61 protein-coding genes and 4 pseudogenes (2 of these 65 only partly in view) are annotated in these 55205 nt (G+C 58.5%); 45 read left to right on the top strand and 20 right to left on the bottom strand.

The genetic code is table 11. The features are described from left to right. The 11 genes and pseudogenes from MUN84_RS18455 to MUN84_RS18405 form a co-directional block, all read left to right on the top strand. Nucleotides 1-751, top strand: the 3' portion of a protein-coding gene (locus MUN84_RS18455; RefSeq protein ID WP_244695441.1) for a hypothetical protein. The gene continues 44 nt to the left of window position 1, outside the view; the window shows 751 of its 795 coding nt (coding positions 45-795); the start codon falls outside the window, past its left edge; it ends in the stop codon at nucleotides 749-751. Between the two features lie 68 nt (nucleotides 752-819). Then, entirely contained in the window at nucleotides 820-1833 is a 1014-nt protein-coding gene (locus MUN84_RS18450; protein WP_244695440.1) for a sensor histidine kinase, read from the top strand. 503 nt (nucleotides 1834-2336) lie between these two features. Beyond that, a complete protein-coding gene (locus MUN84_RS18445; RefSeq protein WP_244695439.1) occupies nucleotides 2337-2507 on the top strand; it encodes a hypothetical protein in 171 nt (56 codons plus the stop codon). Then, nucleotides 2498-3036: pseudogene (locus MUN84_RS18440) on the top strand (YitT family protein); the annotation flags it as partial. The gene MUN84_RS18445 and the pseudogene MUN84_RS18440, both read left to right, overlap by 10 nt. Nucleotides 3037-3105: 69 nt before the next feature. Continuing rightward, a complete protein-coding gene (locus MUN84_RS24730; protein ID WP_410780110.1) occupies nucleotides 3106-3300 on the top strand; it encodes a DUF2179 domain-containing protein in 195 nt (64 codons plus the stop codon). Nucleotides 3301-3392: 92 nt separating this feature from the next. Continuing rightward, nucleotides 3393-4490: a hypothetical protein gene (locus tag MUN84_RS18430; RefSeq protein ID WP_244695436.1), complete on the top strand. Its 1098-nt coding sequence runs from the start codon at nucleotides 3393-3395 to the stop codon at nucleotides 4488-4490. Continuing rightward, nucleotides 4439-4822 (top strand): hypothetical protein, encoded by a 384-nt coding sequence (locus tag MUN84_RS18425; protein ID WP_244695435.1) that lies wholly within the window; start codon nucleotides 4439-4441, stop codon nucleotides 4820-4822. The genes MUN84_RS18430 and MUN84_RS18425 overlap by 52 nt, the downstream gene beginning before the upstream one ends. A gap of 103 nt (nucleotides 4823-4925) precedes the next feature. Then, nucleotides 4926-6230, top strand: a complete 1305-nt coding sequence (locus MUN84_RS18420) for a cyclic nucleotide-binding domain-containing protein (RefSeq protein ID WP_244695434.1) — start codon at nucleotides 4926-4928, stop codon at nucleotides 6228-6230. 50 nt (nucleotides 6231-6280) lie between these two features. Beyond that, on the top strand, nucleotides 6281-6445 hold the full coding sequence (locus MUN84_RS18415) for a hypothetical protein (RefSeq protein ID WP_244695433.1): 165 nt from the start codon (nucleotides 6281-6283) through the stop codon (nucleotides 6443-6445). Between the two features lie 372 nt (nucleotides 6446-6817). Then, nucleotides 6818-7318: a fasciclin domain-containing protein gene (locus MUN84_RS18410; protein WP_375374045.1), complete on the top strand. Its 501-nt coding sequence runs from the start codon at nucleotides 6818-6820 to the stop codon at nucleotides 7316-7318. A 198-nt stretch (nucleotides 7319-7516) separates the two neighbouring features. Further along, nucleotides 7517-9847 carry an endonuclease gene (locus MUN84_RS18405; protein WP_244695432.1) on the top strand — a complete coding sequence of 777 codons (2331 nt, stop codon included), beginning with the start codon at nucleotides 7517-7519 and terminating at the stop codon, nucleotides 9845-9847. A 366-nt stretch (nucleotides 9848-10213) separates the two neighbouring features. On the opposite strand, the gene MUN84_RS18400 is transcribed toward MUN84_RS18405, so the two are convergent. Next, a complete protein-coding gene (locus tag MUN84_RS18400) occupies nucleotides 10214-11101 on the bottom strand; it encodes a universal stress protein (RefSeq protein ID WP_244695431.1) in 888 nt (295 codons plus the stop codon). A gap of 269 nt (nucleotides 11102-11370) precedes the next feature. Continuing rightward, a complete protein-coding gene (locus MUN84_RS18395) occupies nucleotides 11371-11658 on the bottom strand; it encodes a GNAT family N-acetyltransferase (protein ID WP_244695430.1) in 288 nt (95 codons plus the stop codon). 141 nt (nucleotides 11659-11799) lie between these two features. Here MUN84_RS18395 and MUN84_RS18390 point away from each other — a divergent pair, with 141 nt between their 5' ends. The 5 genes from MUN84_RS18390 to MUN84_RS18370 all read left to right on the top strand — a co-directional run bounded on the left by MUN84_RS18390 (nucleotide 11800) and on the right by MUN84_RS18370 (nucleotide 14250). Beyond that, entirely contained in the window at nucleotides 11800-12048 is a 249-nt protein-coding gene (locus tag MUN84_RS18390; RefSeq protein ID WP_244695429.1) for a hypothetical protein, read from the top strand. Next, nucleotides 12033-12314: a hypothetical protein gene (locus tag MUN84_RS18385; protein ID WP_244695428.1), complete on the top strand. Its 282-nt coding sequence runs from the start codon at nucleotides 12033-12035 to the stop codon at nucleotides 12312-12314. Before MUN84_RS18390 ends, MUN84_RS18385 begins: the two co-directional genes overlap by 16 nt. An 86-nt stretch (nucleotides 12315-12400) precedes the next feature. Continuing rightward, a complete protein-coding gene (locus MUN84_RS18380; protein WP_244695427.1) occupies nucleotides 12401-12676 on the top strand; it encodes a hypothetical protein in 276 nt (91 codons plus the stop codon). A 206-nt stretch (nucleotides 12677-12882) separates the two neighbouring features. Continuing rightward, a complete protein-coding gene (locus MUN84_RS18375) occupies nucleotides 12883-13164 on the top strand; it encodes a hypothetical protein (RefSeq protein ID WP_244695426.1) in 282 nt (93 codons plus the stop codon). A 264-nt stretch (nucleotides 13165-13428) separates the two neighbouring features. Then, nucleotides 13429-14250, top strand: a complete 822-nt coding sequence (locus tag MUN84_RS18370; protein WP_244695425.1) for a universal stress protein — start codon at nucleotides 13429-13431, stop codon at nucleotides 14248-14250. Nucleotides 14251-14259: 9 nt separating this feature from the next. Here the strand turns inward: MUN84_RS18370 and MUN84_RS18365 are convergent, their stop codons facing one another. From MUN84_RS18365 to MUN84_RS18340, 6 genes and pseudogenes are all read right to left on the bottom strand, one after another. Continuing rightward, on the bottom strand, nucleotides 14260-14769 hold the full coding sequence (locus tag MUN84_RS18365) for a GNAT family N-acetyltransferase (protein ID WP_244695424.1): 510 nt from the start codon (nucleotides 14767-14769) through the stop codon (nucleotides 14260-14262). A 367-nt stretch (nucleotides 14770-15136) separates the two neighbouring features. Further along, a complete protein-coding gene (locus tag MUN84_RS18360) occupies nucleotides 15137-15358 on the bottom strand; it encodes a hypothetical protein (protein ID WP_244695423.1) in 222 nt (73 codons plus the stop codon). A 38-nt stretch (nucleotides 15359-15396) separates the two neighbouring features. After that, on the bottom strand, nucleotides 15397-15717 hold the full coding sequence (locus tag MUN84_RS18355; protein WP_244695422.1) for a TonB-dependent receptor domain-containing protein: 321 nt from the start codon (nucleotides 15715-15717) through the stop codon (nucleotides 15397-15399). After that, complete coding sequence (locus MUN84_RS18350; protein ID WP_244695421.1) at nucleotides 15603-16169, bottom strand: hypothetical protein; 567 nt, start codon at nucleotides 16167-16169, stop codon at nucleotides 15603-15605. The genes MUN84_RS18355 and MUN84_RS18350 overlap by 115 nt, the downstream gene beginning before the upstream one ends. A 2-nt stretch (nucleotides 16170-16171) precedes the next feature. Next, entirely contained in the window at nucleotides 16172-16555 is a 384-nt protein-coding gene (locus tag MUN84_RS18345) for a hypothetical protein (protein ID WP_244695420.1), read from the bottom strand. Nucleotides 16556-16659: 104 nt separating this feature from the next. Continuing rightward, nucleotides 16660-16988, bottom strand: a pseudogene (locus MUN84_RS18340) (TonB-dependent receptor plug domain-containing protein); the annotation flags it as partial. 488 nt (nucleotides 16989-17476) lie between these two features. Between MUN84_RS18340 and MUN84_RS24725 the strand changes: the two are divergent. The 11 genes from MUN84_RS24725 (at nucleotide 17477) to MUN84_RS18290 (ending at nucleotide 28259) form a co-directional block, all read left to right on the top strand. Then, nucleotides 17477-17893 carry a hypothetical protein gene (locus MUN84_RS24725; RefSeq protein ID WP_410780059.1) on the top strand — a complete coding sequence of 139 codons (417 nt, stop codon included), beginning with the start codon at nucleotides 17477-17479 and terminating at the stop codon, nucleotides 17891-17893. Between the two features lie 239 nt (nucleotides 17894-18132). Continuing rightward, nucleotides 18133-19353 carry a PQQ-dependent sugar dehydrogenase gene (locus tag MUN84_RS18335; RefSeq protein ID WP_244695418.1) on the top strand — a complete coding sequence of 407 codons (1221 nt, stop codon included), beginning with the start codon at nucleotides 18133-18135 and terminating at the stop codon, nucleotides 19351-19353. Nucleotides 19354-19620: 267 nt separating this feature from the next. Beyond that, nucleotides 19621-20169 carry a hypothetical protein gene (locus tag MUN84_RS18330; protein ID WP_244695417.1) on the top strand — a complete coding sequence of 183 codons (549 nt, stop codon included), beginning with the start codon at nucleotides 19621-19623 and terminating at the stop codon, nucleotides 20167-20169. A 111-nt stretch (nucleotides 20170-20280) separates the two neighbouring features. After that, the gene (locus tag MUN84_RS18325) at nucleotides 20281-20607 is read left to right on the top strand and encodes a hypothetical protein (protein ID WP_244695416.1); all 327 of its coding nucleotides are present in this window, start codon (nucleotides 20281-20283) and stop codon (nucleotides 20605-20607) included. A 364-nt stretch (nucleotides 20608-20971) separates the two neighbouring features. After that, a complete protein-coding gene (locus tag MUN84_RS18320; RefSeq protein ID WP_244695415.1) occupies nucleotides 20972-21922 on the top strand; it encodes an alpha/beta fold hydrolase in 951 nt (316 codons plus the stop codon). A 102-nt stretch (nucleotides 21923-22024) separates the two neighbouring features. Continuing rightward, on the top strand, nucleotides 22025-22627 hold the full coding sequence (locus tag MUN84_RS18315) for a DUF7010 family protein (RefSeq protein ID WP_244695414.1): 603 nt from the start codon (nucleotides 22025-22027) through the stop codon (nucleotides 22625-22627). Nucleotides 22628-22640: 13 nt separating this feature from the next. Beyond that, the gene (locus tag MUN84_RS18310; RefSeq protein ID WP_244695413.1) at nucleotides 22641-23582 is read left to right on the top strand and encodes a sensor histidine kinase; all 942 of its coding nucleotides are present in this window, start codon (nucleotides 22641-22643) and stop codon (nucleotides 23580-23582) included. 2 nt (nucleotides 23583-23584) lie between these two features. Beyond that, nucleotides 23585-23746: a hypothetical protein gene (locus MUN84_RS18305; protein WP_244695412.1), complete on the top strand. Its 162-nt coding sequence runs from the start codon at nucleotides 23585-23587 to the stop codon at nucleotides 23744-23746. A gap of 50 nt (nucleotides 23747-23796) precedes the next feature. Beyond that, entirely contained in the window at nucleotides 23797-24537 is a 741-nt protein-coding gene (locus MUN84_RS18300; protein ID WP_244695411.1) for a LytR/AlgR family response regulator transcription factor, read from the top strand. Between the two features lie 129 nt (nucleotides 24538-24666). Continuing rightward, nucleotides 24667-24924: a hypothetical protein gene (locus MUN84_RS18295; protein ID WP_244695410.1), complete on the top strand. Its 258-nt coding sequence runs from the start codon at nucleotides 24667-24669 to the stop codon at nucleotides 24922-24924. Between the two features lie 485 nt (nucleotides 24925-25409). Further along, entirely contained in the window at nucleotides 25410-28259 is a 2850-nt protein-coding gene (locus MUN84_RS18290) for a S8/S53 family peptidase (RefSeq protein ID WP_244695409.1), read from the top strand. A gap of 89 nt (nucleotides 28260-28348) precedes the next feature. Here MUN84_RS18290 and MUN84_RS18285 read toward each other — a convergent pair whose 3' ends face one another. Next, entirely contained in the window at nucleotides 28349-28564 is a 216-nt protein-coding gene (locus MUN84_RS18285; RefSeq protein WP_244695408.1) for a hypothetical protein, read from the bottom strand. A 401-nt stretch (nucleotides 28565-28965) separates the two neighbouring features. On the opposite strand from MUN84_RS18285, the gene MUN84_RS18280 reads away from it, so the two are divergent. Continuing rightward, nucleotides 28966-29328, top strand: a complete 363-nt coding sequence (locus MUN84_RS18280; RefSeq protein WP_244695407.1) for a hypothetical protein — start codon at nucleotides 28966-28968, stop codon at nucleotides 29326-29328. A gap of 154 nt (nucleotides 29329-29482) precedes the next feature. Here MUN84_RS18280 and MUN84_RS18275 read toward each other — a convergent pair whose 3' ends face one another. Further along, the gene (locus MUN84_RS18275; RefSeq protein ID WP_244695406.1) at nucleotides 29483-30184 is read right to left on the bottom strand and encodes a TIGR02117 family protein; all 702 of its coding nucleotides are present in this window, start codon (nucleotides 30182-30184) and stop codon (nucleotides 29483-29485) included. A gap of 189 nt (nucleotides 30185-30373) precedes the next feature. Here MUN84_RS18275 and MUN84_RS18270 point away from each other — a divergent pair, with 189 nt between their 5' ends. Then, on the top strand, nucleotides 30374-30733 hold the full coding sequence (locus MUN84_RS18270; protein WP_244695405.1) for a hypothetical protein: 360 nt from the start codon (nucleotides 30374-30376) through the stop codon (nucleotides 30731-30733). Nucleotides 30734-30825: 92 nt separating this feature from the next. Here MUN84_RS18270 and MUN84_RS18265 read toward each other — a convergent pair whose 3' ends face one another. Next, entirely contained in the window at nucleotides 30826-31290 is a 465-nt protein-coding gene (locus tag MUN84_RS18265; protein WP_244695404.1) for a hypothetical protein, read from the bottom strand. A 146-nt stretch (nucleotides 31291-31436) separates the two neighbouring features. Further along, nucleotides 31437-33731, bottom strand: a complete 2295-nt coding sequence (locus MUN84_RS18260) for an aconitate hydratase (protein WP_244695403.1) — start codon at nucleotides 33729-33731, stop codon at nucleotides 31437-31439. A gap of 264 nt (nucleotides 33732-33995) precedes the next feature. Here MUN84_RS18260 and MUN84_RS18255 point away from each other — a divergent pair, with 264 nt between their 5' ends. Together MUN84_RS18255 and MUN84_RS18250 are read left to right on the top strand one after the other, a co-directional pair. Further along, a complete protein-coding gene (locus MUN84_RS18255; RefSeq protein WP_244695402.1) occupies nucleotides 33996-34886 on the top strand; it encodes a hypothetical protein in 891 nt (296 codons plus the stop codon). Between the two features lie 2 nt (nucleotides 34887-34888). Beyond that, entirely contained in the window at nucleotides 34889-35290 is a 402-nt protein-coding gene (locus MUN84_RS18250; RefSeq protein ID WP_244695401.1) for a TlpA disulfide reductase family protein, read from the top strand. 242 nt (nucleotides 35291-35532) lie between these two features. Here MUN84_RS18250 and MUN84_RS18245 read toward each other — a convergent pair whose 3' ends face one another. Next, nucleotides 35533-36093, bottom strand: coding sequence for a GNAT family N-acetyltransferase (locus MUN84_RS18245; RefSeq protein WP_244695400.1), 561 nt, complete (start codon nucleotides 36091-36093; stop codon nucleotides 35533-35535). A gap of 210 nt (nucleotides 36094-36303) precedes the next feature. Between MUN84_RS18245 and MUN84_RS18240 the strand changes: the two genes are divergently transcribed. From MUN84_RS18240 to MUN84_RS23215, 3 genes are all read left to right on the top strand, one after another. Further along, nucleotides 36304-36780 carry a hypothetical protein gene (locus MUN84_RS18240; RefSeq protein WP_244695399.1) on the top strand — a complete coding sequence of 159 codons (477 nt, stop codon included), beginning with the start codon at nucleotides 36304-36306 and terminating at the stop codon, nucleotides 36778-36780. Nucleotides 36781-36986: 206 nt separating this feature from the next. After that, nucleotides 36987-37604 (top strand): MBL fold metallo-hydrolase, encoded by a 618-nt coding sequence (locus MUN84_RS23220; RefSeq protein ID WP_262920573.1) that lies wholly within the window; start codon nucleotides 36987-36989, stop codon nucleotides 37602-37604. 25 nt (nucleotides 37605-37629) lie between these two features. Further along, complete coding sequence (locus MUN84_RS23215) at nucleotides 37630-38112, top strand: MBL fold metallo-hydrolase (RefSeq protein WP_262920718.1); 483 nt, start codon at nucleotides 37630-37632, stop codon at nucleotides 38110-38112. 143 nt (nucleotides 38113-38255) lie between these two features. On the opposite strand, the gene MUN84_RS24720 is transcribed toward MUN84_RS23215, so the two are convergent. Genes MUN84_RS24720 through MUN84_RS18225 form a run of 3 tightly spaced genes read right to left on the bottom strand, consistent with a single transcriptional unit; the run spans nucleotide 38256 to nucleotide 39654 of the window. After that, the gene (locus MUN84_RS24720; RefSeq protein WP_410780109.1) at nucleotides 38256-38378 is read right to left on the bottom strand and encodes a hypothetical protein; all 123 of its coding nucleotides are present in this window, start codon (nucleotides 38376-38378) and stop codon (nucleotides 38256-38258) included. Nucleotides 38379-38395: 17 nt separating this feature from the next. Continuing rightward, nucleotides 38396-39322 (bottom strand): cytochrome P450, encoded by a 927-nt coding sequence (locus tag MUN84_RS18230; protein WP_262920717.1) that lies wholly within the window; start codon nucleotides 39320-39322, stop codon nucleotides 38396-38398. 38 nt (nucleotides 39323-39360) lie between these two features. Then, the gene (locus MUN84_RS18225; RefSeq protein WP_244695397.1) at nucleotides 39361-39654 is read right to left on the bottom strand and encodes a cytochrome P450; all 294 of its coding nucleotides are present in this window, start codon (nucleotides 39652-39654) and stop codon (nucleotides 39361-39363) included. 176 nt (nucleotides 39655-39830) lie between these two features. On the opposite strand from MUN84_RS18225, the gene MUN84_RS18220 reads away from it, so the two are divergent. After that, nucleotides 39831-40139 (top strand): hypothetical protein, encoded by a 309-nt coding sequence (locus MUN84_RS18220; RefSeq protein WP_244695396.1) that lies wholly within the window; start codon nucleotides 39831-39833, stop codon nucleotides 40137-40139. A gap of 100 nt (nucleotides 40140-40239) precedes the next feature. Here the strand turns inward: MUN84_RS18220 and MUN84_RS18215 are convergent. Beyond that, nucleotides 40240-41219, bottom strand: a pseudogene (locus MUN84_RS18215) (polyprenyl synthetase family protein). A gap of 290 nt (nucleotides 41220-41509) precedes the next feature. Between MUN84_RS18215 and MUN84_RS18210 the strand changes: the two are divergent. From MUN84_RS18210 to MUN84_RS18200, 3 genes are all read left to right on the top strand, one after another. Continuing rightward, nucleotides 41510-42382: an alpha/beta hydrolase family protein gene (locus tag MUN84_RS18210; RefSeq protein WP_244695395.1), complete on the top strand. Its 873-nt coding sequence runs from the start codon at nucleotides 41510-41512 to the stop codon at nucleotides 42380-42382. A 5-nt stretch (nucleotides 42383-42387) separates the two neighbouring features. Continuing rightward, on the top strand, nucleotides 42388-42879 hold the full coding sequence (folK, locus tag MUN84_RS18205) for a 2-amino-4-hydroxy-6-hydroxymethyldihydropteridine diphosphokinase (RefSeq protein WP_244695394.1): 492 nt from the start codon (nucleotides 42388-42390) through the stop codon (nucleotides 42877-42879). A gap of 458 nt (nucleotides 42880-43337) precedes the next feature. After that, nucleotides 43338-45326 (top strand): family 16 glycosylhydrolase, encoded by a 1989-nt coding sequence (locus MUN84_RS18200; RefSeq protein ID WP_244695393.1) that lies wholly within the window; start codon nucleotides 43338-43340, stop codon nucleotides 45324-45326. A 170-nt stretch (nucleotides 45327-45496) separates the two neighbouring features. Here the strand turns inward: MUN84_RS18200 and fabD are convergent, their stop codons facing one another. From fabD to MUN84_RS18185, 3 genes are all read right to left on the bottom strand, one after another. Then, nucleotides 45497-46384, bottom strand: coding sequence for an ACP S-malonyltransferase (fabD, locus tag MUN84_RS18195; protein ID WP_244695392.1), 888 nt, complete (start codon nucleotides 46382-46384; stop codon nucleotides 45497-45499). A gap of 226 nt (nucleotides 46385-46610) precedes the next feature. Continuing rightward, the gene (locus MUN84_RS18190) at nucleotides 46611-48764 is read right to left on the bottom strand and encodes a gliding motility-associated C-terminal domain-containing protein (protein WP_244695391.1); all 2154 of its coding nucleotides are present in this window, start codon (nucleotides 48762-48764) and stop codon (nucleotides 46611-46613) included. Beyond that, entirely contained in the window at nucleotides 48749-49492 is a 744-nt protein-coding gene (locus MUN84_RS18185; RefSeq protein ID WP_244695390.1) for a hypothetical protein, read from the bottom strand. The genes MUN84_RS18190 and MUN84_RS18185 overlap by 16 nt, the downstream gene beginning before the upstream one ends. Before the next feature lie 237 nt (nucleotides 49493-49729). Between MUN84_RS18185 and MUN84_RS18180 the strand changes: the two genes are divergently transcribed. The 7 genes and pseudogenes from MUN84_RS18180 to MUN84_RS18155 form a co-directional block, all read left to right on the top strand. After that, a complete protein-coding gene (locus MUN84_RS18180) occupies nucleotides 49730-50404 on the top strand; it encodes a succinate dehydrogenase cytochrome b subunit (RefSeq protein ID WP_244695389.1) in 675 nt (224 codons plus the stop codon). 19 nt (nucleotides 50405-50423) lie between these two features. Next, a pseudogene (locus MUN84_RS24715) lies at nucleotides 50424-51439 on the top strand (FAD-dependent oxidoreductase). A 22-nt stretch (nucleotides 51440-51461) separates the two neighbouring features. Further along, nucleotides 51462-52355 carry an FAD-binding protein gene (locus MUN84_RS24710; protein ID WP_410780058.1) on the top strand — a complete coding sequence of 298 codons (894 nt, stop codon included), beginning with the start codon at nucleotides 51462-51464 and terminating at the stop codon, nucleotides 52353-52355. Between the two features lie 123 nt (nucleotides 52356-52478). Continuing rightward, on the top strand, nucleotides 52479-53234 hold the full coding sequence (locus MUN84_RS18170; RefSeq protein ID WP_244695388.1) for a succinate dehydrogenase/fumarate reductase iron-sulfur subunit: 756 nt from the start codon (nucleotides 52479-52481) through the stop codon (nucleotides 53232-53234). A 111-nt stretch (nucleotides 53235-53345) separates the two neighbouring features. After that, nucleotides 53346-53873 carry an NADPH-dependent FMN reductase gene (locus MUN84_RS18165; protein ID WP_244695387.1) on the top strand — a complete coding sequence of 176 codons (528 nt, stop codon included), beginning with the start codon at nucleotides 53346-53348 and terminating at the stop codon, nucleotides 53871-53873. A gap of 186 nt (nucleotides 53874-54059) precedes the next feature. Then, a complete protein-coding gene (locus MUN84_RS18160) occupies nucleotides 54060-55124 on the top strand; it encodes a cytochrome-c peroxidase (RefSeq protein ID WP_244695386.1) in 1065 nt (354 codons plus the stop codon). Nucleotides 55125-55182: 58 nt separating this feature from the next. Continuing rightward, nucleotides 55183-55205, top strand: partial view of an acyltransferase family protein gene (locus tag MUN84_RS18155; RefSeq protein ID WP_244695385.1) — the 5' portion only. 1102 nt of this gene lie beyond the right edge of the window; only the first 23 of its 1125 coding nucleotides appear in the window; its start codon is at nucleotides 55183-55185; its stop codon lies off the right edge, out of view.

Below are 55205 nucleotides of genomic sequence, written 5' to 3'. Positions count from 1 at the left end.
GGCTGCACCCTTGGTTACGTTTGCCTGCGCCCAGGTACGCCGCCACCATTTGCCAGCCGCTTTTCGCCCGGTGTACTACTACGTGGGCATCAAGGCCCTGTTTTACTTCCTTGATATGTTTAGCCGGCTGGTATTTCGTAACAACGTGTACCTGTATCACGCGGGCACGGTGGTGCTGGTGTGCTGTCTGCTGCAGACTTACCGACAGCTGCTGCCCGGGCGCTTCCACCCTTTTATAAAGGCCGGGCTGCTGGTGTTTCTGGTCGTGGCCCTGCTGGATGCGGCGGTGCTCAACGGGCTTTTCACGGACGTCAATACGTATTCCCAGGCTTGGGGCTGCGCTATGCTGCTGGCCCTGGCCATTTGGCACGTACTGTACCTGACGCGCGGCGCCCAGCAGCACCCCCTGGAAACGCAGCCTGAGTTTTTCTTGAGCACGGCGGTGCTGGTGTACTGCTCCAGCTCCATTGTTAGCTACGTGGCTATCAACATTATATATCACGCGGGGTACGACGTAGCCACCCTGATTCGACTAGACACTCTGCTTAGTGCGCCCGATATGCTATTGATGGCCGTGCAAATGGGGCTACTGGCCTGGATGTTTCAACTTTTTCCGTTGAGCGTGTCGCCCCGGCGGGCCCTACCCCACTGGCTGCATTACAGCCGCTGGCACCCGCGGCGCTACCGCCTGCTGGGCCGGCCGCTGGTGGGGCTGCGCCTACCCCAACCGTCGCGCTGGAGCGCTACGTAGCCCGACCGGACTTGCGTTGCTCCGTAACCACTACCGGTATCCATTTCTGAATAAGCTGGCAGTACCCCATGCCCCCAGACCTTCTGCCACTGCTGCTGATTGGCCCCATCCTGCTGCTACTGGCGGTGGGCATTGTGGTTATTTTGATTCGGGAGCAGCACCGGCGGCTGCGCCAGGAAAAGGAAAAACAGCTGCTACTGGCCCAGCAAAATGAACTTCTGGAGCAACAGGTGGCCCAGCGTACGGCCGAGGTAGTAGCTCAGCGCAATAATCTGGAGGAAACCCTGCTGGAGCTGCGCAATACCCAAACCCAACTGGTGCAGCGCGAAAAAATGGCTTCCCTGGGTGAGTTGACTGCGGGCATCGCCCACGAGATTCAGAACCCGCTCAACTTCGTCAACAACTTTGCTGAAGTATCGGGCGAGTTGCTCAGCGAGCTGGAAGCCGAGCAGCTCAGCGCCCCGGACCGCTCCGCGCTGGAAACCGACCTAACCCGGGACCTGCGCCAAAACCTGATTCGCATAACGCAGCACGGGCAGCGGGCCGCCGCCATTGTGCGCAACATGCTGGAACACAGCCGGGCCAGCACCGGCGAGCGGCAGCCTACCGACCTGAACGCCCTCTGCGAAGAATACTTGCAGCTGGCCTACCAGAGCGTACGGGCCCGCCATAAAAGCTTTACGGCCACGCTCACTACCCGCTTCAGCCCCGAGGTGCAGCCAGTGCGGGTGGTACCTCAGGAAATCGGGCGGGTGCTGCTGAATTTGTTTACCAACGCTTTTTATGCCGTGCAACAGCGCCAGATGCTGAGTGAGCCATCGTACCAGCCGGCCGTAGCCGTCAGCACGAAACTAACGGCTCAGCAGGTGCTCATTATCGTGCGCGACAATGGAACGGGTATTCCAGCGGCCATTCGCCAGAAGGTATTCCAGCCATTTTTCACTACCAAACCCACGGGCGAGGGCACGGGCCTGGGCTTGTCCTTGAGCTACGACATCGTCACGAAAGGCCAGGGCGGCACGCTGACCCTGGACACTGAAGAAGGCGAATTCACGGAGTTTCGCGTCGGGCTGCCTAGGTAGGACGTGCGTGGGTTGCAGGCAACACGAACCTCCTGCAGCGCGAAGAATTTCGCTTGGCTAAGCAGTCAGTGGTAGTAAAACGTCAGTTGAAGGAGATGCCTCTCCCTTTTGCAGGAAGATTGTTAAGCAGTAAGCCTCTAAACGGGGATTCTCGCCCACAATACCCTAACGTATAGGGCGGCTGAGAAAAAGTAGGATTAGCTTATATATAACGTATTTTATCTTTATTTTTACTTTGCTCAGAAAGCCAAGTAAAATGCTGCGCTCCTGCAGTGTGAATAAACCGCTCCGGTGCGGTTTGTGGAGAGGATGTTGGTAGCGAATAGCGCTTTTTCGGGCGTTATTCGGGTGTAGTCCGTGCGGGGTCAACAACGCGCGGTCAAGCAAAGTGGGAGGCTGTTCTGAGGCTACGATAGGCCATAGAATAGCCGCAAAAGATTCTGGAGTGCCTTAGGCGTGCTCGCGCGCAACGGCACTCACGTACGACTGCTGGTAGTCTGACGATGCTAATCGAGCAACTCATTCCCTCGCGCTTCCGCACCCGGCCGGTGGCCCGGCAAGTGCGCACGGCCACGGCCGCCCCCCGCTGGCTGCCGAACCTGAATACAGCCTGTTCTACCGGCTTTCCTTTCAGTGGCTGCGGCACCTGCTGGTACACGGTGTTATGCTCGTGACGGGCGTATTCTGCGCCGCGCTGGGGCTCAAAGCCTTCCTGCTACCCAACGGCTTCATCGATGGTGGCGTAACGGGTATTTCCTTGCTGATCAGCCAAGTAACAGGACTTTCCTTGTCCGTCCTGATTGTGCTGATCAATATTCCCTTCATCGTTCTGGGCTACTTCCAGATCGGACCCAAATTCGCGCTTAAAACCCTGCTCACTATTCTCACGCTGGCGGGCGTGCTACTGGTGGTGTCTTTTCCGTCCCTGACCCAAGATAAGCTGCTGATAGCCGTGTTCGGGGGTTCTTTCTGGGAGCTGGCGTGGGCCTGGCCATGCGCGGCGGCGGGGTGCTCGATGGCACCGAGATTCTAGCTGTGTACATCAGCAAGAAGCTACCCGGCTCTATCGGTGACATCATCCTGATAATCAATATCATCATTTTTGGGGTAGCGGCCTGGCTGCTGTCCGTGGAAACGGCCCTCTACTCCATCCTGGCCTACCTCTCAGCGGCCAAAACCGTGGATTTTGTCATTGCCGGCATCGAAGAGTACACCGGTCTGACCATTATTTCTACCCACAGCGAAGCTATCCGCCGGCTAATTACCGACAAAATGCGCCGCGGGGCCACCGTGTACGAATGCACCCGCGGCTTCGGCTCCCACGGCCACCAGCACATGCGCATTGAGGCCATCTTCACCGTCGTGACCCGGCTGGAAGTGATTCACCTCACCGATGAAATCCGCAAGATTGACCCGCACGCCTTCATTGTGATGCAGTGCGTGAGCGACACCCGGGCGGGCTGGTGAAAAAACGGCCCCTGCACTGACCTTCTGACGCCGCCGGGCTTTGCCTACTCAGTCCAGTTCAATTCTGTTCTTCCCTTTTCACGCACACCGCAATGGAAACCTGGCAGCACTTTTTGGGCGTCCGCACGCGGGAAGTGAGTACGGTGTGGCTGTTCTTTCTGCACAACTTCCTGCTGGGCATCGGTACCGTGCTGGTGTACGTGGTAGCCAACGTGTTGCTACTCGAGCACCAGCCCGAGAGCAGCCTTCCGCTGGCTTATGGGTTGAGCGCCCTGGCTACCATTGCCCTCGGCAAAGTATACGCCCATTTTGAGCACAGCTGGCCCCTAAAAACGCTGGCTACCCGGGCCCTGCTGGTTGTAGTGGGCTTCACCGGTATGCTGGCCCTGCTGATTACGGCCGGCCACGCGGTGGTGGCAGCCGTAGCTCTGCTGGTGGGCTACCGCCTCATTTACCTACTGACTAACCTGGAGTTCTGGGGGCTTTCGGCGGTGGTGTTTGATGTGCGCCAGGGCCGGCGCCTGTTCAGCGTCATCAGCTCCGGCGACATGCCCGCCAAGGCCCTCGGGGCCGTGCTGGCCATCTTTGTGCACGCTCGCGCCGATTTGTTTTTTCTGCTGTTTGTGGCCTTCGGCGCGTACGTGGCGGCGCTTTACACCCAGTACCTTACGTTCCGCTCGCACGTGGTGGAGGCGCGGCCGGCCCCAGCCCGGGTGCGCCCGACGGTATCCTCGCCTTGGCTGCGCCGACTGCTGGGCAGCAATCCGCTGGTGCTGTACATGGGGCTGAGCATGCTGGCTGTGGCCGCCGTAGCCACCGGGGTCGAGTACTTTTTCTTTGTCAACGTCAAGCAGAAGCTCCAAGACCAGACCACCATTCTGCAGTACGTGGGCGGGGTGCTGGCCTTGGCCTACCTGCTGGCGATGCTGGGCAAGCTCCTGCTCACCCGCCACGGCCTCGACCACCTAGGCCTGCCCCGAACCCTGTTGCTCCTACCCCTCCTTGCCCTGGCTGGGGTAGCGCTGTTTGGGGGCCTGCTACTGCTGGGGTTGGGCCGGCTGGCCAGCTGGTATACTTCTGCGGGCTGTATCTGGGGCTGGAGGTGCTGCGCCGGGCCGTCTTCGACCCCGTGTTTCTGGTGCTATTTCAACCCCTTTCTCCGCCCCAGCGCCTACGTGGCCACACCCTAGTAAAAGGTTTTTACGAGCCCCTGGGCATGGGGCTGATGGGCGGGCTGTTGCTGGCAGCGCAGGCCCTGCCAACGGCCGGCGCCGGGCTGGCCTTTGCTGGAATGGCTTTGCTACTGCTGGGGGTCGTGCTGCTGCTGCGCCATACCCACCATTACTACCTGGAGGAGCTAAAAACAGTGCTCAGCCGCCGCTTCCCCGACCAGCCCCACCCAGCCTGGAACACCACCGACATCCTGCACTTAGAAGAAACCCCTGCCCCGATGCCCCTACCCCACCTGTCTCACCGGATACATCTTTGGCCGCTTCACCCCCGAAACCGGGCCTATACCTGACGCAGCCCTCTATCACCCCGAGCTAGCACAGCGCCAGGCCGCGCTGGCCCAGTGCCTGACGGCTACGCCCACCGACCCGGCGGCCCAGGCCAGCCTGCAGGAGTTGGCCGCCGCCAATGCCGTGGAGCCGCGGCAAGTGGCCCTGGCCTTGCTGCGCTTTCTGCCCCCGCCCCGGCAAACCGCCTTGCTGCACACCTGCCTGCATAGCCTAGAGCCCAGCCTGGTGAAGGCGGCCGTGCAAGCCGCCGCCCAAACGCCCACGGCGCCCATCATTGAGCTGCTGATTGATTTGCTGGAAGAAAAGGCCGTGCGCAAGCCAGCCGCCAGTGCCCTAGCTGGCATGGGCGCCGCCGTGTTGCCAGCCCTGGAAACGGCCCTGCACCGCCAAACCGACTACCCCTTGCTGCGCCGACTAACCATGGTGTGTGCCCGCGTGGGCACGCCGGCCAGCCGCCGCGTGCTGGTAGCCCTGGCCCAACAATCCAACCTGAGCCGGCGGGCGGCCGCCCTGCATGCTCTCAGCCGCTACGAGGCCGTGGCGGCTGAAGCTCCGCTGTTTCAGAACCTGATGCAGAAGGAAATGCGGCTGGCGCAGCTGCTACTGCACGGCATGCTGGGGGCCAACGTGGAGTTGCGCTCCTGCCTAAAGTACGAGCTGACCAAGGTGCAGCAGCGGCTGTTTGGCCTGCTGCTCCAGCTCTACGACCGCCAACCCATCCTCGACGCTCAGCGCGGCATAGCCCGGGCCGGACAGGAGCGCCAAGCCAATGCCCTGGAAATTCTCGATAACCTGATTCCGCGGCCCCTCTACCAGGGTTTGCAGGCCCTCGTGGACGTGGGCCGACTCACCAAAAAGGTGCAGACCTTCGACCAACTGCTGGGCCCCGTGCCGCCAGAGTCTATTCTGACTCTTATTCTGCAGCGGGGTGAGGATGCGTTTGCGCCCTGGACCGTGAGCGTGGCCCTGCGGCAGTGGCAGCCCACGCCCGCCACTGTGGCTACCCTGCGCACGTACCTGCACGCTTCTAACCTGCTGGTGCGGGAAAGCGCCGAAGACGTGCTGGAGTTGCTGCCCGCCCGCTACCCGGCCGTGTATGAGCACTGGTGCCGCCTCTATCCGTGCGCCACGGACAGCCCGGACGGCCCGGCAGCCGTGGCCCCGCGCATCTCGGCGGTGGAGCGGGTACTGCTGCTCAAGCACACTACTCTGTTTGCTCAAACGCCTGAGAATGTGCTCAGCAGCATTGTACCTATTATGAAGGAAGTAGAGTTTCCTGACCAGCACACCATTTTTGCGAAGGGCGACCTGGGCACTTCGCTCTTTATTATTTACACGGGAGAGGTAGGGATTTTTACGGGGGAGCAGCAACTGGCTACTTTCCACGAGGGCGACTTTTTCGGGAGCTAGCCCTGCTCGATGCGGAGCCCCGTTCCGCCACGGCCGTTACTAAGGGCCCGGTGGTGGCGTTTCGGCTGGATCAAGAGGATTTTTACGACGTGATGGAGGAATGCGCCGAAGTGCTGGACAACATCCTGCGCGTACTCTGCCAGCGCCTGCGCCTACAAAACGAGAAGATGAGGGCCCTGACTACCGGCGAAATGGTTCGAAACGAGCCAGGCTAGGAGTGCCGGAGCGGGGAACGGCTGCCTGCTGGTGTGGGGTCGGAATCCTAACGGCAAGCTCCTGCGTATATAGCCGCACTTGGGCTTGCCGCCATCTGGCAGCCTTTTCTCTCGCCTGATTCCCACTCAATCTCTCGCATTATGAACAAGCATCTGCTTTCTACCCTGGCGTTGGCCTTCGTTTTCACTACTGGCTCGGCCGTGGCCCAGGGCAAAATGAAAACTAAGTCGGACGACGAAAAAACCAAGACTACCGAAGGCGGCATGACCACCAAAACCAAGGTGGACGACGACGGTAAAGTAAAAGTGAAAGGTGAGTCGGCCGATGGTGCCAAGCTGAAAGCCACGACCAAGCCCCGCAAAGGCAAGGACATGAAAGACATGAAGATGTCGGGTGGGGGTAGCAGCGCCGGCGTAATGGTGGGCGGCGCCATGATGACTCCGGACAAGGACATTGTCGATAACGCCGTTAACTCCACTGACCACACCACGCTGGTAGCGGCCGTGAAGGCAGCCGGCCTGGTGGAAACCATGAAAGGCGCGGGTCCCTACACCGTATTCGCTCCTACCAACGCGGCCTTCGACAAGCTGCCGGCGGGCACCGTGAACACGCTGGTAATGCCCGAAAATAAGCAGAAGCTCACCACCATCCTGACCTACCACGTGGTACCCGGCCGCCTGATGGCCGCTGACCTGAAGGATGGCCAGACGCTGACTACCGTGCAAGGCGAAACCCTAACGGTACACCGCATGGGCGACACGGTGATGCTGCATGACACTAAGGGCGGCATGGCTAACGTGACCATTCCGAACGTGGTATCAAAAAATGGCGTGACCCACGTAATTGATACCGTGCTGATGCCGACCAAGTAAGTTCAGCCGCTCTGCGCGCTACCTCTCAGGCCGACTCCGTTCCGGGGTCGGCCTTTTTGTGTGCTGGGGGCAGCAGGTTGGCCGGCCCGTTGTGTTACGGATTTGTTACGAAAGCCGGTGGCCGCAGCCCGCCCCCGGCCCGTCCGGCCAATATTTGCGACCTTTGGTTTTCACCCCCGTCCTCCACACCTTTTGCGAATGAAACACCTGTTCTCCTGGCTGTTAGCCTTTTCCTTAAGCCTGGGCGCAGTGGTAGCCCAAACGCTACCACCCGCGCCGCCCACTGCCCTGCAAGGCCAAGATTTGAAAGATTGGCTGCGCCAAAACTGGTACGATGGCCGGCGCATTGAGCTCAGCTATAACGCGGCCCGGGGCAAGATGTACAACTACATTGATAACCAGAACGGCCGGGTAGTATGCGTGTACTCGGGGTACACCGAACTGACGCCCCTGGACTCAAGCAGCACTAACCCGGGCGTGGTGTCGCGCATTAACTGCGAGCATACCGTGCCGCAGTCGTGGTTTGATGAGGCAGTGCGCATGCGCTCCGACATTCATCACCTGTTTCCTACCTATGACACCTGGAACAGCAACCGGGGCTCCGATCCGTTTGCTGAAATTCCGGATGCGCAAACCCGCCTCTGGATGCGCAATAACCAGAGCCAGACCACTATTCCGACAACAAACATCAACGAATACAGCGAAGATACGGACGCGCAGTTTGAGCCCCGCGAGGACCACAAGGGCAACCTGGCCCGGTCTATTTTCTACTTCTACACGGTGCACCAGAACGAGAAGTTTGACCCGGGCAAGGGCATAATTACCGCCGCTGCTGATTTGAACACCTTGTACCAGTGGCACCTGGCCGACCCCGTAGACGCCCGGGAGCGGGAACGAAACCGCCGCGTGGCCAAAAGCCAGGGCAACTTCAACCCCTACATTTCCTACCCCGACCTGGTAGCTCGGGCCTGGGGCTTTCAGGCGCTGCCCACGTTTTCCTTTGCTACGGCCAGCGGCAGCGTAACGGAGGGCGCCAGCGGCACCACAGCCACCTATACCACTACTGTTACCATCACGTCGGCCCCTACTACTCCCCTGACCGTGGAGGTAGCCCTGGACGCGGCCACTTCTACCGCCACGGCGGGCCAGGACTTCGCCTTTACCTCACCCCAAACCTTAACCTTTGCCGCCGGCCAGACTTCGCAATCCTTGACCGTCACGGTGACGGGTGACGCCCAGCCGGAGGCCAATGAAACGGTGGTACTTAGCCTGCGCAACCCTGCCACCGGCGGGGCCGTGGGTGGCCCCGCCTCGCACGAGCTGACTATCACGAACGATGACGGCCCGGCCCCAACCATTGCCTTTGCCTCCGCCACGGGCAGCCTACCCGAAGGTAATGCCGGCACCAGCACTTATTCCGTGAACGTGACGCTGAGCGGTAGTGCCCCTTCCGCCAACGTAACCATTCCCGTCACGGTAAGCGCCACCGGCACTACTGCCACCTCGCCCGCCGACTACACCCTGGCAACCAGCTCCCTGACCTTTGTGGCCGGGCAGGCATCCCAGACGCAGACCGTGACGCTCACCGTGCCCGCCGATACCCAGCCGGAACCCAACGAAACCGTGCGGCTGGTGCTGGGCGTGCCCACCACCGGCGGCGCCATTTTGGGCACGCCCGCCGCCCACGTGCTCACCATTCAGAACGACGACCAAGCCCCGGCCGGCTCGCCCTGCACCGATTTGTTTTTCTCGGAGTACGTGGAAGGCGCAACGGGTAACACCAAGGTGCTAGAAATCTATAACCCCTCGCCAGCTCCTATTAGTCTGACCGATATCGAAGTACGCCTTTACCCCAGCGGGTCGACTACCCCTTCGCAAACGGCCCTGCTTAGCGGCACCATTGCCCCCGGCGACGTGTACGTTATTGCCAACACTGGCGTCACCTCTACCCTGGTGCAAGCCCAAACTGACTTGCAATCTGGGGTAGGCTTTTTCAACGGCCCCCACTCCATTGGGCTATTTAATGGCACTGATACGTTAGATGTCATTGGCGTTATCGGGCAGGTGCCCGCCGGTGGTAGCTGGACTGTGCCCAGCGGCGGCTCAACCCGGGACAACACGCTGGTACGCAAGCCCACCGTAAGCCGGGGCCAACCGCGCTGGAGCCTAGCCGCCGACGGCTGGCAAGCCCAGGGCGTGGATGTATACACGGGCGTAGGAAGCCACACCAGCACCTGCGCTACCATAACCCGCACCCCCAAGGCCGCCGCCCTGGCAGCAGGCATGGAGGTGTATCCTAACCCGGCCGGGGGCAGCGTGCAGGTGCGTTTGCCGGAGTTGCGGGGGCGCCATAAGACCACCATCAGCCTCTATAACGCCCTGGGCCAGCAGGTACTAGTCCGCACCCAACTGCTGAGCGCCGCGGAGGCAGCAACCCTTAATGTTCAGTCCTTGGCTAGTGGCCTCTACTCCGTGCGCGTAACGGCAGATGGGGTGCAGTACACCGGCCGCCTAGCCGTGCAGCGGTAACTATCCAGAAGCAAACGCCCTGATCCGGCCCGTTCTCCTTGATTTTCCGAGGTGGGCGGGCCGGACTTTTTTTCTACATGAGGGAGCAGAAGGTATTATAGAAGTCAGCCTGAACGTTCCGCAGGGGTGCAGTCGGAGCGTCTGGCGCAGTATCGTTGAGGTAGTAGCTTTGTCATCAGGTACGCCGGCTGCTCTGGTGGTGCCTCCGAGCTACGGGTCTTTTTGCTGCGTGCTTACTCCTCAACGAAACCCCTGGCTATCCGGTAAGCGCTACGGCCCGCATGGCAACGCAGGCCGTATTTAGTAGATGCAGGGGACGAAACACTCGGCCGTAGCCAGATACCATAAAAGTGGGGAAAATAGAAGTTACACCTCGGCAATGGTCAGGACGGGAATGCGGCTGTGAGCGAGCAGGCCAGCCGTTACGCTCTGCAAGAACTGGGTTCCGGTAAAGGAGCGCTGCCGGGTCACAAACGAAAGCATATCGGCGCGGTAGCGGGCGGCCGCGTGCCGGATGCCTTGCTCAATGCTGGGGTGGCGGGCAGTAGCTACGGTGTGCGCTACGCCGCGCAACAGGCCTGTTTGGTGCAACTGGGCCGCTATTTCAGCCATTTTCGGCGAAAACTCACTGGTGTACACGTGAATACCCACCACCTCCGGAATGATTCGGGTGAGCAGGTGGTCCACGTCGCTGGGCAGGTGGCTTAGCGTCAGAGGGAAGCGCGCATACGTCAGTTGAGCCAGTAGGGCCGGAATGGTTTCTGCCGTGGCGGGTAGGCGTACAGCGCGCCGGTCGGTATCCAGCACAATGCGGCGCGGCACCGGTCCGGCCCGAAAGGTAGCGGGCACCACCAGCAGCGGCTGGGCTACCTGCCGCACCACATATAGGGCTGTACTGGTGGCGGCAGTAGTCATTCGCTTAGCCGGGTTGCTGTTTCCAACCACTATAATATGCCCCACGCTACTGCGCATGGCCGCCGTAAGGCGCGCGGCGGCATCCGAGGTAATGACTTCGTGCGTGCACGGCACCGACCTGCTGATTTTACGGGCTAGCTCAGCTAGCTGCTGAGCGCTTTCGGTAGCCGTTAGGCCTCCTGCTGCCGCGCTGAAGTAGCGGCCTTCCACCCCATTTGTTACGGGCAGCACGTGCCAGAGCCGCAGGTGCGCCCCTAGGTGACGAGCCAGTACCTCGGCGTAGCGCAGGGCATTGGCCGCCGTAGCCGAAAAATCGGTCAGGACATGAAAAGTCAGCATGGGGCAAGGCACTAGCGTTGGACGGAACTGGAAAAACTATACTGTCTATGAGAAAGTTACGAGTTAAGGCAGTGCCAGAAATTAACACCACATTAAAAACGTCTTATTCCCAACCGTTTCTGCTGCACCTAGCTCCATCAGCTTTTTTGCCCGTCGACTAACTTCTAAGGACCCAAAAGGCCTTTTTCACTTGCCTCAAACTTGCCCTCACTTGCTCGTTATGCGGGCCCGAGCAGCAGGCGACGGAGGCTATAGGGGTTAGCACGCAGTTAGTCGGCCGGTTCCAGCAGTTCCTGGTACTCGGGGTGACGCTGCACAAAATGCTGCATGAACTCGCAGCTGGTGCGCACCCGTAGCTGCTGCTCCCGAGCGTAAGCGAGGCCCGCGCGGGCCAGTTCCTCAGCAACTCCCTTACCCCGGAGGCCCTCTTCCACAAACGTGTGCGTGAAATCGATAACGCCCTGCTGGGGCTGGCTGTAGGCTAACTCAGCCGTGTAGCCATCCTGAATAATTGTAAATTCCTGATCGGGAGCGTTGTGAGTGATGGAAGCAGCCATGGACAGAAGGTGTAGAAGAAGAAGGAAGACCCGACGGTATGGTTCAGTACCGCCATTTGTCAGGCATTTACGTATGAGAAGCAGCGCTGGCTACGTAGGCCGCGCTTTCTCTTCTGTTTCTCTCTTCCTATTCTACCCACCATGGCACATACCCCAGAAAACTCCGATTTTACGCCCGATACCAACTCTACTGCGGCTAACTCGCCCACCGGAACGCCTCAGTATGGAGAGTTCGGCAAGCCTAACCAGCCCACGGAGGCCCGGACTACTACCCCTACCCACTCGGGTGAAAGTGTAACCCAAGGTGGCCAAGCGGCTCCTTCCGTGGCTTTCCCAGAGCAGCGCGGCAGTGTCCCGCAGAACCTCGACCCTCCTTGGTGCGGCAGGTAGCGGATGCCGAGTACGATGAGCAGCGCGAAGGCTGGGCTCAGGACGATCCGCGCTATGGCGGCGGCACCCGCAACTGGGCTACCAACGAGCCGGCCAACCATAGCCAGGGCCCTGCCCGCGACGACGACGAAAAGCCCCACAACCCGAACGTGGGTAACAACGACAACCCCGATGAATTCAGCGCCCTGCGCCCCGATGGTGGCCGCGGCATTCCCGGCGCCAGCACGGACGGCCAGCTTCTCGCCGGCGATGACAAAGACAAATAGTAGTTGGCGTTTTGCCCTTCTCATCCATTAACATCAGCGCCGGGCCGCAGCGCAGTGTTAGGCGCTGATTTTCTTATCCCTTTTCCATGGCTACTGAACCAAATCAAGACCCCGCCGCCGCCCTCGACCCAAACTCGGGCGCTAACTTAACGGAAGAACAGCGCAAGCACCGCGAGGAGCTGTACGGCTACAAGCGCGACGAGGAAGGCACTTTGGATACCTCCGCCCGCCTCGAAGAAGAAACCACCGGCATTCCGTTGGATGGCGCCGGCAACGCTGGCCCCGACGCCGACAACACGACCCGTCGTGACGAGCTGGACATTCCCGGCTTCAACAACCCCATCGACGATAACAACCGCTAGAACATCAGCTAGCGGCGCAGCCAACTGCTTGCCAGAAGGCACCTAACCACCACGACCACTCTACACTCTCCTGAAATTGAAGGAGTATGTGTAGAGTGGTCGTGTTTTTTTATGGTAATACGTGGCAGACCCGCTGCCGAGGAGTTGCCATCCGTGTCCATCTCGGCTGGGGTAGAAACTCACGGGCTTAACCCGCGGGGGTGTAGATGATGGCCGAAGATGAGGTCGAGAGCAGGCACCATACCTTCACCCTGGCCATGGAGTACGCTACTACCCCGTTTAACTTCGTGCTGAGTGTGTGCGACCATGCCCGCGAAACCTGTTCCGTGCTGCCGGGCGCTACCACCGCCACCCGCCTGTACCATAGCGTTCCTGAACCCGCCCGCGCTACTGGCTCGGAGGCCGAAATACGAACAGCTTTCCAAGATACTCGCGACCAGATCAAAGCCTTCGCCATCGATTTTGTCCGGCAGCATTTACCCCATTAGCAAGCCAGCCCCACTGCGTAGCAACCACTCCCGAAGCGGCAGCCCAATGCCCAGCACTAGTAGGACACGTTGGCATGTATAAGGAAGTAGGCCGTCTGCCTAAACATGGCTGGGGGCTTTGAGGGCAACTATTCTGCTAGTCAGGAACTGGGCCGCGGTGAGTGGAAAGCAGGGAGTTTTTAAGCCAAGCACCTGTCACCTGTTGGGCATTTCGCGTATACAATTCTTACGCGTAGCTTTCCGCTCCCAACCCTTCTTCCATCCATGGCAGCTTCTTTCCTCGTCCTCACCGATTTTACGCCGGCCGCCGACCATGCCCTGCGCTACGCAGCGGCTCTGGCCGCGCCCGCCCAGGCCACGCTAGTTGTCCTGCATATCCGTCGCGAAACTTTGCTTGACCCGGAAGCTTTCACGGGCACCATCCGCCACATGAGCGAGGGCGAAATTGCGGCGGCCCTGCAGGAGCGGGTGCAGCCGCTGAAGGTAAGCGCCACGGTTGAATCGGCGGTAGACGGGGTGGAGGGCGCCGTAGCGGACGCTGTGCGCCGCCATGCACCCGCCCTGGTAATCCTGGGCAAGCCTGATACCGAAACTACCCCGGATGAACTGGTCAGCAGCACGTCGTTGAAGCTGCTGCGGGCTACCCGTACGCCCCTGCTGGTGGTGCCCGTTGCCTCGCAGGCTCCCGTTCCCCCGCACTGCGTAACTATTGCCGCCGACAACAGCCCCATTGAGTTGAAGGTGCAGTCGGCGGGCGTACAGGTGCTGTTGGAACAATTACAGCCCCACCTCACCGTAACGCACGTAGCGGAGCCTGAGAACAGCGACAGTTGTGCCCAGGCTTTTGAAGCCGTTGTTGCGAGTGGCTTAACCAAGGGTACTACCTTCCGGGTGCTGTGCCATAGTATTCGGCACCGCCGCATAGCAGCCGGCATTCTGCTGGCCGCCGCTGAAACCAAGGCCGATCTGCTGGTGCTTATTGCCCGCCGCCGCAGCTTTTTGGGGCAGCTTTTCAACCGTAGCGTCACCTCCCAAGTGGTACTGCACGGGCAGCTGCCGATTCTGCTGCTACCCGCCATGGACTAAAACCAACGGCTACCCGACTACCCTGCTCCGGCGCTCCAGCAGACAGACGTCGTGCCACTGACCTTGCAACTGGCCCAGCCGTTCCCGCACGCCCACCAGCCGAAACCCAGCCTGTTCGTGCAGGCGCAGGCTAGCCGCGTTCAGGCGCATGATACCGGCTTGTAAGGTCCAGATTCCGTGCTGCTCCGATTCGGCTACCAGTTGCGCCAGCAGCCGCTGCCCTACTCCCCGGCCCCGATGCGCGGCCCCAACGTACACGCTCACTTCTGCCACGCCGCGGTACACGCACCGGCCCGAAACGGGCGTCAGGGCCGCCCAGCCTGCTACCTGCCCAGCTTCAGACAAGGCTATAACCCGGCTATGCGGTAGGTGGCTGGCGTCCCACTCCGCCCAGGCCGGAACGTCGGTGGCAAAAGTTGCCTGACCCGTGGCTATGCCTTCGGCATAAATGGCACTCACAGCGGGGTAGTGCTCCGTGGTCAGGGGTAGGAGCTGAATGGTAGCAGTGGTAGACATCATCAGTAAGGCAGCAGACTGAAGAGAAAGTAGTAAATCTGAAGGGTAGCTAGTACTTAAGACCTAATAAAATTCGCTCGGGTGAGCCTCATCCAACCCTCTTCTTCACTGCTACTGCGGACTTCTGCACTCTACCGGCACCCGGCCTGGCAGCAGTGGTAGCCGCACCTATTTTGCCGGCTAACTTTTACCAACGCCAGCCCAGTTGCAGGCCGCCGTACCAGTTGCGGCCCGGGGCCGGCTGAAAGTAGCGCCCCCGAAGGCGTTGAGGTCGTTGCCTAGGGAATAGCGGCGGTTCGTGGCGTTTTCAATCCCTCCGAATACATCCAGGCCTAGTCCTTTCGGCAGCTCACGACGCCAGCCGGCCCGGCTACCGAAGGTCCAGTAGCCGGGGCGTATTCGGTGTTGGCATCGTTGAGGGCAGGCGGCTTTGGTGGTTGACGGTGGGGTTAAGGTAGAAGCCCAACTGCTGGCTGAAATCGAGGCCGGTGGTGAGCGTGTGGGGCGCCGTGCCGGTGAGGCGGTTGCCGCTGAAATTGTTGCCGCCGCTTTCGTAGCTCCCGAAACGGTAGTGGTTGTAGGCGTAGCTCACAAAGGCGCGCAGACCGGTACCGCCCGCCTGGGTAGCACTTATGGTACCAGGGTCAGGCTACTTGCCGGCCGCCAGAGCCAGCCGCTGAGGGCCGCTTCGGCGCCACGCTGGCGGGTGTTGCCGGCATTGTCGAATAGCTGAGTACCCTGGTCGGTGGTGCGGGTAGTAATTGTCTGGCGCACGCGCAAGTCGTAGAGGGCTACATCATAGCGCACCCGCTCATTCCAGAGTTGCCCGCGGGCGCCTACCTCGTAGTTGGTGCCACGTTCAGCCTGCAGGGCGCGGTTAATGGAAGCGTCCGAAGGCCGAATTTCCTCTTCCGTGGGCGGCGAGAAGCCCGAGCTGATGCTGCCGTACACCGACAAGCCCAGGCCAAACTCGCGCAGCAGCGCCACCCGCGGCGACACCTCGGGCCGGAAGTTGCGCTCCAGTTGGTAGGCCTCGGGCGGGTAGCGGCGTCGGAAATGCGGCTGATGCGGTAGCGCAGGCGGTTGTAGCTGGCCCCGGCCGTGAGCAGCAGCCCGGCGGGTAGCTCGTAGTCGGCCTGGGCAAAAGCAAAGCCCGTAAGCGTCCGGATTTCGTCGTCGTAGCGCAGTTGGCCGGGGGTGCCGGCGCGGTTCTGGTAGTTGCGGGAGCTTTCAAAGCCGGTTTGCCCCTCTCCCCCACCCTGAAGACGGAGCGTGCGCCCAGCCAGGGTAGTGCGGTAGCTGGCCACTACCCGGCCGCCCCCGCCCAGCAAGGTATTGCGCTCAAAATCAATGAGGTAGGGTGTCTGGATACTGCTACCGCTCAGATACAAGGTAGTGCGCAAACTCAGGCGCTCCGAGAAGCGGGCTTCGTGGGTACCCCGAGCAAGGCCGTGCGCGAAGCATAGTAAGCGCGCTGCTGCACGGTGCCAGGGCTGGTGGCCGTACCCGGCCGGGCCTGGCGCGGATTAGCCTCGAACTGGGCCCGGGTAAGGCCGCCGGGCAGCTGGTAGTTTAGGTCGGAGTACAGGGCGTGCAAACTGATGGTCTGCTTGCCCGTAGGCTGCCACTCCCCGTCGAGGGCCAGCACGTCGCGGCGCAGGGCGCTTTGTTGGCGGTAGCCGTCGAGAGTCTGGCGGGCGTAGCTGGCACGTAGGTAGCCAGTAGCGGTACCTGTTTCGGCCGCCACTGTATAGCGCCGCAGTCCAAAGCTACCAGCCGTGAAGCCCACCTGGGCTCGGGAAGTGCCCAGCAGGGGCGCCGGCCCGTGAGCAGCACGGCTCCGCCGGTACCGGCCCCGTACACGCTGGCCGCCGGTCCTTTTACTACCTCAATGCCCCCGAACAGGCTAGGATCGAGCAGATTTAGAGGGTACTGCCGCTGGCTTCGGTGAAAGGTAAGCCTTGGTAGTACACCTTGGTGTTGCGCACCCCAAACGGGGAGCGAAGCGTGCTGCCCCGTACACTGAGCCGGTAGCTAGCCGTGGCGCGCTCCTCCAGTCGCACGCCCGGCAGGGTATTCACGGCCTGGGTCAGGGCGTTCTGCGGAAACCGCTCCAGCACGGCGGCATCGAGCACCCCCACAGCGGCGGCGGTGCGGCGCAGGGGTAGCTGCTGGCCGTAGCCGGTTACGGTAGCTTCGGGCAGCACCTGGGGCCGCAGCATGGCGGTATCGGGCGGGGCCGTTTGGGCGAAGGCGGCAACGGGCAAGAGCAGCAGCGGCGTGGCGTAGCGGTAAGGCATTGAGGTAGCAGTGAGGAGTCGGGGTACAGTAGCCGGGCCGCGCCGGTTCGAACTTGCTAACCCGTAATCAGTGATAAGGGTTGGGAACAGCCTAATTTTCGGGTCGTCATTATGTAGCGGCAGTTAGTGGGCAGGCTGTTCAGTAACAGAAGCAGCGGGGCAATGCCGGGCCGGATTCTGTATATGCCGGATTATGTATATTTCAACCTCTGCTTATCACCTGTTATTACCTGAGAAGTATATTTACTCCTTATGCTGCGTTTATTCCGTCGTCCAATACTCTTCCTATGCAAATTGCTACTCGTTAACGGGTGCTTTGTCTCCCGAATAGCTTTTGGGCAGACGTCTACGGTTAAGCTGAGCGTTAATCCTGTGCTACAAGTCGAGGAGCTAATCCCCTTTCTGCTGGTGTGGGAGTAGAAATAAGGATAAGCCCCCATTCGGCCTTGCAAGTCAGCGGCAGCTACCGGTACTTCCGCAACCAAGATGCTGAACCCGACAAGGGGCCCAAATTCTACCTAGACTACCGGTATTACCCGTGGTCGACTTCAACAAATGATGGACTCTTCCTAAGTCCTTTTGTGGGTATTGGCAGCCTCCGTGTAGGCAGAGGGGACGATTTTAATCTGCCGGACACTAACAGAAAACGGGAGCAGGAAGCCGGCGTCTTACTCGGGTATCAGGCGTTGTGGTCACGCTTCACGCTTGAAGGATTTGCTGGTCCGGCCTATCGCCGGGTGGCATCTGTGGGCAGTTATCTTGGCGTCCAGCGTTTTGTGTGGTTACGGGCAGGCTTCACAGCCGGACTACGGTTTGGTCAGCGGTAGTCTCAAGCGCCACCAAACCTCATACCAACGGTGTACTACCTTGCTAATCAATAACTCAACCAGCAAGCAATTCTCTGGGGCTACCGTGTGTTGCCGCTACCGCCGCTCCTGTCATTCCCACCGGGTTTACTGGCACTGGCGCTAGCGTATCAGTTGGGATGCGGGGTGGCTGGTGGCACGTTGAGGCAACCCAAGCTCGGCAAAAGCAGTTGAACTAGGCGCAACTATTCTTCTGTGCTATGCTTTCCAAACTTACTTTTTCGCTGGCGGCAACGCTGCTCTTTGCCTGCTCGGCCACGGCTCAAAACGTACCGCCAGAGGCTACCCCTTTCCGAATGACGGGCAACATTTACTTGCCCAAAAAGCTACCCGCAACCCCGGAGCGCATCAGCAGCCTGAAAGCGCCAGCCGGCTTTACCGTCAGTGCCTACGCCCAGGGCCTGGATATGCCCCGCATGCTGGCCGTGGCTCCCAACGGCGACGTGTACGTATCGAACCGGGTAAAAGGCACCGTGACACTGATCCGCGACGCCAACCAGGACGGCAAGGCGGAAGTAATGCAGCAGGTAGCCCAAAAGCCTCACCTGCATGGTTTGGCCCTGAAAGATGGTAAGCTTTACATGGCCGCCATCCGGGAGTTGTACGTGGCCGATGTGAAACCCGATGGCAGCCTGAGCGAGCCCAAAATGCTTTATCAGGACCTGCCCGACGCCGGCCAGCACGCCAACCGCACCCTGCAATTCGGTCCGGATGGGCAGCTCTACCTCTCGGTGGGTAGCACCTGCAACGCCTGCGACGAAGACAACCCCGAAAACGCCACCCTGCTTCAGATCAAAACGGATGGCTCGGGCCGCCGCGTGTACGCCCGCGGCCTGCGCAACACCATCGGCTTCGACTGGCACCCAACTACCCGGCAACTCTACGGCCTCGACCACGGCATTGACTGGCTCGGCGACGAGGACCAGCAGGAAGAATTCAACCAGATTAAAGAAGGCGGCCACTATGGCTGGCCCTCCATCATTGCCGACGGCAAACCCTACCCCGCCAACAAGCCTAAGTCGGGCGACTCCTACGCGCAGTTTGACGCTAAAGCGGTGCGGCCTCTGCTGCTCTACAAAGCCCACTCCGCGCCGCTGGGTCTGGTGTTCAACCGCGGCCAGCAGTTCCCGGCTGAGTTTCGCCACGATGCCTTCGTGACCATGCACGGCTCCTGGAACCGAGCCCAGCCCTCGGGCTACAAAATTGTGCGAGTGCGCTTCAACGAGCAGGGGCAGCCCCAGCAGTTTGAGGATTTCGTGACGGGGTGGCTGATAGAAAACGACAAGTCGGAATTCGGCCGCCCTTGCAGCATCGTGCAGGCCCCAGATGGCTCCCTTCTAGTCTCTGACGATGATAACGGGGTTATCTACCGCGTGGCTTATACAGGTAGAGAAGCAAAGAAACCTAAGAAAAGCAGCTAACTGAACAGCCACCCGTTTCGGCTCTGTGCACGGTAAAGCCAAAGCCCAGGATGCTGAACTGGCCGAAGGCATTACGGGCTTTTTAGGGTGCAGACAACTTCTTTAATGTATTGCTTCCTCGCTTCAGGCAAGGTTGGCGAGAAGGCCTGCTTACTTGGTTAGGCTTAGCAGATGTTTTACCAGCCACGTTTTAGGAGAGTCGCGGCGGATGCTTCTTAAACGAACTAGCGGGGAATCTGCCAGGGTTAAACAGCGTTTATTATTTCTATGCCGACTCTCTCCCCCGACTTGCGCAAAGCGCTGCTACACCTGCCCCAGAAAGAAAAAGACACGCTGCTTACCCGCCTCGTCGCTCAGGATGCCGTGCTGACGGAGCAGTTGGCCTTCCGGCTGCTAGAGGGCGAAGACGGGCTGGAAATACGCCGCCAGCGCCTGCAGCAGCAAGTAGACGACCCCGTGCGGGGCTTCCACCAAACACCCAACGACCTGCTGCACATTGTGCGTCAGCTTCAGCAGCGCCTCACCTACCACTGCAAAATCACGGGCGACACGATGGGAGAAATTGAGCTGACCCTGCGCCTGCTCCGCAACGTGCTGCGCCACCAGCCCGAGGCCACCAACCGCTTGCATGGTCCCACCCAACCCCTGCTCCAGCACCTGGCCCGCCGCACCGCCGAGGTCGTCAAATCTATTCAGAAGCTGCACGAAGATTATCATGTGGAGCTAGCACCGGCGTTGAATGAACTACTCACCCTACTCTACGCCTCAGCCGCCGCTCCCCTAGCCCGGGAGCTAGGCATTCCGCGGGAGTGGTGAAGAAGTGAAATGGTGAGTGAGAGAAGTGTTGTATCCTTTTTGCGCGGGCGTAAGTACACTCCAGAACGGACCTGTCTAGGTTCTTTTCTCCCTCCTTACCGCTCTGCACTCATGGCTACTACTCCTTCCCCCGAACACATGCGCGCCCCCGCCCACCTGACCGCTGAAGATCTGCGCCAGGCGCTTACCGAGCTCGACGCTAAAATCCAGACCCTACGCAACCGGGCCCACGCCACAACCGCCAACTCCCAGAATACCTACCACCAGCACGCCGATGCGCTGGAGGCTAAACGTGCCCGGCTTGCCGAGCGCCTCGGACCGGAGGCAGCCGCTTCCGCCGGCAAGCCCGCCGCCGGCTCTGACCACGACCGCAGCACCTGGGACGACATCTGGCACGGCATCGAGAACCTGCGCCAAGACCTGCGCAACATCATTTAAGCACGGGAATAGCCAAGTTAGGGTGTTTCCCTAGCATCCAGACTTTGCCCAACAAGGCGCCCGTGCGGGCGCCTTGTTGCGTTTAAGGAGGGCCCGCGTAGGTAGGCGCGGCTTCCCGCGCAAGGCGCCCTGGGTCAGGCGGCAAGTGCAGCTAGTGCGCAACAAGCCCAGAACGGAATTGACTAGCTCGGGTGCCGGCGCACATCCTCAGCGGCCTAGTACTGCTACTCAGTTTGGGTGGCAGATTAACCGTTCGACCGGCGGATTTACCGTTCGCTGAAAAGTAGTTTCGATGGGACGTTAGCGGGGCTAGGTTTGCTTCATCAACCGCAACAAACGTCACCACTCTTAACCGCTTTCCGCCATGAACCTGACCACTACCTTCCGTCCCTTCTGCTCGGCCCTGCTCCTGACGGCCGCCGTTGTGCTGGCTGCCCCAGCCGCTAGCGTGGCGGCGCCGGCTGCCCCCGTTGCCGCCTCCGCCGACACGCCGGCAGCCCACCCCAACTTTACGGTGCGGGTAGTAGGCAAAGGCCAGCCCCTGCTCCTGATTCCGGGCCTAACCTGCCCCGGCGCCGTGTGGGACGAAACCGTGGCTCATTACCAGAAGCAGTACCAGTGCCACATTATTTCCCTGGCTGGCTTTGGCGGCACCCCGGCCCCAGCCAGCACCGACCCGCTGCTGCTGAACGTGCGCGACCAACTCCTGGGCTACATAAAGGCCCAGAAGCTCCAGAAGCCGGCCATTATCGGCCACAGTCTGGGCGGCTTTCTGGCCCTGTGGCTGAGCAGCACCCAACCTGAGGCAACCGGCCCGCTGGTTATCGTCGATTCATTGCCCTTCCTGGCGGCAGTGCAAAACCCCAGCCTCACGGCCGAAGCCGCCAAGCCCATGGCCGAGGGCATGCGCAAGCAAATGAGCAGCGGCAAAATGACCGTGGCGGCAGCCCGCCAGATGTCGGGGAGCATAATGACCGACACGGCCCGCATCAGCCAGGCTACCCGTTGGTCAGTAGCTTCTGACCCCGCTACCGTGGCCCAGGCTTACTACGATTTGATAACCAACGACTTGCGCCAAGATGTTGCTCGTATTCAGCAGCCCGTGCTGGTGCTGGGTGCCTGGGCCGCCTACAAGCAGTACGGCTCCACCAAGGAAGGCACCCGGGCCGTGTTTGAGCAGCAGTACGCCAAGCTCCCTCAGCACCGGATAGAAATGTCGGAGGCGGGCAAGCACTTCCTGATGTGGGACGATACCCAGTGGTTTTTCAACCAAACCGATGCCTTTTTGAAGCAGAATAGCCTGGCAAAAAAGTAGGTTTTACAGTTGCGGCGGGCGCCTATCTTGCGCCCGCCCAGCGGCAAAAGTCGCCGGAGAGTTTAGCGCTGTTGTACTACCCTCACCCTACTACTAGCAGTTATGTTACTCGAACAGGAATTTGCGGCTCTGAAGCTAGAGCTGTCGGTGAAAGCCAAAAACGGGCTCGACTTTATTGTGGCGGCCAGCCTGGTGTGGGCAGCCATTGCCTTCCTCTGGACGCTACCCGGTTCGCCTGCGCATAAAGGCTTCATTACTTTCTTCGTGGGCTCGGCTACCTTGCCGCTGGCCTGGCTTTTTTCTAAGCTGCTACGCACTACCTGGACCCTGCCGCACAACCCGCTGCAGCCGCTAGGACTGTGGCTGAACTTCGCCCAACTATTCTATTTCCCCTTCCTGATTTTTGTGTACAGCCGGTATCCGCAGCATTTTATTATGACCTACGGCATTATCACGGGAGCCCACTTTTTCCCCTACGCCTGGTTTTACAATGCCCGTCCCTTTGCCCTGATGGCGGGCCTTATTCCGGTGGGCTGCCTGCTGCTGGGCCTGCGCACCTCAGCCACCGATCTGTACCTGATTCCGATGTTTATTGTGGGCATGCTGCTGGTGCTGGCCGGGCTGCTGTGGGTGTCTTACCGCCGCAACCAGCAGGCCTACCAGCGGGTAGCCGCTGAGCTTTCTCACGCTTCCGTAGCTGCCTAGCCTTCCGCGCTTTATGTTTTCTTACGCTCTTGCTCCGCCTCCTAGCCGCCTGTACTGGCGCTGCCAGCTCCTGGGCTGGAGCCTCTATTTTGTGATTTGCTCGGGGACTTTTTCCTTCATGGGAGCCCGCCCGCGCGACATGCTGCTGATTAATTTCACCATCGCCGCCACCATGCTGGGCATCACCCATTGGCTGCGCTACCACATCCGGGCCAATGGCTGGGAACAACTGGGGCCGCTGCCGTTGCTGGGCCGCCTGTTGGTGACGAATGTGGTGCTTTCCCTGCTCAGCCAAGTAGTTATCTGGGCCGTAATTGCCCTGCTGATCCGGCCGGCCAGCGACGGTGCTCCCCACGGCTGGGCCCAGTTTTTCGGGTACGCCGTCAACGTAAATATTCTGCTGTGGCTGTGGGCGGGCTTCTACTTCGGGTGGCACTACCTAACCAGCTTCCGCCGGGCTGAGGTAGACAAGTGGAAGCTAACGGCGGCCGTGCAGGAGGCCGAAATGCGCACCCTCAAGGCCCAAATTAACCCGCACTTCATGTTCAACGGGCTCAACAACATTCGGGCCCTGGTGATGGAGAACCCAGGCCGGGCCCGCGACATGATTACCCACCTCTCGGATCTGCTGCGCTACTCAATTCAGCTGAACACTGCCGAGCAGGTGCCCCTGAGCCGGGAGCTGGAAATTGTAGAGCACTACCTCCAGCTGGAGGCCCTGCAGCTGGAGGAGCGCCTGGAATACACCTTGGACGTTGACTCGGCCGCCTTGTCCGTCCTGATTCCGCCCATGACCCTGCAACTGCTGGTGGAAAACGCCATCAAGCACGGGCTGGCCCCGCGGCCGGCGGGCGGCGTCATCCGCCTCTGCGCCCAACTCAACGACTCTAACACCCTGCACATTACGGTGCGCAACACCGGCCGCTACGAGCCCCGCCCCGGCCACGAGGGGTAGGCGTGCGCAATGCCCGGGAACGGCTGGCCCTGCTCTTCGGCCCCGCTGCCCACCTGCACCTAGCCAACGACCCGCACTCCCCCGACATGGTAGTGGCGCACCTGCAGCTACCAGTTGCAGCCGCAGTCCCGGCGGAGGCTCCGGCCGTGCCGGCAATCTGGTAGGCCCGCCACCTTCTTCTGATTCTTGATCTTCTTCCCTTTCTAAGCGCTGTATGAACGCCTTGCTCGTTGATGATTCTCGGTTGGCCCGCACGGAGCTGCGCCATTTGCTGCAGGCCTTCCCAGAAGTAAGTATCGTGGGCGAGGCCCGGCACGCCGAGGAGGCCCGGCAGCAGTTGCGGGAGTTGCAACCCGATTTGCTATTTCTGGACATTCATATGCCGGGCGAAACGGGCTTCGAACTGCTGGCATCGTTGGAAGCGGCTCCCCACGTCATTTTCACCACGGCCTACGACGAGTACGCCCTGCGGGCTTTTGAGGTGAATGCCCTGGACTACTTGCTCAAGCCCATCCAGGAAAACCGCTTGGCCGCTGCCCTAGCTAAGGCCCGCAGCAAATACACGGCTATGGTTCCCGCAGGTGGTTCAGCGCCGGCTGAAGAACCGGCCCCTACCCCGCTTACGGAGCAGGATCAGGTGTTTGTGAAGGAGGGCGAGCGGTGCTGGTTTGTGCGTCTGGCCGACATTCGCCTGTTTGAAATCAATGGCAGCTACACCCAGATTTACTTTGAGCAGCACCGCCCCCTGATTCCGCGCACCCTGCAGCATCTAGAGCAGCGCCTTGACCCGAGGGTGTTCTTCCGAGCCAACCGCCAGCAGATCATCAACTTGCAGTGGGTGGAAGCCATAGAGCCTTGGTTTAGTAACTCTCTGAAAATTCGGCTGCGGGGCGGGCCCGAGGTTGAGGTTTCGCGCCAGCAGTCGGTGCGCTTTCGGGAAATGCTAAGCCTATAAGCTCGGCAGAAAAACTGACTGGATTATTCCGCTTTTTCTGCATCTTTTTAGAATGATTTATAGTACACAGGCTCAGACACCTGCCTTCTTCCTAGCGGCGTCATTTCTCCTCCCTCAGCCCCTGTACTCATGAAAGCTATATTACCCTTCTCGGCGCTTACCATTCTGCTGGCCACGGCCTCTTGCTCCCAGGATACCTTCGTGGAAAAACCCCGGGAGTATCGCAGCGTTTCCAACGAAAGCGGGCGCCGCCCCAATGATAAGTCCCAGTTTAAGCGCAACCACAATCCTATTGGTTTGGGTCTGGACCTAAACTCGCGCAACCCCTACAAATTTCGTATGGTAGACGCACCCAAGCGGTACAAATACAGCAAGGGCGGCCGGTAAGGCCGCTCTACCTGCTACCTAACAACAAGGCCGCCCTAGCAAAACAGGGCGGCCTTGTTGTTAGGTAGCAGGTCGGCACAAGTAAACCCGCAGGTCATTGTCATTGGACGCGGGCGAGGAATCTGAGTCAAGTATCCAACGGCTACTTTCGGAATTCTCGCTCCGCTCAGAATGATAGCATAAAAATACTTTTCAGGTGGGGCTAGCTACTACAAGCTTACGTCACATACTTATTCAGCTATCTGGAAATAAGCCAAAAGCCGGCCGAGGATGAAGCAGATTCTCTGCCGCCTACCACCTAAAATGCCTTGCTAGCTGGGTGAATGCCGCAGGTTGGTCGAAAAGCTTCAAACGAAGCTATCAAGCTAGCTGCCAATGGTTAATTTTACGAACGAGGAGTGCCGAGCCCGCATCCAAACAGAAAGGCAGGTACGTTAATCTGCTGACTCATGCGGGCTGTGTTTTCTCTTATTCCCTCTGTGTATATGCTACTACCGCTACTCCATTTTACTACCCGCTGCTGGATAGCAGCCCTTCTGCTAACTGCCGGGGCCGTGCACGCCCAACAAAGCCCGCTGCCGGTAACCACTCCGGCGCCTGCCACCAAAACCATTCTTGCCGGGCGGGTAGTATTTAAGCTAAAGTCAGCCCCAACTGGCAGCCGCCCAGCCGGGCAGGCAACTGGGGTTGCGGCCCTGGATGCGGCCTTGCTGCGCCTGCAGGCGCGGGAGGTTCGCCCGAAGTTTCCTCACAGCCAGCCGCCCGGCCCCGACCAGCCCGGCGCCGTGCACCTGGAGCTAATTTTCCAAGCCGAACTACCCGTAACGCTGTCCGTGGAAGAGGCTTGCCGGGCCCTACGCAAAACCGGGGCCGTGGAATACGCCGAGCCGCTCTACAGCTACGCGCCGCTGTATCAGCCCAATGACCCCTTCGCCGATTCCACCGCCGCCAACGGCCAGTACTACCTCAAAAATATTCGGGCCTACCAGGCCTGGAACATCAGCAAGGGGGATACCAGCGTGGTTATTGGGATTGTGGACGGGGGCACCCGCCTCACCCACGAAGACCTGGCTTCCCAGGTACAGCTCAACCGCCGCGACCCCATCGATGGCATCGACAACGACCAGGATGGCTACGTGGACAACTACCGCGGCTGGGACTTTGCCGACCACGACAACGACCCGGTCCGGGAGCCGGGCAGTGTCCATGGCATATTAGTAGCGGGTTGCGCTGCTGCCGCTCCTGATAATAGCAAGGGCATTGCGGGCGTAGGCTTCCGGTGCCGGTTTATGCCCCTGAAAATCTATCCTAGCACACCTACGGGCGCTTTTGGCGGCTACGAAGCCATCGTGTACGCCGCCGACCACGGTTGCCGGGTCATTAACCTGTCTTGGGGTGGGGTTGGCGGCCGCTCTCAGTTTGAGCAAGATGTCATTACCTACGCCGCCGTCAACCGCGACGCGGTAGTCGTAGCAGCGGCCGGCAACACCCCAGCCGAGTTGGATTTCTACCCCGCCAGCTACGACCACGTGCTTTCGGTGGCCATGCTCCGGCCCTCCGATGAGCGTGAAACCAACGGAACCTACAGCCGCCACGTCGACCTCTCGGCTCCCGGCATCGGCATTCTGACAACTTGGGGCGACACAAATTCGGATTACGTGGCCGTTGGGGGCTCGTCGTTTTCAGCTCCGCTGGTTTCGGGCGCGGCCGGCCTGTTGCGCGCCCATTTCCCGCGCTACACTGCCGCCCAAATAGCCGCCCAGCTTCGGCAAACGACGGATAACATTGATGCCCTGCCCGGCAACGTGGCCTACGCGGGCAAGCTAGGCACGGGTCGCCTCAACATTGCCCGCGCCCTTACGGCCACTTCCCGGCAGTCGGCACGGGTGGTAAGCCGCACGGCCGCTCCGGAGCGCCGTGCCTACGCCCCCGGCGACACCTTGCGCCTGACCGTAGCGGTGCAAAACCTGCTCAGCCCGGTTACCAACCTGACGGTGACGCTAACGTCTCTTTCGCCCTACGTTACGGTGCGGCAGGGCACATTTGGGGTGGGTAGCCTAGCTACCCTGGAGCAGCGTAGCAACCCGCAGGCCCCTTTCCGGCTGGCCGTAGCCGGCTCGGTACCGCTTAACACCCAGGCCGTGCTGCGCTACCGCTTTCAGGATGCTACCACTGGCTACCAGGAAGATCAGTACGAAACGCTCACGCTCAACCCCGATTACGTGGTGCTGGATGCCAATAACCTGCTCCTGACTCTGAGCAGCCGCGGCAATATCGGCTACGATGGTTTGGGCTCCAGCTTCGGGGAGGGCGTTAGCTACCGCCAGGGCGCCCCGTTACTGGCCGAGGGCGGCTTACTCATTGCTGCCGCGGGCCCGGGCGTATCCGACAACGTGCGCAACGACCGGCGCGGCGCCGACCAGGACTTCTACGCCCTGGCCCGGGCCACCCGGCTTACCCATCCCCTGCGCGCCGACCAGGAAGCCACCGGCGTACTGCGCGACTCACTACCGACCCTGACCAAGGGACGCTCGGTGGGCGTGCGGGTGCGGCAACGAGCCTACGCCTGGTCTGCTGCCCCTCACCGCGACTACGTGATTCTGGAGTATCGCCTCACCAACCTCACCGCCGATACGCTCAAGCCGCTGCGCGTGGGGCTGTACATGGACTGGGACTTACCCGGCGAGCCGGGCCGTAATGTAGCGGCCTGGGACTCAGTGCGCCGCCTGGGCTACCTCTATGCGCCACGCCAAGCTACTGTTTATGCTGGCGTGCAGCAACTAACCGGCGGGCAACCCAGCGTATATGCCATTGACAATCAAGCTCCCGCAGGCACGCCAGTACGGCTGGCCGATGGTTTCAGCGCCGCCGAAAAGCTCCTGACGCTGAGCAGTGGCACACGCCAGCGCACGGCAGGCCCGGCTACCGGCACCGATGCCTCGCAGGTAGTTGGGGCCACGCTGCCCTACCTCGCCCCCCGCGATTCGACAGTAGTGGCATTTGCGGTCCTGGCTGCCCCCTCCCTGGCGGAGCTCCAGGTAGCAGCGGATGCCGCGGCCTCCCGGTACCGGCAGGTGTTGCCGGTTCGTTCCGCCTCCCTGCCAGTGGTAGCCTTGTATCCAAACCCCACTACTGGCCGCTTGCAGGTAGACCTTCCTGCCGGGCCAGCCACCATTCGGGTGTTGTCGGTACTAGGGCAGGAGCTGCGGGTATATAGCGTACCAGGTGGGCGTAGCACCCAACTCGACCTGAGTGCCTACCCAGCCGGCTTGTACCTAATTCAGATCAGCACAGCCGGCGGTACCACCACCCAACGGGTAGTGCGGCAGCTGTAATGAGGCGCTACGCACATCACCTAGCCTGCCCACGGGTCTGCACGTTAGAAAAGCGGGCCTGCGGGCAGGCTAAGTACTGTACATTGGGTTTAGGCTTGCTCCGACTCCTGTAGGTAAGCCAGCAAATGAGCGAGGGTCATTTCTCGGCGCGCTACCATTTCCAACAGGCTACGCTCGTAAGTAGCCAAGGCCAATTTCGTGTTGTGGGTTAACTGTAGAGCCGCGGCGGCCACTTGGTGGCTGCCCTGCTCTGTTTCTACCAGAAAAGGATGCTGGCTCATCCACAGCAGAAGTAAGAATTTCATATCCAAAGTTCGTTGCTGGTAGCCGCAACAGCAAGCTCAACACGCTGATTTGCAATAACATCAGCAATATGTCCTATCCATGTTTCGTGAGGAGACTTGAGCTGACAACCATTGGCCTACTTGCTGAGCTACGCTGTCGGAAAATCCTGACGTCAATAGCTACGACACTCTTCTTCAAGTCTACTCCTTCCCTGCTTTCGCTACCGCTTGCATTGCGCCAGAAACCTGGATCGTCCGCCCCGAAGAGTTATAGTCTGTGGCAAGAGCATCATTAAGGCAAGCATCCGTACCCTTGTGTCTATTACACAAATGACAACCCTTTTTTTACTAACTATATTAGCTAATACTTCAATACATATAATTTATTATATATTAAAACGACCTGGTTGATGCAAAATTCTATGATTCATAATTTCAATAAAGAGTTCCGTATAGAGGCATTTATACTCTCAATATTGCTCACATTTTTATCTAATATTTTTAGCGCAAAACCTCAAATATTGTTATCTTTGGATATGTCGAAAGTAAAGCTTCCTTTTCCGCTTCCCGTGCAGCAATATGCCCGCTGCGTTGATGCTAGCTGCCGCCCAACCGACCATATCGGAGACTGGCCAGCGGCTGGGCAGGTGTATCCGATACAAATGCGCCGCAACGCCCGTACTGGTGAGTTGCAGGTGCATGTGCTTGGCTTTTATGCTGAGCAGCCGTACGGAGCCTTCGCCCGCCACCGCTTCGAGCCCGTAGCTCAGGTTTGGCTAAACTAGTTTCCGGTTTCCCTTTCCACCCCTCTATCCCGGCTGTGTCGCGTGCTGCGAAACCAGCCGGGCTTTTTTTGCTCCTTACTCAAGCGCAACTGTCTGCCCTACTGGCCTCATCTACCTGATTTCCCGACAATTTTTCTGGTGGAACCAGTAGCTGTTACCGATACTGCCAGAAGATTCCAAACTCAAATGGAGTCCAGAGGGCGGCCTTTTGACCGGCAACCTTCAGGCCTTCGTTGGCCCAAGTGTTGCAGGTATAGAACAGGTTATAGGTGCGCTTAGCCTCATAAAAGGCATCGTGCTGCCCGTAGCTATACCCCTGGATGTGCTGGGTGCGCCCCTGCGCATCGTAGTCGAAGCTGTTTTTGATGAAGGCAACTAGGCGCGCATACTCAGCCGGGGTTAGGAGCACCTGCACGCAGTCGGGGCCGGGTTGGGGCTGGTGGTGGAAGGTAGCGTGCATGGCCGTGGTGCTCAGCCAAAACATGGCCTTAACGGCCGTACTGGGCTTCAGCTCGGCCCAGGTGGGAGTATTCAGGTAGAAGCCCTTGTCGCCCCAGCCAAAGCCTATGTAGTCGCGGCTGGGGTCCAGCACGGGAGCGGCGGAGTAGGGCACCAGCTCGGTCCAGTCCATCTGGCTGGTGCGCACGGGCAGTACAATATCAGTATGCACGCCATTGGACAAGATGTAGGCCGGAATATTGCCAACGGCCGGCGAGTTGGCCCGGCCCACCGGAATAGCGGACAGGCCCACGGAAGCGGCCACATACAAGGCCAGGGCACCTATAATACCGCCGCCCACGTAGGCGGCTCCTTTTGCTGCTTTCCGAAGCGCTTCGGCCATTAGAACTACGAACAAGGTGAACTGAAATCAGCCCCTCATACGCAGCAGTAGAGAAAAAGACGCCCGTAAGTCCTAAATCCTGCTACCTCACCTGCCGGCTTTTTCCAACCACCACCGGCTCAATATCTTTGGCTTTTCCTTGTCAACTCCCATGAACCAGCCCCCGACGAGCACCTGTACAGTATTCCGGCCCCTTACCGCCGTATGGAAAATATGCACATCCTGTTCTGGCTGCTCAAGGACATCGGCTGGTGCATGGTCTGGAAGCCCTTGGGCATTGCCATGATTTTTCCTACCCTGGCTATTGCCCTGGTCATTACCTGGCGCACGCGCGACCTCAAGGCCGAGCTGGCGCACAACTTGGCCATTGTGTTCTGGATTTCCGCCAACTCCTACTGGATGGTGAGCGAGTTTCTGGGCTTCGATACCATTCACGTTTGGGGGACGGTTACGGGCAAGCACCTGGCCCTACTTCCCTTCCTTACCGGCCTGCTGATTTTACTGTATTACTACCTCGTGCAAAGGCCCCGAGAAATGCGCCCGGCGCAAGTAGCTACCATGTAAGGCTTGTTGGCAGTTACAGGCAAGTTATAGTAGCACAAAAAGGCTGCTGACTGGTAAGTCGCGGCCTTTTTATTACGGACATCAGAGGTTCGTTATTTCTTCATTTCAATTTTCACGTCTACCCCCTCGCTGGCTGCCAGCTTGGGCACCAAGGCGTGGTAGGTTACGTTGGGAGCTTCCGTAGTCATGCTCAGGGTGAATACCACGTGAAGGACAACCCGTTTGGTTTCGTACTCCCGTTGTAGGGTGTAGTGAATGCCTGCCTCACTGTTGGGCAGCCCTTTTTTGCCGATTACTAAATCGTAGGTAGCAAAGTCAATCTGCGGACGACAGCTGCCGCTCACCAGCTGATCGAACTGAGCTTGGGAATGGATGACGGTGTAAGTTTCCGACAGGTTGATGTGCATCTGGCGGGCAGTGTTATAACAGCCATATTCGCTTTCCAGGCTCTTGACCAATAGTTCTATTTTGGGGCCAGATTCGGCTTCGTCCACTGGTGTGATACAGCCGCTCAACAAGGCCAGCGCGCCAACAGCAAGCGTAAAGGGTCGTTTCATGGGTAGTAATTAAGTCAGAATGGTACCGGTGTCTTCTTGCAGATGCTCTTGAAGGTGTAGAGGTTGCAACTAGACTAGGCTAGCAACAAAAACGGCCGCCTCCCAACTAGGAAGCGGCCGTTGCTACAGGCAAGGTGAAGCCAGAATTACTTCTGCGACAGTTGCGCCTGGCCCGACTCCTTCAGGCGGATCAGGTTCAGGGCCGAGCCGGCCTTGAACCACTCAATCTGGCCCTGGTTGTAGGTATGATTTACCGTGATGAGGTCGGTGTCACCGTCGCTGTGGTGCAGACGAATCTGCAGGGGCTTGCCAGGGGCAAACTCCGTCAGGCCGAGGATGTCGATGGTGTCGTCCTCCTCAATCAGGTCGTAGTCAGCCTTATTAGCGAAGGTCAGGGCCAACATGCCTTGCTTCTTCAGATTGGTTTCGTGGATACGAGCGAAGCTCTTCACCAGCACGGCGCGCACGCCCAAGTGGCGGGGCTCCATGGCCGCGTGCTCCCGCGACGAACCTTCGCCGTAGTTCTCGTCACCTACTACCACCGAGCCGATGCCCTGGGCTTTGTAGTTACGTGCTACCTGAGGCACCGCAGAATACGGCGTACCCTGGGTCAGAGCGTCCTTCACGGCGTTAGCTTCGCCGTTGAAGGCGTTGATAGCCCCGATGAGCATGTTGTTGGAGATGTTATCCAGGTGGCCGCGGTATTTCAGCCACGGGCCGGCCATCGAAATGTGGTCGGTGGTGCACTTGCCCTGGGCCTTAATGAGCAGACGCAGGCCTTTCAGGTCTACCCCTTCCCACGGGCGGAAAGGCTCCAGCAACTCCAAACGGTCGGAAGCCGGATCTACGATTACCTGCACGCCTGAGCCATCAACGGCGGGTGCCTGGTAACCCGCATCTTCCACGGCGAAACCACGGGGTGGCAGCTCAATGCCCCGGGGCTCGTCGAAACGTACCTGCTGGCCGTCTTTCGTGGTCAGGGTGTCAACCAGGGGGTTGAAGGTCAAATCACCGGCAATAGCGAAGGCGGTTACAATTTCGGGCGAGGCCACGAAAGCGTGGGTGTTCGGGTTGCCGTCGTTGCGCTTGGCGAAGTTGCGGTTGAACGAGGTGATGATGGAGTTTGGCCGCTTCATATCGTCCATGTGGCGGGCCCACTGCCCAATGCACGGACCGCAGGCGTTGGCCAGCACTACCCCACCCATCTGAGCGAACGTATCCAGCAGCCCGTCGCGCTCCACGGTGTAGCGCACCAGCTCCGAGCCGGGCGTTACCGTGTATTCGGCCTGTACCGTCAGGCCCTTGTCGGCAGCTTGCTTGGCAATGCTGGCGGCGCGGGTAATGTCCTCGTACGAGGAGTTCGTGCAGGAGCCGATCAAGCCAACTTCCAGTTTAGCGGGCCAGTTGTGCTCGCGCACAGCAGCAGCAAACTGCGAAATCGGCCAGGCAGCGTCTGGCGTGAACGGACCGTTCACGTAGGGCTCCAGGGTGTTCAGGTCGATTTCAATCAGCTGGTCGTAGAAATTGGCAGGGTTAGCATATACCTCGTCGTCGGCGCGCAGGTGCTGGGCTACGGCAGCAGCGGCATCAGCAATATCGGCCCGGCCCGTACCGCGCAGGTAGTCGCCCATCTTCTCATCGTAGCTAAAGACAGAGGTAGTAGCCCCAATCTCAGCGCCCATGTTGCAGATGGTACCTTTGCCAGTGGCCGACAGCGCGTTGGCGCCCTCGCCGAAGTACTCCACAATGGCACCGGTACCGCCTTTTACGGTCAGGATGCCGGCCACGCGCAGAATTACGTCTTTCGCCGAGGCCCAGCCCGAGAGCTTACCAGTGAGCTTTACGCCAATTACCTTCGGGAATTTCAGCTCCCAGGCCATGCCCGACATAACGTCTACGGCATCGGCGCCACCAACGCCAATGGCAATCATGCCCAAGCCGCCGGCGTTGGGCGTGTGCGAGTCCGTACCGATCATCATGCCGCCGGGAAAGGCGTAGTTTTCGAGTACTACCTGGTGAATGATACCAGCACCGGGCTTCCAGAAGCCGATGCCGTACTTATTGGATACCGAAGCCAGGAAGTCGTATACTTCCTTGTTTTCGGAGTTAGCAATGGCCAAATCCTGGTCAGCTCCTTCTTTAGCCTGAATCAGGTGGTCGCAGTGTACGGTGCTGGGTACGGCCACCTTGGCTTTACCGGCCTGCATGAACTGGAGCAGCGCCATTTGGGCGGTAGCATCCTGCATGGCAACCCGGTCGGGAGCGAAATCGACGTAGGAAACGCCCCGCTCATACGCCTGCGAAACAGAGCCGCCGTACAGGTGAGCGTACAGGATTTTTTCAGTCAGGGTAAGCGGACGGCCAACGGCGGTACGGGCGGCTTCAATGCGGGAGCCCATGCCATCGTACACGGCCTTGATCATTTCTAAGTCAAACGCCATAATGCGAAATGGAAAAAGTGGAGAGAACGTGCCTATAGTAGACAGGTACGCAAATATAGTTGTCGGTCGTTGCGCAGCCTAAAATTTCGGGCCTCCGCCTACGCCCCCGGCCTGATTTAGAATTATTCCAAAAGGCAGGTTTACGCAGTGTGCTGGCGTAGTGACCGGTAGGCGCCGCATTCTTGGTTCTGCTCGCCGGCTTCTAGTAAACTATCCTGCCCTCTGAGTAGTTTAGCCCCGAATCAACCTTTTAACTTTTTTCCCATGCCCGTAGCCTTCTCGTTTCGCAAGGCCATAGCCGGGGCCGGACTCGCGCTGGCCGCGGTGGCCTGTCAGTCCAATTCCTCTTCTTCCGAAAAAACCGAGCCCGTGGAAACTACCGGCGCCAACGCCACTGCGTTACCCGCCGGCCCCTGGCGCGGGGTGCTGTCGGCCCAGGGCCAGGAAATTCCGTTTCTGTTTGATGTAGAAACTGGAAACAACAACCAACCCGTAGCCGTGTACCTACGCAATGGCGAGGAGCGCCTAAAGCTAGACGAAATTAAAACCGTCGGCGACTCCACTACCATCCGCCTGGGCGTGTTTGACGCCGCGCTGGTGGTGTACGCTGATGGCGCAACCAATCTGAAGGGGGCTTGGGTCAAGTATGATGGCAAGGAGCCGTATCGGGTGCCGTTTTCGGCTAGAAAAGGTGCCGGCAGCTTATTTGGCGCGAAATCCGGCCAGGAAAATCAGTCTTTCGACGGGACGTGGAAGGTGACCTTCAAGGGTGATGATGGTAAGACGTACCCGGCCGTGGGCGTGTTTGAGCAAAAAGACCGGGCTGTAACTGGCACCTTCCTGACCTCAACGGGTGACTACCGCTACTTGGCGGGCAACGTGGATGGTAACACCATGAAGTTAAGCACCTTTGATGGCAGCCACGGTTTTTTATTTACCGCCGAGAAGCAGGGCAATGCGCTTACTGGCCACTTCTACAGCGGCAAATCGGGCCACGAAACGTGGACGGCTACCCTCGACCCGAACGCCAAACTGCCCGACGCTAACGCCCTTACTGGTATGAAACCCGGCCAAAAAAAGCTCGACTTCAAGTTCCCGAGCGTTTATGAAGGCGGCAGCATCTCCCCTCCGACCCCAAGTACAAAGGCAAGGTAGTAGTGGTCCAGATTCTGGGCTCCTGGTGCCCCAATTGCATGGACGAAACCAACTTCCTGGCTCCCTGGTACGAGAAAAACAAGCAGCGCGGCGTGGAAATCATCGGATTGGGTTACGAGCGGACGGCCGACCAGAAGGTGGCCTCACAGAAGCTACTAAAGATGAAGCAGCGCCTGAACGTGGGCTACGACCTGGCCGTGGCCGGCGAAGCCAACAAGGACGCCGCCAGCCAGTCCTTGCCCCAGATTCAGAAGGTATTGGCTTTCCCAACCACTATTTTCCTCGACAAAAAAGGCGAAGTACGTAAGATTCACACCGGCTTCTCGGGCCCTGGCACCGGCAAGTACTACGAGCAGGAGGTAGCAGAATTCAACCAGACCATCGACCAACTCCTAGCCGAGTAACTCACGGATTAAGACGGATTCATCGAGTTGCATGGAGGCTGTAGTCAAGTCAGATAGGCATCTATCTTTCCTCGAAGAGCAGGCGAAAAAGAACTCAGCCACCTGCAGTCAATTCAGGCAGATTTTATCAAACAGGAAGGGCTTGCCAATTGGCAAGCCCTTCCTGTTTGGTTGGGTGTTCGGCAGTCATGGAGAGGCAGCAGCCTACCCTCAGAAAATCCGTGCACTCTGAAAAATCCGTCTTAATCCGTGATTCGCTCTAGCAGCACAATGGGGGCGTCGTGGTAGATGGGGCGAGCTATTTCTCGGAAGCCAAACTTGCGGGCTACTGCCAGAGAGGCCGCATTATCGGGGTCGATGATGCAGGTTAGGCGGGCGACGGGGAACTGCGCTTCGGCCCACTGCAGGGCCGCTCCTACGGCCTGGGTAGCGTAGCCGCGGCCGTGCACGCGCGGGGCCAGGGTCCAGCCGGCTTCGAGGGTGCCCTTGATGGAGGGAGTCAGGTCTCGTTGAAAATCAAAAAAGCCGACGGTACCAATAAAGCGGCGGGTGGCTTTTTCCTCCACCGACCAGGCCCCGTAGCCAAGCAGCGTCCAGTGGCCTTGCTGAGCTAGCAGCCGGCGCCAGGCTTCTTCTTCGTTCTGGGGTTTGCCACCCACGTAGCGGTAGAAATCCGGGTCGGCAGCCATGGTGGCAAACTCGGGCAAGTCGGTAACTCGCGGGCCGCGCAACAGTAAATCGGTGGTCTCGAGCTGCGGAACGGCCGTGAGCGGACCAGCTACTAAAGTCAACGGTGGTGTCATGCGGCCAAGGTACTAAAATAGCGTGGGGGCACGCAACGCCAGCTTTCCAGCACAAGCCGATTAAACGCGGGAGTTGGTCGGCTTTTTCGGGGTAGTAATGGATAATGCCCCCTCAAGATTGGAATGAGGCACTGGGTTTGAACAAGGGCAGACAGGGCGCAACGCCCTACCTCCTTCCACTTGAAACCACATTCCAATTTCCTTCTTCCCATGAAAAAGCAACTTTTCAGCCTCGCCCTTCTCCTCGGACTTTCCGCCTCTTTCGCCGGTGCTAGCTTCGCCGCCGACGACCGCCCCGCTCAGGGCCGGGAGCAACGCCAAGACCGTGACCAGGACCACCGCCGGGGCCACGGCAGCGCCCAGGACCGCCAGCGCCGTACCGATACGCTAGCCCAAGAACTCGACCTAAGCAGCAAGCAGAAGTCGAAAGTCGAGAAGATTTTTCAAGATCAGCAGCAGCAGATGCACGCCCTGCGGGGCCGCACCGGTAGCAACGACCGGAGCCAGCTACGCGAGGAAGCCAAGCGCATTCACGAAAGCACCGACCAGAAGCTCAAGGACGTGCTGTCGAAAAAGCAGTACGCCCAGCTGGAAGCCAAGCGCCAGGAGCGGACGCGCCAGATGGGTAGCCGCCAGAATGAGCGGCGCGGGGGCACCGACCGCCGTGACTTCAACGGCCGTAGCTAAGCCCATTTTCTATGCTGTTAACACCACGGCCCGGTCTGCCCAGATCGGGCCGTGGTGTTTATGTTTCTGCTGAAATGTGCTTTTCCCTGGGCCAGCCACGTAAAGTATTTACCGTACCATACCGACTACCCGGGTAGGGTGCGGGTTGGTTTCGCTTCAAGTAGACGTGGCACGGCTTCTGGCCTTTCGAATTAGCATTTGTTTCCATGCAAGGACTCCTGAAAACTATTGGCCTTCTGACGGTCAGCCTGCTTATTGTGATGTTGGTAGCGGGAGTTGCCTTCGCCAACCTCAGTCCGGAGTTCGGCGGCAAGCCCACGAAGGCGCAACGGGCAGCTTACGCCAAATCAGGCCACTACCAGGATGGAGAGTTCCAGAACTTGGTACCCACTACCCTCATGACCGGCGGTAGTACCTTCGGCTCCCTGTGGCGCTTTCTGTTCAGCAAAACACCCAACGACAAACCAGCCGCTCCCCTGCCCACGCGGCCGCTTGACCCGGCGAGCATCCGCCAAAAAACACCCGAGCTGCTCCGCGTGACGTGGTTTGGGCACTCCGCCAGCCTAGTAGAAATTGGAGGCAAGAACATTCTGCTGGACCCCATGCTAAGCGTGAAAATGGGCCCGGTTTCCTGGATAACGCCCCAGCGCTATAATCCGCAGCTGGCCATAACCGCCGAGCAGCTGCCGCCCATTGATGCAGTGCTCATCTCGCACGACCACTACGACCACCTTGACTACCAGACCATTCTGCGGCTTAAGGACAAGACTACCCACTTCTTTGTGCCCTTGGGCGTAGGGGCTCACCTGCTGGCCTGGGGGTAGCCCCGGAGCGGGTGCAGGAGCTAGACTGGAACCAGTCGGTGCAGTTGCCGGGGGAGTATCGATTACGAGCACTCCTGCCCGCCACTTTTCCGGGCGCGGCCTCACAAACCGGAACTCAACTTCCTGGAGTTCCTGGGTTATTAAATCGGCTGATAAACGGGTGTTCTACAGCGGCGACGGTGGGTATGGGCCCCACTTCCAAACCATCGGCCAGCAGCACGGCCCCTTCGATGTGGCCCTAATGGAATGCGGACAGTACGACGCCCAGTGGGCCCAAATTCACATGCTTCCGGAGCAAACCGTACAGGCAACCCTGGATGTGCGGGCCCGGCTACTACTGCCAGTACACTGGGGCGCTTTCACGGAAGCCCACCACGCCTGGAACGAACCCGTTACGCGGGCCGCCGCCGCTGCCGCTCGGCTGGGGCTGCCCATTACTACCCCAGAGCTGGGCCAGCCCGTGACGCTCGGTGCTGGCCCATTGCCACAGGTAGCCTGGTGGAAATGAGGACGTTCGTTTTTCCAGCGAAGAAGTACGTTTGCTTTTTTCCGGTAGTGTATAACTGGTACTAAAAGGTATTGTCATGCTTTGACAAGCGGACGCTAGATCAAGCATGACAATACCGTTTGTGGAATGGAGACTCAGCTACGTCATCTCAGCCGCGCGAACCGTAGGAATACGCCTTCCTGGGGCCGGAGCGTTACCAAGGGCACGGGCACTACGGCGGCTTCTGAGGCTGGCTCCAGGCTGAAATGCTGCAGGGTTTCCAGCAGTACCAGCTGAATTTCGGTTAGGGCGAAGTGGTTGCCGATGCACAGGCGCGGCCCGCCCCAAAGGGCAGGTAGCCATAGGCAGGCACGGCGGGTTGGGCTCCCGGCCCGAACCGCTCGGGCCGGAAGGCATTGGGCTCAGGCCACAAATCAGGGTGGCGGTGCAGGCCGTACACGTAGAGCGAAAACAGAGTGCCCTTGGGAATTGGGCGCCCCTGAAACTCATCGTCTTCCAGCGCCACGCGGTCCAGAATCCAGGCTGGCGGGTACAGGCGCATGGTTTCCTGAATAACCTGCATAGAATACGGCAGCTGCACCAGCTCCTCAAACTTCGGCGGCCGCTCCATTAGCCCCGCTGCCTGCTGCTCCTCCCGGATGCGGGCTGCCGCCTCAGGGTGGGTAGCCAGCAAGTAAAACAACCAGCTCAGGGCGTTGGCGGAGGTTTCGTGGCCAGCTAGCAGCAAAATGTTGGCCTCGTCTACCAGCCGCTCCTCCGTCATGGGCTCCCCAGTATCCTCGTAGCGGGCATCCAGCAGCATTTGCAGTAAATCATCGTGGGTGGCTGCCGCGGGGCCGGCAGCCTGACGCTGGCGGATGTAGCCGCGAACCAACTCGCGTAGCTCTAGGCTCAGAGCTTCGTGCCGCCGGTAGCTGCCGGTGCCTTGCAGCCAGGGCCGCAGGTAGGGCTGCCGGATGGTGCGCACGTAAAACGCCTGAATCTGGGTCAGCACGTCGGAAAGCCGGTTTCGCTCCGCGTCACTCATACTAGTCCCGAAGGTGGCCTGGGCAATGATGCGAAAAGCCACGCGGGTCATGGCCTCGTGAATATCCACTAAGGCCGGGCCCGCCGCGGTTAGCTGGCGTAGTTCCTGGGTCCAGTCTTCGGCGGCGGCTTGCATCAGGCGGGTCAGGCCGGCCAGGCGCTGGCGGTGAAAGCCAGGCTGAATCAGGCGACGCTGCCGCAGCCAGTCGGCTCCCTCGTTGGTCAGCAGCCCCGCCCAATGTAGCGCACCAGACCGTGGGTAAGGTCGGATTTAAGGTAGCGGCGGTGGTTTTTCTGCAAGATGTGCTGCACCAAGGCCGGGTCGCGGGTGACGTAGCAGGGCCGGATGCCGCCCAGGTGCAGCCCTACCGTGTCGCCGCCCGCAGCATGGGCGCGGTTCAGGTTGCCGATGGGGTCCCGGGCCATGGCCAGGGACGTGAGCAGGGTGCGCCAGCGCGGTATCCAGGGAAAGGGAGCCACCGGGGCTTCGGGAGCAGGCAATATGGGCGTAGACATGCGGGAGGACTAATGCCAACAGAGTTGAATCGAAGATAAGGCAAAACACGAGGCACAGCTGCATTAATGGGTTTGGGCCGCCCGTAGCACAACCCCAGCCTACCTTCCGCGCGTACAGCCTATTAGCCCAACGCGGCCTCCCGAACTTTCTCCAACAACCAAACTCTCGCTTTCCTATGTGGATTCAGCAAAAAAATACCCCCGCCCCGCTTGACGAACTCCAAGGCCGCACGGTAGGCCTCAAATTCGAGTGCAACCAGTGTCACACGGAAGTCTTCACGGACCTGCTAGGCGTACCCGCCGCCGACCACCTGGCTAACTCCACCGAGGATGACGGCCAGTTTGAAACTGAAGAAATCAAGTGCCCCGGCTGCGACATGACCCACGAAATCACCGTCAAAAGCACCTTCGATGGCGTGCACTTCGAGGTATCGGAGGTTGCTCCAGAAAGCGTTTCCTACCAGGTAGCCGAGCCGGAGCACTAAGCTTTTACGTGGCTTGCTCGGCATAAATTCTCCGCATAAAAAAGGCTCGCCGTTTGGCGAGCCTTTTTTATGCGGAGGTCAACCCTACCCGTTGGTGTGGTTACTTTTCCCGCTCAATGGTGTAGTTAATAAGCTGCTCCAGCGAAGTGCGGGAAGCGGACTCGGGAAGGTGCGCAAAATTGCCAGGGCCTCGTCGCGGTAGCGCTCCATTACCTGGATGGCGTAGTTCAGGCCGCCGGATTTCTTCACGAACTCAATAACGGCCTGCACCCGGTCCTTGCGGCCGTCGTTGTTTTTCACGTTGTAGATGACGCGGCGCTTGGTCAGCCAATCGGCCTGCTGGAGGGCGTAAATTAAGGGCAGCGTCATCTTTTTCTCCTTGATGTCGATGCCCACCGGTTTACCGATTTCGTCGGTTCCGAAGTCAAAGAGGTCATCCTTAATCTGGAAGGCCATACCTACCTTCTCCCCAAAAAGGCGAGCCCGCTCAATGGTTTCCTTATCGGCCCCGGCTGAAGCGGCCCCCACGGCGCAGCAGGAAGCAATCAGCGAAGCCGTTTTCTGCCGAATAATATCAAAGTAAACGTCCTCGGTGATATCAAGGCGGCGTGCTTTTTCAATCTGCAACAGTTCGCCTTCGCTCAGCTCCTTCACGGCGTTGCTCACGATTTTGAGCAGGTCGTAATCGTCGTTTTCCAGGCTCAGCAACAGGCCTTTGCTCAGCAGGTAGTCGCCTACCAACACGGCAATCTTGTTTTTCCAGAGAGCGTTGATGGAGAAAAAGCCGCGGCGATAGTTGCTCTCGTCCACTACATCGTCGTGAACCAGGGTGGCCGTGTGCAGCAGCTCAATGAGGGCCGCGCCCCGGAAAGTTGCCTCGGGTAGCGGGTCGCCGCCGCTGATTTTGGCCGTGAAGAACACAAACATGGGCCGAATTTGCTTGCCCTTGCGCTTCACAATGTAGCCCATGATTTTGTCGAGCAGCAGCTGGCGCGTTTGCATGGACTGGCGGAATTTCTTCTCGAATTCCTCCATCTCGGCGGCGATGGGCGCCTGTATCTGGTCCAGCGTAACGGTCATGCAGGTGTGTTGGGCGCTGCAATGATACGGGGAAAAAGGTGAAATAGTGAGGTAGTGAAACGGTGAGTTTATGCGCGCCAGGGCCTAGCCGCGCCGTCTTGGCGAGCAGCACTACCACGGCGGCCCTCCGGTTAACTAAAGCTGGGTAACGTGCCAAGCCCTACCTCCCTGCTCACCAGCCAAGGCTGGCCACGTTTCAGGCAGCAACACGTTGAACAGGCAAGGTAGCGGCGAGTTGCTCACCGAGGCAAAACAGCAAACACACTGTTTCACCGCTTACCTTCGCCCGTATGCCACAACCACAGCCCGTCCGCCTTGATTTGCTACTCACCAGCACCCATCACGCCCGCCCCTTTGCGGCGGATTTGCGGTACCTGTCTACTGGGCAACCCAAGCCCGTAGTGGTGTTTGTGCACGGCTTCAAGGGGTTCAAAGACTGGGGCCATTTCAACCTACTGGCCGATTGGTTTGCCCAGCAAGGCTTTGTATTTGTGAAGCTGAACCTCTCGCACAACGGGCTAGTAGTGGACGGCACCGGCGACCTAGAGGACTTAGAGGCGTTCGGTCGAAATAACTTTTCCCTGGAGCTAAATGACATCGGGACCCTGCTGGACTACCTGCTCGATTCCAAGCAAGCTGATCTTCCGGCGGCGGAACTGGACGTTACCCGTATGGCCCTCATTGGACACAGCCGCGGCGGCGGCCTAGTGCTGCTGAAAGGTGCCGAAGATGTGCGGGTGAAAGCCGTGGTTACCTGGGCCGCCATCAGCAATGTAAACCCCGGCTGGACCGCGGAGCTGATGCAACACTGGCAGCAGCAAGGCGTGTATTACGTGGAAAATAGCCGCACCAAGCAGCAATTGCCCCTGTACTTCCAGATTGTGGAGGACTACCACCGGAACCGGCTGCGGCTGGATATTCCGCACAATGTCCGACGCAAGCTCAAGCAGCCCCTCCTCATCGTACACGGCGACCAGGACGAAACCGTACCCGTAGCGCGGGCCCACGAGCTGCACGCCTGCAAACCAGCCTCCGAGTTGACCATCCTGCCAGAAGTGACTCACAACTTTGGTGGCAGCCACCCATGGCCAGGGGCGCATTTGCCCGCCCAAGCCTTGGCTGCCGCCGATGTGACAGTAGATTTTCTGCGCCGCGTTTTGTAGTTGTTATGCCTACCGCCTACCTCCTACTGGGCTCCAACCTTGGCGACCGGGTTGCCATTCTTCGCCAGGCCGTGGAGGGCCTTATGACAACCGTGGGTCCGGTAGTGGCAGCATCCGGCTTGTACGAAACCGCGGCTTGGGGCCTTACTGCGCAGCCCGCTTTCCTAAACCAGGCTCTCCGCTTGCATACCTCCCTCCTACCCGAGCAACTACTCGACGCCTGCCAAGCCGTTGAGCAACAAGCTGGCCGGGAGCGTCTAATTCACTGGGGCGCCCGCACCCTTGATGTGGATATTCTGCTGTACGATGAAGCGGTAATACAAAGCCCCCGACTTACTCTACCCCACCCGCGCCTGCCGGAGCGGCGGTTCGCGCTGGTTCCACTAGCTGAAATTGCTGCTTCGGTAGTGCACCCGCAGGCAGGAAAAACCATAGCAGAGCTGCTGGCTGTGTGTACCGACGGGCTAGCCGTAAAGTGGTATCCAGCAGCTTCGTAGGTTACTCCTTGTACTAGTAATAGCAGCTGAACAGCCGTTCAACTTGGGCGTCTAGCATATTTGCGCACAATAGCTATAACAGGTAAGAGCCCCAGAAAACCTGAAAAGATACTGATCTTCGCACCCTTTCGCCTGCTCCTGACGGCGGGCTGCACCGGCGTGACACCAGGTGGTTGCGAGATTAGCACACAACTAGTGGCTACCAATACCAGTAGAAAAGTAAAGTGACAGCCATTAATTCCTACTCTAAAGCTGCTTTTCGGGCGGTTTCATGGATAGTAAACTGGTCTGTATATACCTGCTGTATCACCATGTTTGCATTTTACAGGCAGTTCGTTTGCCTCTTTATAAAAGCATACCAGCCTCTGCGCTGGCTAGCTCTGTTGCTGCTTGCCCTGTGCTTATTAACTACGAAAGTGGCAGCGCAGTGTAAGCTGGACAGATCAAATTACCGGATTGTGTTCCAAGACGAGTTCAACTATAGAAACGTAGATGAGCTAAAGGCCAGCGGCAACTGGGAAGTAGATGGCCTCGATGGCTGGGGCACGGAGTACTACGCAGCCTCCCAGGTAGAATTTCCGGGAGGTGGCATCCTTCGCCTTAAGGCTGATGTGGTTCCGGCCGCGCAACGAGCAGCGCTTAATACGGCGGCCCGTCGTACCAACATTGCATATGTATCGGGCCGGATCATGTCTACCAAGGCGTATGATCCGGTTAGTGTGCCCGCGGGCTGGGCTCCGGATAACTGGGCGGGCTTTGCCTATGGCATGTTTGAAATTCGGTGTAAGCTGCCTGCTAACGGCAAAGGCGTTTGGCCTACCTTCTGGCTGCTGAGCGCTGGTACTGAAATTGACGTAATCGATAATGGGAACGACGAGCCCCGCCGCCAGATTAGCAGCGGTGTGCTCGATTGGGATAAGCGTAATCAACTCTGCGCCACCTCCGGCTCGAAGGGCTGCGACACGATTCCGCTGGGTGCCTGGACCTGTGGCGGACGCAGCACCAAAGACGGGCGCGACTTGTCTCAGGACTTCAACACCTACACGGTAGTTTGGACGCCTACCCAGGTTACGTTTTTTCTTAACGACCGAGAGCAGTACACCGTGACCAGTTCCCAGGTGCAGACCCACGCCTATACGGCGCGCATTCTGGCCAACCTGCAAATGACTCGCGAGGCGGTAGCCATGGGCATTACGCACGCCGAAATGGACATTGATTACATTACCGTCTATAAGCCACTGCAGGGTCAGTATGGCGTTTCCTACGACCAGTCGGAGCAGGAATATGTGAACTATGTTTTCAAAAAGCCCATCAACGACTGGCTGGAGTATGTAAGTCCTCGTCCCGGGTCAATTGCCGTTAACCCCAATAACAAGGATGAATTGTTCTTCTGCGGCACCAATGGCCTTCTTTACCGTAGCCTCCGCTCCTTGGACAACCAATGGGTAACGAGCGAAGTGGATCCTGCACAGGCACATCACCGCAACTGGCAGATCAACGGGGAGCTTCACTTTAACCCCAAGCACAACTTAGTAACGTACCGGGGGCACGACGGGCGGCTGCAGTCCTACAGTTTCTATTCCGGCTGGATCCATGGGTATGTGTCACCTGCCGCGCCGCTCGCGTCCCAGCCGTCAACCACGTCTGGTAGTGTGGCCACTGCCACCACCGGCGACCTTTACTACATCGGTCAGGACCGCCAGGTACAATTGCTTCATCGGGCCGATACAGCATGGGTTCATAGCTATTTGAGCTACGCCCCCACCGCTGATTCAACGGCACCTACTTCCACGGTTGCCCTCGGCGACCTTGTACTCGACAATCTGGCCGATGGTAAGGTGAGGGTCTACTACAAAGGTCTTGACTACCGAATTCATGTCTTGGAGCCTGCAAATGAGACTTACACTCATTACTTACTAGGAGGCAAGGAACCGGTCAATGGCACAGTCCATGCCAGCCCAGGCTCTATTGTCGCGAGCGGGCTGGGTAGCATCTTCTATATTGGGGCCGACCGTGCCGTGCATCGGTACCAGTGGTCGGGTGATAATTGGGTGCATGATGCGCTGACTCCTAACAACCAGCCCGGTTTTCTGTCGGCCAAGGGTAATATTGCCTGGGACGACGTAAAGAAACAGGCTGTTTACGTGGGGGCTGATGGCAGGCTGCAAAGCTTTTACCAGAATGCAGCTGGTACGTGGCTTCACCGCTGGATTGACAGCTATTACAATACTAACCGCTTCAAGTGCTTTATGGCTACCACTGAGTCAGCCGCTACTGAGTTTCCGTCTCTTGCAGTTGGCCCGAGTGGAAATATTTTTTACCGCGCCCAAAACAATGAGTTGCGCTTTTTCGCCTACACAGGCTGCCGCTACAGGAACCCTACCTGCGAAAACTGGAGCATGACAGTCGCCTGGCAAGGCCTCTTTAACCGCACGCCGGGCAAATAGCTCGTTTGGTTTAGCTGGCTGAAGGAAAGCAGCCATGCTGCTTGCTTAGTGCTACCCGTAGCTCTTACTTGCTAAGGTAGGCTTCGTCATTAGCAAACTTAAAAAAGCCCCACCACAATGCCGTGTACACGACTGTTGTAGTGGGGCCAAATAAACCAGATTGCTACCCGCTACACGGCGGCTGAACTTCCGGCTGCTTCTGGAGCAATCTTCTTTACCAAGCCTTGCAACACCTTGCCCGGTCCGCATTCTACAAACTCGGTGGCTCCATCGGCTACCATGCGCTGCACACTCTGGGTCCACCGCACGGGAGCCGTGAGCTGACGCACCAGGTTTTCCCGGATTTCGTCGGGGTCGGTATGGGGCGCGGCGTCTACGTTCTGGTACACGGGACAAATGCCTGCCGAGAAGGTGATGCCCGCAATGGCTTGAGCCAACGCTGCTTCTGCTGACTGCATGAGCGGAGAATGAAAGGCTCCACCCACGGGTAGCGGCAAAGCCCGCTTAGCCCCGGCTGCTTTGAGCTGCTCGCAGGCCAGTTCAATGCCCCGTTGGGAACCAGATACCACCAGCTGACCGGGACAGTTGTAGTTGGCAGCTACTACCACATTGCCACCAGCACTAATTTCCTGGCAGATACGCGCCGTCGTGTTGTCATCCAGCCCTAGGATAGCGGCCATAGTACCGGGTTGCTCCTGGCAGGCGGCCTGCATGGCCTGGGCCCGTTGGGCTACTAGGCGTAAGGCGTCCTCAAACTTGAGCACTTTAGCTGCTACCAGCGCCGAGAACTCGCCTAAGGAATGCCCTGCTACCATATCGGGGCGCAAATCAGGCAAGACGGCTGCCAGTGCCACGGAATGCAGGAAAATAGCGGGCTGGGTTACATCCGTCCGGCGCAGATCCTCTTCGGAGCCGGTAAACATTACCTCCGTCAGAGAAAAGCCCAGAATATCGTTGGCCTGCTCCATCAGGCGCTTGGCCTCCGGATGCTGCTCGTACAGGTCGCGGCCCATGCCACTGAACTGGCTTCCCTGACCGGGAAAAATGACTGCTTTCATTCGTAAAGGGTTAAATAAAGACCTTGGGCCAGCCCTCAACAACACTGGATCCTAGCCCCATAGCGGCCCGCTTTTACCTGCAAGCTGCACAAAACGCCCCGGAAGCCAAAACCGCCGTGGCCCTTCTGCAGCGAGTAAACCCGAATTCTTCAGTTCTCGGCCTGCTACAAAAATAAACCGGGCGCCTGTGGTGAGGCGCCCGGTTTATTTTTGGCTAGAGGTAGTTCTAACGGTTGATCTGTACCCACCCCTTGAAGGTGCGCTTGGTCCGGTTTGCATCCCGGAACTCTACCTCGGCCTGGTAGAAGTACATGCCATCAGAAACCTTGCTACCAGAACCCGACTCGGCTCCAATGTTGCCACCGCTCCAGTTGATGAGCGGATCTTTGTCGCTCTCGTACACTTTCGTGCCCCAGCGGTTGTAGATTCTGACCGTCGTCCGCTCAATGGGGCTGAAGACCTTGGGTCGGAAGGTGTCGTTTACTCCGTCGCCGTTCGGGGTGAAAATATTGGGTAGCAAGAACAACAGGCAGTTATCCTTGCATTCCTTATTACTCAAAGCACTCGTTGCCTGATTAGTATCTATGGCTTGCACGGCGTAACAGCCGGCGGCAGAAGTTAGGTTGCGGTGAGCATATGTGGTTTGCGTACCAGGCACCCGGTCAATTTCTTTGAGCGGTTCTGCGTCGGTTGGCGCAAAGAAGATGATGTACTGCGCAATGTCGCGGCTGCAATCGGCTGTAGGCTGGTTGCTCAGCGTCCAGCTCAGGTTATTGGTGAATACTTCCCCAGTAGATGGATTGGTAGCTGGCAGCTGAAACAGGCGGCTAGCCAAACTGTCGCAGTTCGTGGCCTTGAGGGTAAGTACCGGCGTGCACGGCACGGCTTGCAGAGCCACGCATTGCTCCTGGCTGAGGTTAATCAACGAGTCCGGCGAGGCTACGTCATACGTGCCGTTCGTCTTGACATAATAGCAATAGGTCTGGCCCTTCACCAGCGGCTGAGCCGTAGTACCCTGGTCCGTAAAGGCGCCCCCGGTGGTAGTACCCGTTACCTTCCCGACTGGCACGAAAGCGCCGCCCGTTTGCAACCGCCGGTACACGGTAGTAGGCCGCCGCGAGTTGTCCCAAGGCACGTTGTAAGTCCAAGTCAGCCCGATGGTATTGGCCAGCGGATTGGGCGTTACAGTCACGCGGACACTAGAGGCCGGTCCGGCAGTTTCTACTGTCTCAGCTCCACCTGGCGTAGAAGCGCTGTAAAAGTCGAGCCGGTAGGAATACGCATTGTCCGTGGTATTTAGGTTCTGATCGACGAAGGTTAAATCATCCAGGTTGGTGGTAGTAAACACTTGCTGGAATGCCGTGGCGGCAGGGTTTTGCCCTACCGCGCGGTACAAGCGGTAGCCGGCGGGCGTATTGAATCCGCTCGAAGAAGTTGGCTTAGTCCAGCGCACCGTGATTTGTCCGTTGGTAGCACTTGTGCGGTCCACGGTCACGTTGGTGAGGCGGGCAGAAGTGCCCGTCAGGGAAAGACAAGCCTCGTTAGAGGCGATGCTGGCCCCACCAGCGGGCCGGGCAAACTCCACGTAAATGCGGTAGCAGTAATTTTTGCCCCGGTCCAGCCCACGGCCGTTGTTGTCGTCGAGGAACGTTTGACTGCCTACGTTAACCGCTCCAATCTGGGTGTAGCCTCTGGAAGCTGGGATGCCCGTTTCGCAAGGCCCGGGCGTCCAGCCGCTGGGCCCCTCACGCCGGTAAATGCGAATCTGAGCTCCGGGATTTTGGCAGAGGTAGCTGTTCCAATCGAGGCGGGCCGTGTTGCCGACAGCGCTAACCCGCAAGTTCTGCGGGGCCGGTCCGATAACGGTAATCTGCAGTGGCCGCTCATCAATGAGTGGGGTAAGACCAGCGGCGGGCTGGTCCGTGGCTTTAAACAATACCTGATACGGCTCGGAGCGGATGTCGGCGCAAGTGGTCGTCCAGTTAAACGTTCCGCGGGCGGTAGGCGGGCCAGTAGAGTTGCGCACAAACGTGGCCGGCGGCAAGATGCCCGAAAACGCTTCTAGCAACACCGGATTGTTATCGGGGTCAGTAGCCGTCACGACAACTGTTGGAATGGGATTACCAGCTATGACGCAGATATCAGGAGGCACTATAAGGGTAGGCCGCAGGTTCTGGCTGGGTGTCACGGTAATCTGCATATCCCGAATTACCTCTCCGATCAGACGAGGTGGCGCGCCGGGAGTACGCCGCCATTCTTCCACTACAAACGCCACGTTGTATTCGCCTACTACCTCCGGTGAGTTCCACACAATTTGGCCCGTACGTACGTCTTGGCGGAAAATAGCCGGGTCGTTGGGCACCCCTACAGGCGGCCCCACATATGGCACTTGAATAGCCCGAAAAAATGGATCGTCGGGGTAGCGGAAACCAGAAACTGGGGTCGGACGGGGGCAGCATTGGTCCTTACCAAATCCTCCGGATTACCAGCTTGTTGGCTGGGCCGCAACTTAAAGGCTAGAGAATCGCCATCGGCATCAAAAGCAGCCGGATTGTGCAGAAACACTTGCCGGCGGCTAGCCTGATCAATGGCCGGTGCCAACAATGCCGGTGACCGGTTAACATTGATGATGGGGTCAATGGTGATGCGCGTCGAGATGTAGAACGACTCGTTGATAGAGTTAGTTAGGTTTTGTACCCCTACTACCCTATTCACGCTCAAGTAACTAACTAGATAGTTGCCCGGAGCATTATATGTGTGCTCAAAATAATACACATTTCGGTACACGTTCGGCGCTACTAGCGTTCTTTTAACGCGAGGAATTGTATTATAGCCCGAATTGGTATTGTCGCCGTAAAATATGGTAACCGAGGGCTCATCTGCGGCCGTCGATCCATTAGAGGTGACGCTCGTGTACAGCACCATTTTAAAGAATACTCGGCGTGGGTTGCGGTTAGCAACCGGCAGGGTAGTATCCGTTTTGGCTTGGATGTCGCCGGCTCGCAAGTGGGTAGCCTGAGCCTTCGGGGCCGGGACCAGCCAAGCTATCAGCCATAACAAGCCAATCAGCGCCAGCCGGACCGGATGATTACGTAACGGAAGATTCATACAATCAACGTATTAGTAGGCAGGAGTACAAGGGGAAAGGAAGTTCGTGAAAAACCAGCCGGTAACCTAACAAAAAAGGCGTCGCGTGGGTTAACTACTTAGTAGTAGGTACTAACGGAGTTGGCCGGCTATAGATTCACTATAACGGCAAAGCCTTATTCAGATTGTTTCCTACTAGGTTGGAGGCTACCTTTGGCCGGTACAACTGACCTACCCACACCCCTTCAGTAGCTCTCTATGAGTTGGATCACAAAAACCTTTTCCAGTAGCATCGGCCGTAAGATTATTATGGCCGTCACGGGCCTGTTTCTCTGCACCTTCCTGGTAGTGCACCTGGTTGGTAACCTGCAGTTATTCAAGGCTGACAATGGCGCGGCATTCAATGCCTACTCTGAGTTTATGGGTCACAACCCGCTTATCCGCACCATGGAAATTGTGCTGGTATTGGGCTTTGGCTTTCACATTTACGAAGGCCTAGCGCTGGGCGCAAAAAACCGCGCGGCCCGTGGTAAGCAAGGCTACGTCTCGGACCACATTGAGCAGAACAGCTCCTGGCACTCGCGCAGCATGTCGCTGCTGGGTTCTATTGTGCTGTTTTTCCTAATTGTACACCTGTACAACTTTTTCGGCTCCCTGCGCTTCACCGACGTACCGCGCGATGCTAACGGCAACGAAGATGCGTACGCGCTGGTATTGGCCGCCTTCAAAAACCCGTTCTACGTGTTTTTGTACGTGGTAGGCCAGGTAGCCTTGCTCTACCACTTGCTACATGGCTTCAGCAGCGCTTTCCAGACGCTGGGCCTAACTCACCGCAAATACACGCCGGCCATCAAACTGTTTGGCTACGGCTTCTCGATCATCGTGTGCGCCGCTTTCGCCGCCATGCCGGTCTACTTCTTCTTTTTCAAATAAGTCCTAAACTCGATAGCCGATGTTTCCGGATTCCAAAATTCCCGAAGGCCCTTTGGCCGAGAAATGGGATAAGCATAAGTTCAACGTTAAGCTCGTAAACCCCGCTAACAAGCGGAAATACGACGTTATTGTAGTGGGCACGGGCTTGGCTGGCGCTTCCGCTGCGGCTTCCCTGGCTGAGCTGGGCTACAACGTAAAGGCTTTCACTTACCACGATTCTCCTCGCCGGGCGCACTCCATTGCCGCTCAGGGGGTATTAACGCTGCCAAAAACTATCAGAACGACGGTGACTCCGTGTACCGCTTGTTCTACGATACCATTAAGGGTGGTGACTACCGAGCCCGCGAAGCCAACGTGTACCGCCTAGCTCAGGTGTCGGTAAACATCATTGACCAGTGCGTGGCGCAGGGCGTACCTTTCGCTCGCGAGTACGGTGGACTGTTGGCCAACCGCTCCTTTGGCGGGGCCCAGGTAAGCCGCACGTTTTATGCCCGCGGCCAAACCGGACAGCAGCTGCTGTTGGGTGCCTACTCAGCCCTTTCGCGTCAGGTAGCTTACGGCAAAGTAAAGCTCTACACCCGCTCCGAAATGTTGGATCTGGTGGTGGTAGATGGCCAAGCCCGCGGCATTATCACTCGCAACCTGATTACCGGTGAAGTAGAGCAGCACGCGGCTCATGCAGTCGTGCTAGCCACCGGAGGTTACGGCAACGTGTTCTACTTGAGCACCAACGCCAAGTACTGCAACGCTACCGCCGCGTGGCGGGCCCATAAAAAGGGTGCGTACTTTGCCAACCCCTGCTTCACCCAGATTCACCCTACCTGCATTCCCGTATCGGGCGACTATCAGTCGAAGCTGACGCTAATGTCGGAGTCGCTACGTAACGACGGGCGCGTGTGGGTACCGGCTTCCAAGGAAACTGCTGAGCGTTTGCGTGCCGGTCAGATCCGGGTTTCCGATATTCCGGAAGACGAGCGAGATTATTTCCTGGAGCGCAAGTATCCAGCCTTTGGTAACCTAGTGCCCGCGACGTAGCCTCGCGCAATGCCAAAATGATGTGCGACGAGGGTCGGGGGTAGGCAGTTCGGGCCTAGCCGTTTACCTAGACTTTGCTGACGTTATTAAGCGCAACGGCGCTGATTGGGTAAGCCAGAAGTATGGTAACCTGTTCGATATGTACGCCAAGATTACCGGCGAAAACCCCTACGAGCAGCCCATGCGCATCTACCCAGCCGTGCACTACACCATGGGCGGCCTGTGGGTAGATTACAACCTGCAAACCACCATCCCGGGCCTGTACGCTACCGGCGAGTGTAACTTCTCTGACCACGGCGCTAACCGCCTGGGGGCTTCGGCTCTGATGCAAGGACTCGCCGATGGTTATTTCGTAATTCCTTACACCATTGGTGATTACTTGGCGCAAACGGCTCCCAAGCCCGTTACTACTGACCACCCAGCCTTCAAAGAGGCAGAGGCAGAGGTAAACGCCCGGGTAAAGAAGCTGATGAGCATCAACGGCACCCGCACCCCCGCTGACTTCCATAAGGCTCTGGGCCACATTATGTGGGAGTATTGCGGCATGGCCCGCACGGCGGAAGGCCTACAGCACGCCAAGCGCGAAATTCAGAAGCTGCGCAAGGAGTTCTGGACGGATCTGAAACTGAGCGGCACCGATCAGGAGATGAACCAGATGCTAGAAAGCGCCGGCCGCGTAGCCGACTTCCTGGAACTGGGCGAGCTAATGGTAGATGACGCCTACAACCGCAACGAAAGCTGCGGAGGTCACTTCCGCGAGGAGTACCAAACGCCCGAAGGCGAGGCCCTGCGTGACGACGAGAATTACACGTATGTAGCTGCCTGGCAGTTCGTTGGCGAAAACCAGCCGGAAATCCTGAACAAGGAAGAGCTGAAGTTCGAGAACGTGAAGCTGACGCAGCGTAGCTACAAGTAGCCGTGAGCAGCGAGTGGCAGCTAACCAAATAAAGGTAGCTGCCACTTGCTCCGCTTACTACCCATTCCCATTACTCAATACCCTTGAAATAAAATGGCTGGAAGTAACCCCAATGCCAAACCGATGAACTTAACCCTAAAAGTGTGGCGGCAGCGAAACCGCAACACTGAAGGCCGCATCGTTGATTACCAGGTAAAAGACATTTCCCCGGATATGTCCTTCCTGGAAATGCTTGATGTACTGAACGAAGACCTGTTGCGCAAGGGTGAAGAACCCGTTGCTTTTGACCATGACTGCCGCGAAGGCATCTGTGGTTCCTGCAACCTGTTCATCAACGGCCGCGCCCACGGTCCGGAGCCGGGCACAACCACCTGCCAGCTGCACATGCGTAAGTTCAGCGACGGTGATACGATTACGATTGAGCCCTGGCGCGCTACCGCCTTTCCCGTCAACAAGGACCTGAGCGTGGACCGTTCGGCCTTCGACCGGATCATTCAGGCAGGTGGCTACATTTCCGTGAACACCGGCGGCACACCCGATGCCAACGAAATTCCGATTCCAAAGGAAATTGCAGACCGCGCTTTCGAGGCGGCAACCTGTATTGCCTGCGGTGCCTGCGTAGCTTCCTGCAAAAACTCCTCGGCTATGCTGTTTGTATCGGCCAAGGTAAGTCAGTTGGCTTTGCTACCCCAAGGCCATGTCGAGCGCAAGTCGCGCGTAGAAAACATGGTAGCCCAAATGGACAAGGAAGGCTTCGGCGCTTGCTCTAACATTGGCTCCTGCGCTGCTGAATGCCCCGTAGGCATTTCGCTGGAAAACATTGCCATCTTGAACCGCGAGTTCCTGTCGGCCAAAGCAACTTCGAACAACTTAGCGTAAGCGCTGTTTTAGAGGTCAACATGAAAAGGCGAGACGGGCAACCGTTTCGCCTTTTTCTTGTACGCTGCTTTGGCAGCTAGTCCCGACTTTTCCTACCCTACTCTCCCCCTGATGATTACTATCATCGTCGGTACCAACCGGCCTAACTCCCGAGCCCGCCGCGTAGCTGATTTCTATACCCAATTGCTCGCCGAGCATGGGGCTACGGCCCAGCTTCTGGACCTAACAGAGCTTCCCCTCGATTTTACTACTTCGGCCCTCTACCACAACACCGGCCGCCACGATGAATTTAACCGCTTAGTAAGATTGGCAGAAAGCGCCGACAAGCTTGTCTTTATAGTACCGGAGTACAATTGCTCCTTCCCCGGGGTGCTGAAAGCCTTTATTGATGGGCTTCCCTACCCCGGCGGCATTCGGGGCAAAAAAGCAGCTTTGGTAGGCCTAAGCAGCGGAGGGCAAGGTGGCATCTTACCTCTTAATCACCTGACAGATGTGCTAATGTACCTGGGTACGGCTGTATTACCGGAGCGAGTTCGGCTGCCTTTCATTGATAAATACCTTACCCCGGAAGGCCTGATTACTGAGCCGTTATATCAGCAGGTACTACGTGAACAGGTAGCTAGTCTACTGGCTTTTTAAAGTGCTAGCAGTTCAAGAAAATTCCGCTTCTCATGCCTTAACCCCCTTGGCGGAACTGGCTATTGCAGAGTACGTGTTTAACTGAAAAGCAATATCTTAAAGCTCATTATCTTTATTTCTGCCATGACCTTCCCTTCAGTTACTGGGCATATACGGTGGTTTCTAGCGCTGGCAACGGCTGGGCTCTTGGCTGCTTGTAGTGGCTCTGGAGAGGAGGAAACCGGCGAAAGCCCAAGCAACGCTACTCCCTACACGTTGGTATTGCCGAGCAACCTACCTCAAAACGTGGGCGTACCCACCGACAACCCCATGACGGTAGAGGGAGTCGAATTGGGCCGTAAGCTTTTTTATGAGCCTCGCTTGTCGCGTACCGGGACGCAGTCGTGCGGTAGTTGCCACCAGCAAAGCAAAGCCTTCACGGATGGACTGGCCCGGGCAGCTGGTGTGGATGGCCAGCACCCGCGGGGTACAATGTCGCTGGCTAATGTACTGTGGGAGAAGACGCTGAACTGGGATGGTGCTGCCACCACCTTAGAGCAACAGGCCCGCCTACCCATTGAGAACCCGCTGGAAATGCACCAGTTGCTAGCCACTGGGGTCAGCCGCCTCCAACAAACGGACCTCTACCCGCCGCTTTTTCAGCAAGCATTCGGGAGTAGCACCATCACGGAAGCCGCCGTTCTGAAGGCACTGGCTCAGTTTGAGCGTACCCTAATTTCAGCTAACTCCCGCTACGACAAGTACGTGCGCAAGGAAGGGCCACTCTCGGCTACGGAAAGGGCCGGGGCAAACCTATTCATGAATCATCCGGGTGAGGTAAGCGGCCTGTTCATTCGGGGTGGCACCTGCCACCACTGCCACATCAGTGAGGATGGCCTCTTCAGCTCGCCCAGCTTTTTCAACAACGGGCTGGACGTGACATTTACCGATGCGGGCCGGGCCAGTGTTACGGGACAAAGTACCGACCGAGGCAAGTTTCGAGCCCCCACCCTGCGCAATATTGCTTTAACGGCACCCTATATGCACGATGGCCGGTTTCAGTCCTTAGAAGAAGTGCTTGATCATTACAGTGACCATGTTCGGACTAACAGTCCAGGCGTCGACCCGAACGTGTTGCTCTCCAATACGCCCGGCGGTACCAAGCTCGACCTTACCAGCCGAGAAAAAACCCAGATTATCGCCTTCTTACGGACGTTGACCGATTCCACTTTCATTACCGACAAGCGGTTTTCTGATCCTTTTAAGCCTTGATTCGAGGTAGTATTACCACGAAAATCAGTAGGTTTGATTGGCTTATTATTCTTACCGCGTGGCTGATCCTGCTGCTGGCAC

The organism is Hymenobacter sp. 5516J-16, from assembly GCF_022919335.1.
GTDB lineage: Bacteria > Bacteroidota > Bacteroidia > Cytophagales > Hymenobacteraceae > Hymenobacter > Hymenobacter sublimis.
Note: the sequence above shows the minus strand (reverse complement) of the source record. Positions and strands in the feature narration are given on the sequence as shown.

Excerpts from the sequence above, each read along its gene's own strand:
- MUN84_RS18450 (WP_244695440.1), top strand. The coding sequence starts at position 820 with ATGCCCCCAGACCTTCTGCCACTGCTGCTGATTGGCCCCATCCTGCTG.
- MUN84_RS18445 (WP_244695439.1), top strand. The coding sequence starts at position 2,337 with ATGCTAATCGAGCAACTCATTCCCTCGCGCTTCCGCACCCGGCCGGTG.
- MUN84_RS24730 (WP_410780110.1), top strand. The coding sequence starts at position 3,106 with ATGCGCCGCGGGGCCACCGTGTACGAATGCACCCGCGGCTTCGGCTCC.
- MUN84_RS18430 (WP_244695436.1), top strand. The coding sequence starts at position 3,393 with ATGGAAACCTGGCAGCACTTTTTGGGCGTCCGCACGCGGGAAGTGAGT.
- MUN84_RS18410 (WP_375374045.1), top strand. The coding sequence starts at position 6,818 with ATGAAAGACATGAAGATGTCGGGTGGGGGTAGCAGCGCCGGCGTAATG.
- MUN84_RS18405 (WP_244695432.1), top strand. The coding sequence starts at position 7,517 with ATGAAACACCTGTTCTCCTGGCTGTTAGCCTTTTCCTTAAGCCTGGGC.
- MUN84_RS18400 (WP_244695431.1), bottom strand. The coding sequence starts at position 11,101 with ATGCTGACTTTTCATGTCCTGACCGATTTTTCGGCTACGGCGGCCAAT.
- MUN84_RS18395 (WP_244695430.1), bottom strand. The coding sequence starts at position 11,658 with ATGGCTGCTTCCATCACTCACAACGCTCCCGATCAGGAATTTACAATT.
- MUN84_RS18390 (WP_244695429.1), top strand. The coding sequence starts at position 11,800 with ATGGCACATACCCCAGAAAACTCCGATTTTACGCCCGATACCAACTCT.
- MUN84_RS18380 (WP_244695427.1), top strand. The coding sequence starts at position 12,401 with ATGGCTACTGAACCAAATCAAGACCCCGCCGCCGCCCTCGACCCAAAC.
- MUN84_RS18375 (WP_244695426.1), top strand. The coding sequence starts at position 12,883 with ATGATGGCCGAAGATGAGGTCGAGAGCAGGCACCATACCTTCACCCTG.
- MUN84_RS18370 (WP_244695425.1), top strand. The coding sequence starts at position 13,429 with ATGGCAGCTTCTTTCCTCGTCCTCACCGATTTTACGCCGGCCGCCGAC.
- MUN84_RS18365 (WP_244695424.1), bottom strand. The coding sequence starts at position 14,769 with ATGATGTCTACCACTGCTACCATTCAGCTCCTACCCCTGACCACGGAG.
- MUN84_RS18335 (WP_244695418.1), top strand. The coding sequence starts at position 18,133 with ATGCTTTCCAAACTTACTTTTTCGCTGGCGGCAACGCTGCTCTTTGCC.
- MUN84_RS18330 (WP_244695417.1), top strand. The coding sequence starts at position 19,621 with ATGCCGACTCTCTCCCCCGACTTGCGCAAAGCGCTGCTACACCTGCCC.
- MUN84_RS18325 (WP_244695416.1), top strand. The coding sequence starts at position 20,281 with ATGGCTACTACTCCTTCCCCCGAACACATGCGCGCCCCCGCCCACCTG.
- MUN84_RS18320 (WP_244695415.1), top strand. The coding sequence starts at position 20,972 with ATGAACCTGACCACTACCTTCCGTCCCTTCTGCTCGGCCCTGCTCCTG.
- MUN84_RS18315 (WP_244695414.1), top strand. The coding sequence starts at position 22,025 with ATGTTACTCGAACAGGAATTTGCGGCTCTGAAGCTAGAGCTGTCGGTG.
- MUN84_RS18310 (WP_244695413.1), top strand. The coding sequence starts at position 22,641 with ATGTTTTCTTACGCTCTTGCTCCGCCTCCTAGCCGCCTGTACTGGCGC.
- MUN84_RS18300 (WP_244695411.1), top strand. The coding sequence starts at position 23,797 with ATGAACGCCTTGCTCGTTGATGATTCTCGGTTGGCCCGCACGGAGCTG.
- MUN84_RS18295 (WP_244695410.1), top strand. The coding sequence starts at position 24,667 with ATGAAAGCTATATTACCCTTCTCGGCGCTTACCATTCTGCTGGCCACG.
- MUN84_RS18290 (WP_244695409.1), top strand. The coding sequence starts at position 25,410 with ATGCTACTACCGCTACTCCATTTTACTACCCGCTGCTGGATAGCAGCC.
- MUN84_RS18285 (WP_244695408.1), bottom strand. The coding sequence starts at position 28,564 with ATGAAATTCTTACTTCTGCTGTGGATGAGCCAGCATCCTTTTCTGGTA.
- MUN84_RS18280 (WP_244695407.1), top strand. The coding sequence starts at position 28,966 with ATGATTCATAATTTCAATAAAGAGTTCCGTATAGAGGCATTTATACTC.
- MUN84_RS18270 (WP_244695405.1), top strand. The coding sequence starts at position 30,374 with ATGGAAAATATGCACATCCTGTTCTGGCTGCTCAAGGACATCGGCTGG.
- MUN84_RS18265 (WP_244695404.1), bottom strand. The coding sequence starts at position 31,290 with ATGAAACGACCCTTTACGCTTGCTGTTGGCGCGCTGGCCTTGTTGAGC.
- MUN84_RS18260 (WP_244695403.1), bottom strand. The coding sequence starts at position 33,731 with ATGGCGTTTGACTTAGAAATGATCAAGGCCGTGTACGATGGCATGGGC.
- MUN84_RS18255 (WP_244695402.1), top strand. The coding sequence starts at position 33,996 with ATGCCCGTAGCCTTCTCGTTTCGCAAGGCCATAGCCGGGGCCGGACTC.
- MUN84_RS18245 (WP_244695400.1), bottom strand. The coding sequence starts at position 36,093 with ATGACACCACCGTTGACTTTAGTAGCTGGTCCGCTCACGGCCGTTCCG.
- MUN84_RS18240 (WP_244695399.1), top strand. The coding sequence starts at position 36,304 with ATGAAAAAGCAACTTTTCAGCCTCGCCCTTCTCCTCGGACTTTCCGCC.
- MUN84_RS23220 (WP_262920573.1), top strand. The coding sequence starts at position 36,987 with ATGCAAGGACTCCTGAAAACTATTGGCCTTCTGACGGTCAGCCTGCTT.
- MUN84_RS18225 (WP_244695397.1), bottom strand. The coding sequence starts at position 39,654 with ATGTCTACGCCCATATTGCCTGCTCCCGAAGCCCCGGTGGCTCCCTTT.
- MUN84_RS18220 (WP_244695396.1), top strand. The coding sequence starts at position 39,831 with ATGTGGATTCAGCAAAAAAATACCCCCGCCCCGCTTGACGAACTCCAA.
- MUN84_RS18210 (WP_244695395.1), top strand. The coding sequence starts at position 41,510 with ATGCCACAACCACAGCCCGTCCGCCTTGATTTGCTACTCACCAGCACC.
- folK (WP_244695394.1), top strand. The coding sequence starts at position 42,388 with ATGCCTACCGCCTACCTCCTACTGGGCTCCAACCTTGGCGACCGGGTT.
- fabD (WP_244695392.1), bottom strand. The coding sequence starts at position 46,384 with ATGAAAGCAGTCATTTTTCCCGGTCAGGGAAGCCAGTTCAGTGGCATG.
- MUN84_RS18185 (WP_244695390.1), bottom strand. The coding sequence starts at position 49,492 with ATGAATCTTCCGTTACGTAATCATCCGGTCCGGCTGGCGCTGATTGGC.
- MUN84_RS18180 (WP_244695389.1), top strand. The coding sequence starts at position 49,730 with ATGAGTTGGATCACAAAAACCTTTTCCAGTAGCATCGGCCGTAAGATT.
- MUN84_RS18170 (WP_244695388.1), top strand. The coding sequence starts at position 52,479 with ATGAACTTAACCCTAAAAGTGTGGCGGCAGCGAAACCGCAACACTGAA.
- MUN84_RS18165 (WP_244695387.1), top strand. The coding sequence starts at position 53,346 with ATGATTACTATCATCGTCGGTACCAACCGGCCTAACTCCCGAGCCCGC.